Annotated in this window: 49 protein-coding genes and 2 pseudogenes (1 of these 51 only partly in view); 25 read left to right on the top strand and 26 right to left on the bottom strand. The window is 67.1% G+C overall.

The features are described from left to right. The first annotated feature begins 892 nt into the window (after positions 1 to 892). The 5 genes and pseudogenes from BLS85_RS18615 to BLS85_RS04095 all read left to right on the top strand — a co-directional run bounded on the left by BLS85_RS18615 (position 893) and on the right by BLS85_RS04095 (position 8,307). Entirely contained in the window at positions 893 to 3,022 is a 2,130-nt protein-coding gene (locus BLS85_RS18615) for a hypothetical protein (protein ID WP_143027085.1), read from the top strand. A gap of 305 nt (positions 3,023 to 3,327) precedes the next feature. Then, a complete protein-coding gene (locus tag BLS85_RS04110) occupies positions 3,328 to 5,310 on the top strand; it encodes a methyl-accepting chemotaxis protein (protein WP_092782563.1) in 1,983 nt (660 codons plus the stop codon). A 247-nt stretch (positions 5,311 to 5,557) separates the two neighbouring features. Further along, positions 5,558 to 5,792 (top strand): annotated as a pseudogene (locus BLS85_RS19405) (peptide chain release factor 1); the annotation flags it as partial. 69 nt (positions 5,793 to 5,861) lie between these two features. Further along, positions 5,862 to 7,460, top strand: coding sequence for a hypothetical protein (locus tag BLS85_RS19605; protein ID WP_143027084.1), 1,599 nt, complete (start codon positions 5,862 to 5,864; stop codon positions 7,458 to 7,460). Positions 7,461 to 7,602: 142 nt separating this feature from the next. Next, positions 7,603 to 8,307 (top strand): alpha/beta fold hydrolase, encoded by a 705-nt coding sequence (locus tag BLS85_RS04095; RefSeq protein WP_092782557.1) that lies wholly within the window; start codon positions 7,603 to 7,605, stop codon positions 8,305 to 8,307. Positions 8,308 to 8,642: 335 nt separating this feature from the next. Here the strand turns inward: BLS85_RS04095 and BLS85_RS04090 are convergent, their stop codons facing one another. Both BLS85_RS04090 and BLS85_RS04085 read right to left on the bottom strand, forming a co-directional pair. Beyond that, positions 8,643 to 9,848, bottom strand: a complete 1,206-nt coding sequence (locus tag BLS85_RS04090; RefSeq protein WP_092782554.1) for a CaiB/BaiF CoA transferase family protein — start codon at positions 9,846 to 9,848, stop codon at positions 8,643 to 8,645. Continuing rightward, a complete protein-coding gene (locus tag BLS85_RS04085; protein ID WP_176793355.1) occupies positions 9,799 to 10,461 on the bottom strand; it encodes a YdcF family protein in 663 nt (220 codons plus the stop codon). Before BLS85_RS04085 ends, BLS85_RS04090 begins: the two co-directional genes overlap by 50 nt. Before the next feature lie 130 nt (positions 10,462 to 10,591). Between BLS85_RS04085 and BLS85_RS04080 the strand changes: the two genes are divergently transcribed. Together BLS85_RS04080 and BLS85_RS04075 are read left to right on the top strand one after the other, a co-directional pair. Further along, positions 10,592 to 11,446: a hypothetical protein gene (locus BLS85_RS04080; RefSeq protein WP_143027083.1), complete on the top strand. Its 855-nt coding sequence runs from the start codon at positions 10,592 to 10,594 to the stop codon at positions 11,444 to 11,446. 4 nt (positions 11,447 to 11,450) lie between these two features. Next, positions 11,451 to 12,191 carry a class I SAM-dependent methyltransferase gene (locus BLS85_RS04075; protein ID WP_176793352.1) on the top strand — a complete coding sequence of 247 codons (741 nt, stop codon included), beginning with the start codon at positions 11,451 to 11,453 and terminating at the stop codon, positions 12,189 to 12,191. 119 nt (positions 12,192 to 12,310) lie between these two features. Here BLS85_RS04075 and BLS85_RS04070 read toward each other — a convergent pair whose 3' ends face one another. From BLS85_RS04070 to BLS85_RS04060, 3 genes are all read right to left on the bottom strand, one after another. Continuing rightward, positions 12,311 to 12,772 carry a cereblon family protein gene (locus tag BLS85_RS04070; RefSeq protein WP_092782542.1) on the bottom strand — a complete coding sequence of 154 codons (462 nt, stop codon included), beginning with the start codon at positions 12,770 to 12,772 and terminating at the stop codon, positions 12,311 to 12,313. Positions 12,773 to 12,780: 8 nt separating this feature from the next. Continuing rightward, positions 12,781 to 13,143 carry a histidine triad nucleotide-binding protein gene (locus BLS85_RS04065; protein ID WP_092782539.1) on the bottom strand — a complete coding sequence of 121 codons (363 nt, stop codon included), beginning with the start codon at positions 13,141 to 13,143 and terminating at the stop codon, positions 12,781 to 12,783. Between the two features lie 143 nt (positions 13,144 to 13,286). Then, positions 13,287 to 14,102, bottom strand: a complete 816-nt coding sequence (locus tag BLS85_RS04060) for an OmpA family protein (protein ID WP_092782536.1) — start codon at positions 14,100 to 14,102, stop codon at positions 13,287 to 13,289. 306 nt (positions 14,103 to 14,408) lie between these two features. On the opposite strand from BLS85_RS04060, the gene rlmN reads away from it, so the two are divergent. Then, positions 14,409 to 15,548, top strand: a complete 1,140-nt coding sequence (rlmN, locus tag BLS85_RS04055; RefSeq protein ID WP_092782533.1) for a dual-specificity RNA methyltransferase RlmN — start codon at positions 14,409 to 14,411, stop codon at positions 15,546 to 15,548. 92 nt (positions 15,549 to 15,640) lie between these two features. Here rlmN and BLS85_RS04050 read toward each other — a convergent pair whose 3' ends face one another. Next, a complete protein-coding gene (locus BLS85_RS04050; protein ID WP_092783190.1) occupies positions 15,641 to 16,501 on the bottom strand; it encodes a branched-chain amino acid aminotransferase in 861 nt (286 codons plus the stop codon). Between the two features lie 227 nt (positions 16,502 to 16,728). Here BLS85_RS04050 and BLS85_RS04045 point away from each other — a divergent pair, with 227 nt between their 5' ends. Further along, entirely contained in the window at positions 16,729 to 18,570 is a 1,842-nt protein-coding gene (locus BLS85_RS04045) for an autotransporter assembly complex protein TamA (protein WP_218128288.1), read from the top strand. On the opposite strand, the gene darG is transcribed toward BLS85_RS04045, so the two are convergent. The 6 genes from darG to prmC form a co-directional block, all read right to left on the bottom strand. Continuing rightward, positions 18,548 to 19,639 carry a type II toxin-antitoxin system antitoxin DNA ADP-ribosyl glycohydrolase DarG gene (darG, locus tag BLS85_RS04040; RefSeq protein WP_092782528.1) on the bottom strand — a complete coding sequence of 364 codons (1,092 nt, stop codon included), beginning with the start codon at positions 19,637 to 19,639 and terminating at the stop codon, positions 18,548 to 18,550. The two genes, BLS85_RS04045 and darG, sit on opposite strands and share 23 nt — an antisense overlap. Then, positions 19,636 to 20,235: a type II toxin-antitoxin system toxin DNA ADP-ribosyl transferase DarT gene (gene darT / locus BLS85_RS04035; RefSeq protein ID WP_092783187.1), complete on the bottom strand. Its 600-nt coding sequence runs from the start codon at positions 20,233 to 20,235 to the stop codon at positions 19,636 to 19,638. Before darT ends, darG begins: the two co-directional genes overlap by 4 nt. A 45-nt stretch (positions 20,236 to 20,280) precedes the next feature. Then, on the bottom strand, positions 20,281 to 21,906 hold the full coding sequence (locus BLS85_RS04030; protein ID WP_092782525.1) for an ABC transporter ATP-binding protein: 1,626 nt from the start codon (positions 21,904 to 21,906) through the stop codon (positions 20,281 to 20,283). Position 21,907: 1 nt separating this feature from the next. Then, on the bottom strand, positions 21,908 to 22,996 hold the full coding sequence (locus BLS85_RS04025; protein WP_092782522.1) for an ABC transporter permease: 1,089 nt from the start codon (positions 22,994 to 22,996) through the stop codon (positions 21,908 to 21,910). A gap of 222 nt (positions 22,997 to 23,218) precedes the next feature. Continuing rightward, positions 23,219 to 24,046: a DUF4167 domain-containing protein gene (locus BLS85_RS04020; protein ID WP_092782519.1), complete on the bottom strand. Its 828-nt coding sequence runs from the start codon at positions 24,044 to 24,046 to the stop codon at positions 23,219 to 23,221. Positions 24,047 to 24,499: 453 nt separating this feature from the next. After that, entirely contained in the window at positions 24,500 to 25,408 is a 909-nt protein-coding gene (prmC, locus tag BLS85_RS04015) for a peptide chain release factor N(5)-glutamine methyltransferase (RefSeq protein ID WP_245699066.1), read from the bottom strand. Between the two features lie 1,084 nt (positions 25,409 to 26,492). On the opposite strand from prmC, the gene BLS85_RS04010 reads away from it, so the two are divergent. From BLS85_RS04010 to aptA, 4 genes are all read left to right on the top strand, one after another. After that, positions 26,493 to 27,122 (top strand): Crp/Fnr family transcriptional regulator, encoded by a 630-nt coding sequence (locus BLS85_RS04010; protein ID WP_342729027.1) that lies wholly within the window; start codon positions 26,493 to 26,495, stop codon positions 27,120 to 27,122. A gap of 38 nt (positions 27,123 to 27,160) precedes the next feature. Continuing rightward, positions 27,161 to 27,412: a DUF6429 family protein gene (locus BLS85_RS04005; protein ID WP_092782509.1), complete on the top strand. Its 252-nt coding sequence runs from the start codon at positions 27,161 to 27,163 to the stop codon at positions 27,410 to 27,412. Continuing rightward, on the top strand, positions 27,409 to 27,654 hold the full coding sequence (locus tag BLS85_RS04000) for a hypothetical protein (protein WP_092782506.1): 246 nt from the start codon (positions 27,409 to 27,411) through the stop codon (positions 27,652 to 27,654). The genes BLS85_RS04005 and BLS85_RS04000 overlap by 4 nt, the downstream gene beginning before the upstream one ends. A gap of 92 nt (positions 27,655 to 27,746) precedes the next feature. After that, positions 27,747 to 29,078, top strand: coding sequence for an omega-aminotransferase AptA (gene aptA / locus BLS85_RS03995; RefSeq protein WP_092782503.1), 1,332 nt, complete (start codon positions 27,747 to 27,749; stop codon positions 29,076 to 29,078). A gap of 227 nt (positions 29,079 to 29,305) precedes the next feature. On the opposite strand, the gene kce is transcribed toward aptA, so the two are convergent. The 4 genes from kce to BLS85_RS03980 form a co-directional block, all read right to left on the bottom strand. Continuing rightward, a complete protein-coding gene (gene kce, locus BLS85_RS03990) occupies positions 29,306 to 30,235 on the bottom strand; it encodes a 3,5-dioxohexanoate:acetyl-CoA acetone transferase (RefSeq protein WP_092782501.1) in 930 nt (309 codons plus the stop codon). Positions 30,236 to 30,324: 89 nt separating this feature from the next. Beyond that, positions 30,325 to 31,038, bottom strand: a complete 714-nt coding sequence (locus tag BLS85_RS03985) for a DUF429 domain-containing protein (protein WP_092782498.1) — start codon at positions 31,036 to 31,038, stop codon at positions 30,325 to 30,327. 92 nt (positions 31,039 to 31,130) lie between these two features. Next, the gene (locus tag BLS85_RS18610; RefSeq protein ID WP_143027082.1) at positions 31,131 to 31,535 is read right to left on the bottom strand and encodes a hypothetical protein; all 405 of its coding nucleotides are present in this window, start codon (positions 31,533 to 31,535) and stop codon (positions 31,131 to 31,133) included. Then, complete coding sequence (locus BLS85_RS03980) at positions 31,522 to 32,112, bottom strand: hypothetical protein (RefSeq protein WP_143027081.1); 591 nt, start codon at positions 32,110 to 32,112, stop codon at positions 31,522 to 31,524. Before BLS85_RS03980 ends, BLS85_RS18610 begins: the two co-directional genes overlap by 14 nt. Before the next feature lie 189 nt (positions 32,113 to 32,301). Here BLS85_RS03980 and thrC point away from each other — a divergent pair, with 189 nt between their 5' ends. Then, positions 32,302 to 33,699: a threonine synthase gene (gene thrC, locus BLS85_RS03975; RefSeq protein ID WP_092782492.1), complete on the top strand. Its 1,398-nt coding sequence runs from the start codon at positions 32,302 to 32,304 to the stop codon at positions 33,697 to 33,699. Between the two features lie 85 nt (positions 33,700 to 33,784). On the opposite strand, the gene BLS85_RS03970 is transcribed toward thrC, so the two are convergent. Beyond that, positions 33,785 to 34,411: a LysE family translocator gene (locus tag BLS85_RS03970; protein WP_092782489.1), complete on the bottom strand. Its 627-nt coding sequence runs from the start codon at positions 34,409 to 34,411 to the stop codon at positions 33,785 to 33,787. 102 nt (positions 34,412 to 34,513) lie between these two features. Further along, a complete protein-coding gene (gene gcvA / locus BLS85_RS03965) occupies positions 34,514 to 35,533 on the bottom strand; it encodes a transcriptional regulator GcvA (RefSeq protein WP_245699065.1) in 1,020 nt (339 codons plus the stop codon). Positions 35,534 to 35,710: 177 nt separating this feature from the next. Between gcvA and BLS85_RS19265 the strand changes: the two genes are divergently transcribed. Further along, positions 35,711 to 35,965, top strand: coding sequence for a DUF1127 domain-containing protein (locus BLS85_RS19265; protein WP_218128284.1), 255 nt, complete (start codon positions 35,711 to 35,713; stop codon positions 35,963 to 35,965). A gap of 104 nt (positions 35,966 to 36,069) precedes the next feature. Here the strand turns inward: BLS85_RS19265 and BLS85_RS03955 are convergent, their stop codons facing one another. The 4 genes from BLS85_RS03955 to BLS85_RS03940 all read right to left on the bottom strand — a co-directional run bounded on the left by BLS85_RS03955 (position 36,070) and on the right by BLS85_RS03940 (position 41,756). Continuing rightward, on the bottom strand, positions 36,070 to 37,185 hold the full coding sequence (locus tag BLS85_RS03955; protein ID WP_092782483.1) for a toxic anion resistance protein: 1,116 nt from the start codon (positions 37,183 to 37,185) through the stop codon (positions 36,070 to 36,072). Positions 37,186 to 37,267: 82 nt separating this feature from the next. Then, positions 37,268 to 40,201, bottom strand: a complete 2,934-nt coding sequence (locus tag BLS85_RS03950; RefSeq protein WP_092782480.1) for a coiled-coil domain-containing protein — start codon at positions 40,199 to 40,201, stop codon at positions 37,268 to 37,270. A gap of 121 nt (positions 40,202 to 40,322) precedes the next feature. Further along, on the bottom strand, positions 40,323 to 41,120 hold the full coding sequence (gene rquA, locus BLS85_RS03945) for a rhodoquinone biosynthesis methyltransferase RquA (RefSeq protein WP_092782477.1): 798 nt from the start codon (positions 41,118 to 41,120) through the stop codon (positions 40,323 to 40,325). A gap of 102 nt (positions 41,121 to 41,222) precedes the next feature. Next, positions 41,223 to 41,756 (bottom strand): type II toxin-antitoxin system RatA family toxin, encoded by a 534-nt coding sequence (locus BLS85_RS03940; RefSeq protein ID WP_092782474.1) that lies wholly within the window; start codon positions 41,754 to 41,756, stop codon positions 41,223 to 41,225. 248 nt (positions 41,757 to 42,004) lie between these two features. Between BLS85_RS03940 and BLS85_RS03935 the strand changes: the two genes are divergently transcribed. Next, positions 42,005 to 43,363, top strand: a complete 1,359-nt coding sequence (locus BLS85_RS03935) for a hypothetical protein (protein WP_092782471.1) — start codon at positions 42,005 to 42,007, stop codon at positions 43,361 to 43,363. Positions 43,364 to 43,394: 31 nt separating this feature from the next. Here the strand turns inward: BLS85_RS03935 and BLS85_RS19830 are convergent, their stop codons facing one another. From BLS85_RS19830 to BLS85_RS03925, 3 genes and pseudogenes are all read right to left on the bottom strand, one after another. After that, complete coding sequence (locus BLS85_RS19830; RefSeq protein WP_483880071.1) at positions 43,395 to 44,444, bottom strand: methyl-accepting chemotaxis protein; 1,050 nt, start codon at positions 44,442 to 44,444, stop codon at positions 43,395 to 43,397. Positions 44,445 to 44,621: 177 nt separating this feature from the next. Beyond that, positions 44,622 to 44,816 (bottom strand): annotated as a pseudogene (locus BLS85_RS19825) (HAMP domain-containing protein); the annotation flags it as partial. A 1,859-nt stretch (positions 44,817 to 46,675) separates the two neighbouring features. Further along, the gene (locus tag BLS85_RS03925) at positions 46,676 to 47,257 is read right to left on the bottom strand and encodes a hypothetical protein (protein ID WP_218128282.1); all 582 of its coding nucleotides are present in this window, start codon (positions 47,255 to 47,257) and stop codon (positions 46,676 to 46,678) included. A 558-nt stretch (positions 47,258 to 47,815) separates the two neighbouring features. Here BLS85_RS03925 and BLS85_RS03920 point away from each other — a divergent pair. The 6 genes from BLS85_RS03920 (at position 47,816) to BLS85_RS03895 (ending at position 55,674) form a co-directional block, all read left to right on the top strand. Next, positions 47,816 to 49,888 carry a transporter substrate-binding domain-containing protein gene (locus BLS85_RS03920; RefSeq protein ID WP_176793346.1) on the top strand — a complete coding sequence of 691 codons (2,073 nt, stop codon included), beginning with the start codon at positions 47,816 to 47,818 and terminating at the stop codon, positions 49,886 to 49,888. Positions 49,889 to 50,073: 185 nt separating this feature from the next. Next, positions 50,074 to 51,015 (top strand): DUF1036 domain-containing protein, encoded by a 942-nt coding sequence (locus tag BLS85_RS19015; RefSeq protein WP_218128281.1) that lies wholly within the window; start codon positions 50,074 to 50,076, stop codon positions 51,013 to 51,015. A gap of 69 nt (positions 51,016 to 51,084) precedes the next feature. After that, on the top strand, positions 51,085 to 51,936 hold the full coding sequence (gene speE, locus BLS85_RS03910; protein ID WP_092782462.1) for a polyamine aminopropyltransferase: 852 nt from the start codon (positions 51,085 to 51,087) through the stop codon (positions 51,934 to 51,936). 132 nt (positions 51,937 to 52,068) lie between these two features. Next, on the top strand, positions 52,069 to 52,380 hold the full coding sequence (locus BLS85_RS03905) for a hypothetical protein (RefSeq protein ID WP_092782460.1): 312 nt from the start codon (positions 52,069 to 52,071) through the stop codon (positions 52,378 to 52,380). Positions 52,381 to 52,891: 511 nt separating this feature from the next. After that, positions 52,892 to 53,239 (top strand): hypothetical protein, encoded by a 348-nt coding sequence (locus tag BLS85_RS03900; protein ID WP_092782457.1) that lies wholly within the window; start codon positions 52,892 to 52,894, stop codon positions 53,237 to 53,239. A gap of 479 nt (positions 53,240 to 53,718) precedes the next feature. After that, positions 53,719 to 55,674: an acetoacetate--CoA ligase gene (locus BLS85_RS03895; RefSeq protein ID WP_218128279.1), complete on the top strand. Its 1,956-nt coding sequence runs from the start codon at positions 53,719 to 53,721 to the stop codon at positions 55,672 to 55,674. A 63-nt stretch (positions 55,675 to 55,737) separates the two neighbouring features. Here BLS85_RS03895 and BLS85_RS03890 read toward each other — a convergent pair whose 3' ends face one another. Further along, complete coding sequence (locus tag BLS85_RS03890; RefSeq protein ID WP_092782451.1) at positions 55,738 to 56,277, bottom strand: DUF1178 family protein; 540 nt, start codon at positions 56,275 to 56,277, stop codon at positions 55,738 to 55,740. Between the two features lie 351 nt (positions 56,278 to 56,628). Between BLS85_RS03890 and BLS85_RS03885 the strand changes: the two genes are divergently transcribed. The 3 genes in view from BLS85_RS03885 to BLS85_RS03875 are tightly spaced (at most 51 nt apart) and all read left to right on the top strand, a layout consistent with a single transcriptional unit that may run on beyond the window. Next, positions 56,629 to 57,207, top strand: a complete 579-nt coding sequence (locus tag BLS85_RS03885; protein ID WP_245699064.1) for a class I SAM-dependent methyltransferase — start codon at positions 56,629 to 56,631, stop codon at positions 57,205 to 57,207. 51 nt (positions 57,208 to 57,258) lie between these two features. Beyond that, positions 57,259 to 57,522 (top strand): type II toxin-antitoxin system RelB/DinJ family antitoxin, encoded by a 264-nt coding sequence (locus BLS85_RS03880; RefSeq protein WP_092783172.1) that lies wholly within the window; start codon positions 57,259 to 57,261, stop codon positions 57,520 to 57,522. After that, positions 57,509 to 57,671, top strand: the 5' portion of a protein-coding gene (locus BLS85_RS03875; RefSeq protein WP_092782448.1) for a type II toxin-antitoxin system YafQ family toxin. The gene runs 119 nt beyond the window's last position; only the first 163 of its 282 coding nucleotides appear in the window; it begins with the start codon at positions 57,509 to 57,511; its stop codon lies off the right edge, out of view. The genes BLS85_RS03880 and BLS85_RS03875 overlap by 14 nt, the downstream gene beginning before the upstream one ends.

Genomic DNA, 57,671 nt, shown 5'->3' with positions numbered 1-57,671 from the left:
TTGATCGTCTGTCTATCGTGACAGTCACAAAAAAAGAACACACCACTCTCCCTTTGAAAAAGGGGGGGCCTTGTTTTCACGGGCGTGCCGTCGAGGGTCAGTCAGGGACCACTTGAGGCAGACGAGGCTGTCTGGGGCTTGGCCGTCTGGGGCCGGGCACCATCCACGTGGCCGAAATCATCCTCAATGCTACTGAAGGCACGACGGACATGCTCACCTTTACCCGTCGTGTCACCATGGAATACGATTTCAAATCGGCTCTTTAACTCATCGCGGGCCTGCTGTGCGGCGCGCGCCTGGAGTTCTAGCCATTCAGGATCGGCCAAGACGGGCATAGGGTACTCCCCCAACTTCCAAGGGCGATGTCGATTGCCCTCAATCCCCTAGGCGTCCTGCCCAAGGAACGAGCGGTACAGGTAGCACGAAACCCTGGTCGGTGCCAAGCCTCCGCCCGCCATATCGTCGGCCCTTTCGTTCGGTGCCGGGAGCGACCATGGCAGCGTCAAGGCGTCAACTCATGCCTGAACTCAGTGTCGCTCAAGCAGGGGCTTTCACAACCGAGGTCGTTTACTTTCGCGGTCATCGATCCGAACCTGTCAGGATCAGAAGCGCGTCTTGTTCATTTGATGCGTTCCAACGAGCATGTCAAGACCCCACGCTCTCGCAGGCAGGTCGCCGAGAGCATCGGCAGCAGCTCAAACGATTCGCCTTTATACCATCGGGGTCACGATCCGGCAAGCCTCTCTTGCGCGCGGAGGTCAACCTCGATTAACGTAATGCACCTTTTGTTGGTTATCCTTGCTGGGGGTGGGTCGTGCAGACGATAGGCGAAATCTTACACACCCTCTTCAAGGGGGATCCGAATGCTCCGTGTGTCCCGTTCCCGGATCCCTTGAAGGACTTGATCCAGCAATTGGTGCAGCCATCGACGTCCGACCAATCGTGGCCGTCGTGTCCCGTTTTCCCACCGGACCTGTTCGCGGCGACCGCGTATCTGCTCGACATTGCGGGAGCCTACCATTATCTCGCCGCAGGGGAGACACCACCCGGGGCGGCAGCGTGGGACGCTGATGACGAGTTGGACATCGATTTTCACATCGCCGACGGGCCAGCCTTTCTCAGATCGGCGCGCACCCATAAGAGTTGCAGGAACGCGGCGAAAAAATGGTTTGATTCACCGAGAACACCGGACCTTGTGCTGAGACTCTGGTCTGAACTGGGGACGCACAAGGACGAAAAGGCCTTCCTTCCGCACACCAAGGATACGGTTGCGCCAAGATGGTGGAGCCTCGCTTGCAGCTTGATGGTCATCGCCGACCAGGCCTGCCCGGATGTCGGATACGGGTTCCTGAACCAGGATGACGCTGAGGCGCCCCACTCGGATGGAGGTGGCGGCGCGTCCACGCTGCCACAATCGGGAAAACTCGGACGAAAAAGCGAAACAGGAAACGCTGAAGGCGAGGAAACCGGGGCCGGAACGCGGGATAGGGGTGCTGAAACGCAGTCATGGACGTCCCTCTGGTTTAAGATAATTATAGAATATAAGCTTGAGAAATCAAAAAACGCCAACCAACATAATTCAACAAATGCAACTTCTCTTGATGGACACGTACATATTAAGGATCCTCTTTGGACTTTGTGTTTTGGTGTTGATCCAGACATTTCTTGTGTGCAGGCCAAGTCACGCTCAAGAAATATCGGGTGCTCCCTCAGAAATATGAGTCTGAATTTAGCGCTCGTTCCGCCGCGAGGCATTGTATGCTCTGTGTGGCATCAGCCTCCATTCATGATTACACCGGATGACGAGGCAGTCCTCAATATTCTTTTGGTCCCATTTCCGTTTCGCATTCCCGCCAAGTCGTTTCGCGGGACAGTGTCTTTGAAGCCACAGGATGTTCATCGCAACAAAGAAGATTATGACGGAGTTTCGCCCTGGGGGCGTTTTTGCGTCGATCAGCGCTGGTTGCATGGAGAGATCACAGATGATGATGACAAACGGGAGTCCGAGGCGAAGATAAGAGAAAAAGAAATGCGCCGCGCGTTATTAAGAATATTCCTGGATCAATTGGTTTGGTCTGCAAAAAAAGACGTTTCGTTTATACACGGTATTATATTTCCCGAGTATTCATTGGACTGGAAAACCTATGAAGTATTGTCGAGAGACATGTGTCGACAGCATTCTCGGCTAGAGTTTTTCGTTTCAGGATCTAGTGAGAATTGTGAAGGCGAAAAGGGAAATTACGCCATCTCCTCAGTTTTTACAAAAACAAAAAATGGGGCAACAAATAAAGCAATCGGAATTTCAACCAGCCGCGCAAAACATCATCGCTGGAGGCTGGATGAATCCCAAATAACAACCTATGCCTTGGCTTCCGCTCTTGATCCGCGCATTCTTTGGTGGGAAAACATTCGCCTAACAAAGCGAGAGGTGCACGTCAACGTCTTTCGGGAAAACTCAACTTTCGCGGCCATGATATGTGAGGATTTGGCTCGCGGGGATCCCTGTCACCCGATCCTCAGGGGCATGGCTCCAAACTTGGTGTTTGTTCTGCTCATGGATGGGCCACAGTTGGCGACGCGCTGGTCTTCTCGTTACTCCACGACACTTGCCGACGAACCGGGTTCATCGGTTCTTACGCTGACATCGCGTGCCTTAATTGAACGCAGCAATACGACATTACAGGGTCGTTCCCCCAGTTGGTCCGTTGCGCTGTGGAAAGATGACAGCGGAAAAGAGGTTTCCATCAATTGCGAGGTGCCCGCGCACGGGGTCGTGCTGTCCCTGTCCGGATATCGGACGTCCGAGGTTTCTCTCGATGGCCGGTGCAATGCGGAGGCGCGGTCGTGGCGGTACAATGGCCACCAACCCGTCAGTGTAACCCAGCCATCGCCTTTCGCGGAAACCGAGATTAGCAGGGATCTGCTGATGGGCATTGTCGGGACCGTGACCGGAGAGGTGGACGAGGTTCCGGCGGATCTCCAGGATTGGTATGATAAGAGGCACCCCAAGGCACGCGGATAAACTCTGACGGGAATCTGTCCTTGACCGCGCGATCGCTCGGTGCGGAGATGGTGGCGGATGGGCGGGTGACCGTGCCAGGGCAGTCCGCCAAGCTGGCGGAGATGGGGTAAAGGGGCGCCCGGAGGGGCCGAAGCGCCGCACCGGGGCCTCGGGCAAGTGGCCCTCATTGCGGGCCTTATCTGCGCTAATCTCTTATTTCGTTATAACCCCTATTACCCACAATAGGAAAAGCGACATATTGTCTGATCGTTCCAAAGAGGCGTACCATCGATCCGTCTGTTTCAATCAGGGCGGATCATCGCGCCATGCTCAAGAACATCCGTATCCGAACCAAGATTTGGTTCCCGACTGCAGTTGCCGCCATTGGTTTGATTGTGGTCGTTGCCTTCGCCTTTGCCTTCATTCGCGCCAATCTCTTGAGTGAGCGAACGGCGCAGGTGCGCGCCGTGGCCGAGGCCGCAGCCGGCATTGTCGCGCGCTACCATGCCGAGGTGGAGGCCGGGCGCCTGGACCTGGACACCGCGCAGACCCGCGCGCGCGATGCGATCCGGCCGATGCGGTACCAGGAGGGCAAGGAGTATGTGTTCGTCTTCAATTACGACGGCACCGCTCTGGTCATGGCGCCCCGCCCGGAGTGGGAGGGCACCGTGCGCACGGACCCCATCGCCCAGGTGCTCACTGCCAAGGCGCGAGCCGGCGGCGGCTTGGTTTCCTATGAGTTTCCGCGCCCCGGGTCGGAAACACCGGAAGACAAAATCACCTGGGTCGAAGCGTTTACACCCTGGCAATGGTACGTCGCCAGCGGTGCCTACGTCAGCGACATCAACGCCGCCGCCTTCGAAAAGGCGACGCAACTGGGCGCCATCGCCCTGGGGATCCTGGTCGTTGCGGCGCTGATCGCCCTGATGATTATTCGCGGCATCACGGGACCGCTCCGGGGTTTGACATCGGCCATGACCACGCTGGCCAGCGGCGACCTCGACACCGAAGTGCCGAGTACGAATCGGCGCGACGAGGTGGGCGAAATGGCCGGGGCCATTCAGGTCTTCAAGGACAACGCCCGTGAAGTGCAGCGCCTCCAGACGGAGCAGGCCACGCAGGAGCGGCGCAACGCGCGCCGGGTCCGGGCCGAGATGCTGGCCCTGACCAATGCCCTCGACGAAGAGGTGCGCAGCGCCATCGATCTGGTTCTGCAACAGGCCGACGCCATGCGCGAAGCGGCCGGCGAGATGGCCTCGGCGGTCTCGGAGACCGAGCGTGGTGCCGGGGCGGCCGCCTCCGCCTCGCAGGATGCGTCCCGCAACGTGGATGCCGTCGCCGCGGCGGCCGAAGAACTGTCGACGTCCATCGCCGAGATCGGCAGCCAGGTGTCTAACGCAGCGGACGTCGCGCGGCGGGCCGAGGAGGAGGCCGAGCAGACGAACGCCCGCGTCTCCGGTCTGGCGGAGGCGGCGAACCAGATCGGCGAAGTGGTCGGTCTGATCGAGGACATCGCCAAACAGACCAATCTGCTGGCGCTCAACGCGACGATCGAGGCGGCCCGCGCGGGCGAGGCCGGCAAGGGGTTCGCCGTGGTCGCCAACGAAGTCAAGACCCTGGCCACCCAGACCGCCAAGGCCACGGAGGAGATCGGCGACCAGATCACCGGCATGCAGGCCGCGACCCAACAGGCGGTGGACGCCATCAAGGGCATCGCCCGGGTGATCGCGCAACTCAGCGAGGTTTCGGCCGCCATTTCGGCCGCCGTCGAGGAGCAGACCGCCGCCACCGGAGAGATCAGCCACAACGCGCAATTGGCGGCGCGCAGCACCCAGGAGTCGTCCGACAACATTGAAGCCGTCTCCACGAGCAGCGAGACCACGGGCCAGCATGCCCGCTCAGTCACCGCCTCCTCCGATGAGGTTCGCGAGCGGGTGCAAGAGATGCAGGGCGCCCTGGAGCGCATCATCCGGTCCAGCAGCGACGAGGACCGCGACGCCAACAGGCTGCGAACCGTGAACGTCGCGGTGACGCTGGACTTCGGCGTCGGCGAGGCCCAAGCCTGCCTGTTGCAGGATCTGGCCTTCAGCGGAGTCGGAACCCTGGATCGCGTCATCAAGATCGGGGACAGCAAGGAGTTCCGGATGACCCTGCCGGGCATGGGCACGGTCGCGGGCATCATCGTCACCGTGACGGGCCAATCGTCTCACATCCGTCTGGACATGGACGAAGCAGACGCCGGCAAATTGCGGACCTTCGTGGCGCGGCATGAGCGGTCGGACCACGTGCCCACGGCCCGTGTCGCGTGACACCGTCCACCCCATGCGCGCGTGTTGACGGTCATGCCATGAGGATCGAACACGCGCGCCATGGCCCCCAGGCCCATCCCACCGCGTGCGTGGCGCCGAACGCCACGCACGCGGGGATGTGGCGGTGGAGCCGAACTGTTCCATCGGCTTCGGCGCGGTGGTGATGGCGGAGAGCGGGCCGGTCCACATCAGCACCGAAGCGCCGACTGCGTCATCATGGACACGGCGGTGCCGCGCGGGGTAAACGGAGGCCGCCGACCGGGAACGCGCCGACGCGTGCAAGAGCCAGGTGGGCTCCGGCGACCGCTCGGAACGCATCCGGACGTACAACTTCCCGCGGGGCCGGGAGACCGACCACCACATCCCCCTCACTTTCACCACCCTACACCCTCGACCGGGTCATCACCGGCGAGGCGCTGGACGACGTCATCGATCCCCTGATCGCCGAGGACCAGGCGGCCAGACTGGCCGAGATGGGGTGAGGGAGGGTGCCGAACCCTTTTCCGGGAGCGGGAGGGTCTTGTCCGGAGCTGATGAAGAAGGAGTCTGTCGTGCCCGTTCTGTTGTGCCGGCGGGTGTTGATCCGCCGTTCCGTCATCGCCGTCCTGGCACTGCTGTCGCTCGGCGTCGCCCTCGCCCCGGGGGCCGGCCACGCCGATCCCGCCGCCTCGGGCGGAGCCGAAACCGTGCCCTGGCCGCGCCTGATGGGTCTTGCGGAAACGCCCTACAACGAGGCCGGCGAGGGCCTGTACGCGATGATGGGGATGGGCGGCGACGGGCCCGACCTGCCCGGGGACTCCACCCTGGCCTTCGGCTCCCGCCGGCTGCCGCTGGCCGGATGGGGCCGGATCAGCTTCGCGGGAACCCATCTGACCCTGGTGGACGGCCGTCCGGTCTGGGCGGCCGACGGCCTCGAGGCCGCCCTGTCGGTGCCGGTTTCCGGGCCGTACGACGTCGGGATGGGCACCGCGCCCGGCCTGACCGTCGCCCGTGACGACCGGGGCCGCGTGGTGGCCACCCTGGAGGAGGCCTCGGACAGTACCACGGGCCATCCGGACAACCGCCCGCTGGCGGTGGTGGACCGCCAGGAGTCGGTCTTCGAGAGTCTCGCCGACGGCCCCGGGTTCCGGCTGGTCTCGCGCTACGACATGGACCGGACCTATGCGGACACCGGTGTGGCGATGCCCACGCGCCCGATGAAGTCCGCGACGCTGGATGTCGCCCTGCGGGCGGTGGCCCGCGAACCCGTGGCCGGGACGGACCGGTGGCGCTACAAGGTGGAAGCCGACGTCACGGGCGTTGTCGCGACGGTGAACCGCTACGCGCCGGACTACGATCTGTCGAGCCTCGACACCTACCGCATCCTCGAGCGGAGGCCGGACGGCGCGATGATCATCGAGACCCGGGGCGAGGTGTCCGAGACCGTCTACTTCCTCGGCCACGGCGTGCCGGGCGGCGCCGACGACGGCGCGGCCTGGTTCGCCGGCGCCTACCTAACCGTCGCGGATCGGCACGACGACCGCGTGCGCGGCGATCTGGAGCGCCTGGACGAGCAGGCCGCCGCCATCGCCGCCAGCATCGCGGCGCACGACTTCGATCTGGCGGGCCGTCAGGTCGACTCCCTCAGGGCATCCCTGGCCGAGCTGACGACGGCGGGAGTGGCCTGGCGCTGGCACACGGTCCCCACCCAGGCGGGCATGGATCGATACGACGCGCTGGTGGCCGCCACCGAGACTACCAAGGAAACCTACCTGGAGGCCACCGAGCGCAAGGCCGCCGTCTCGGCGCGGCTGGCCGAGCTGCGCGACACCTTTTCGGCCAACGTCTTCAAGGGCATGATCCGCAGCACGGTGGAGTGGATGAACACCATCCCGACGGATCCGTTTTCCGGTCTGGCGGGCTATTCACAGTTCACCGATGTGCTGGCGCTGCCGAACTCGGTGCTGGGCTGGGCCGCGCAGGCGGAGGAGGATGCCGCCGTCCTGAGCAGCCAGATCGGGGCCATCCGCACCCTGGAGCGCCTGGAGGCCGAGTTGCAGGCGTATGTGGATGATGTCGTGGCGGCCCGGCGCGAGGTTTTCGACGTCATTCGCGACCGCGAGGAAAAGCGGGTGATCGAGCTGCATCAGAGGCTGACCGCGCCGTCGTGATCGGCGAAGAGCGGGCGGCGAAACGGGCGTTGATGGGATAGGGTTGACTCGTCGACCCGGATCATCCCGGGGTGTCGTGCGGCCCGCCATCCGTTTCGGGACACATCCGGGTTCTTTATCCTCACAACACGGAGCCAAGCCCATGACCGAGACCCGCGCCCCATTGGTACTTCTGCCCGGCCTGCTCAACGACGCCGCGCTATGGGCGGCGCAGGTCCGGGATCTGGCCGACATCGCCGATCCGGTGGTCGCCGACCTCACCCGTGATGAGTCCATCGCGGCCCTGGCCGCCCGGGTGCTGGCCGAGGCGCCGCCCCGCTTCGCCCTCGCCGGGCTGTCCATGGGCGGCTACGTCGCGCTAGCGGTGGCGCTGGCGGCGCCGGAGCGGGTCGAGCGGCTGGCCCTGCTCGACACCAACGCCCGCGCCGACAAGCCGGAGCAGAGCGCGCGCCGCCACGAACTGATCGGCTGGGCACGCGACGGCCGCTTCGGCGAGGTCATGCCGGCCTTGCTGCCGATGTTGGTGACGCCCGCGCACGCCGAGGACGAGGCCATCGCCGGGACGGTGCGCGGCATGGCGACGCGGGTCGGGCCCGAGGGCTTCATCCGCCAGCAGACGGCGATCATGGGCCGGCCCGACCGGCGCGCGGCGCTGGCCGGAATCGCCTGTCCGACGCTGGTGCTGTGCGGCCGCGACGACGCCCTGACCCCGCCGGAGATGCACGAGGAAATGCGCGACGGCCTGCCCCATGCCCGCCTGGAAGTCATTCCCGACTGCGGCCACCTGTCGCCGCTGGAACAGCCGGCGGCGGTCTCGGCGGCGGTGCGGGCGTGGCTACGGGGGTAGGGACCCCATGCCAAAACCGGATGACCGGTTCTCACTATCCCGCATTCGGACGGAGCGTTCGCCCGTAGGGCGGGTGGACGAAGGACACCCGCCAGATTGCGATTGACCGGCGGCTGTCCCATGGCCAGCCGCCCTACGTTCAGACCCCAATCGCACGAACACCGCTTGATTGGTCCGCGCGTCGGCCGCCTTTCCGTAGGTTGGGGTGAGGTGCAACGCACCGAACCCCAACGGGTGCGGCCGACGTTGGGGTTCGCTCCGCTCACCCCAACCTACGGGCCAATTCGCCGGATTGCGAACGGTTCAACCGGTTTCCGTATCAAACGAAACCGGGCTCAGATCACCCCATCGGCCCGCAGGGTGGCGCGTTCGGCCTCCGGGATGCCCAGCAGGTCCGACAGCACGGCGTCGGTGTCCGCGCCCAGGGGCGGCCCGGCCCGGTCGATGTGTCCCGGTGTCGCCGACAGGCGCGGCAGCACGTTGGGCAGGGTGACCGGGCCCAGTCCCTCCGCCAGCACTTGGGTCATGTTGCCGCGCGCGGCGATGTGCGGATCGGCGAACAGGTCGGCGATGGTGTTGACCGGCCCACAGGGCACATGGCCGTCGGTGCAGACCTGAACCACTTCGTCGCGCGGCATGGTGCCGGTCCAGGTCTCGACCGCGCCATCGACGGTGGCCCGGTCGGCCAGCCGGTCGGCGGTGGTCGGGAACCGCGCCAGCAGGTCCGCGCGGTCCATCACCTCGGTCAGGCGGGCGAACATCTTGTCGCTGGTGCAGGCGATGGCCACCCAGGCACCATCGGCGCACGGAAAGTGGCCGTGCGGGCAGGCGTTGAGCGTGCCGGCACCCTCGCGCCCGCGCACCGTGCCGTCGTGGGCGTAGCGGGGCGCCATTTCGTCCAGCACGCGGAACACCGACTCGTACAAGGCGATGTCGATGACCTGCCCCTCGCCGGTCTGTTCGGCGTGGCGCAACGCCATCAGCACACCGACGGCGCCGAACAGCCCCGACATGTAATCGGCCAGCGAGGTCGAGCCGGGTGTGACCGGCGGCCCGTCCGGCATGCCCGCCAGATGGGTCAGGCCGCCGAAGGCATGGGCGATGCGGGCGAAGCCGGGTCGGCCGGCATAGGGACCGTCCTGGCCGTAGCCGCTGACCCGCAGCATGACCAGGGCCGGGTTGACGGCGCGCAGGTCGCTCCAGCCCAGCCCCCAGCGCTCCATGGTGCCGGGGCGGAAGTTCTCGCAGACCACCTGGGATTTGGCGGCCAGCTTCCGGAAGATGCGCGCCCCGGCCGGCTGACGCAGGTCCAGCGTCACCGAGCGCTTGTCGCGGGCCTCGCTGAGGAAGGCGAGGCTGTCGCCGCGCGCGGTGGGGGTGCCGAAGCGCCGGAACGGGTCGCCCGCGCCGGGCTGCTCGACCTTGATGACCTCGGCGCCGAACTCGCCCAGCACCGCCGTGGTGAACGGCCCGGCGATGAAGGTGGCCGCGTCAAGAATGCGAATCCCGTCCAGCGGACGCGGGGGGGCGGTGGTTGGCATCGGCGGTGTTGGTCCTCCCAGGCACGTGAGTCACCCCATCATGGGCGTCCCCGGGGGACGCGGCAAGGACCGCCCGGCGCCGCAGGCGCGCCGCATAGATCAGCAGCGCGAAGACTTCCCGAACGTGCGCTAGCGCGGCCACCCGCCGATCCGGGATGGGCACGCCGGCGCCCGCGATGTCCACGGCCAGCCCGCGCGCCCGGCCGACCCGGCGGAAGCACCACAACGCCCGGCGCAGGTGCGGCCGATCGGTCACCAACCGGATCTGCCGGATCGCCCGCCCTTCCAACAGGGCGAGGCTGTGGCGGGCATTGCCGAAAGTATCCCGGGAGCGTGGCTCCAAGATCAGGGCCTCCGGCGCCACGCCCTCCCGGATCGCCAGATCCGCCATCAGGCGGGCCTCGGGCGGGGCATCGGGCGGGTGACGCTTGCCCTGTCCGCCGGACAGCACCACCACCGCACCCGGCATGTCGCGCGCCAAACCCGCCGCGTGACGCACCCGGCGGACCATGGCCGCGCTGGCCGTGCCGTCCGCGCGCACGGCCGCGCCCAGGACGATGATCGCGACTTCGCCATTTACCGCCCTGCCGGGGGGGCCAGACCCTCTTTCCAATGCCGTCCCGCTCCTGTACAGATTGTGCGTCGGATCATGCCGGTTTGACCGAGGCTGACCAACGCAGAAAACAGCCCGCGTCCCGATCCGAGACATGCCATCAAGACGCGCAACGACGAAGCTAGGTTCCATGGCCACGATCGGCCCCATCACACTCTATCGCGAAAAGTCGGTGATCCACCGCTTCGGGGATCGATCCGAGAGGAAGGATTCGGAAACGCCGACCTTCGTGCTCAGGAGCAACCGGCTCACCATGGAGGTGTCTTCGAAGTCGCACTCGGACACCATCGTGGTGCGCGCGCATTCCGTCTCCGGAACACTGCGCATGGCGGCGGTCGTGGCCGAACGCTTTCTGCGCGATCCCGAAGCCTTCGAGCCCGAGAACGCCTACCCCCCGGACTGGGCGGCGTTGTGGGACCGCAAGATTCCGGCCTATGACCGGAAATTCAACGACGCGGCTTGGACATCCCTGCATGTCGGCGGCAAGACGGTGTTCGCCACAACCGACTCGCCGCCGATTGAGGCCATTGAGCGGATGGCACGCGGCGCCGACCTGGACGAGCGCACGATCAAGGCCGCCATGCTCAGCCTGTTCGGCCGCGTCTCCGCCTCAGAGATCGTGGTCCAGCACGACAGCCAGACCGCCGTCGTGGTCACCCCGTTCTCGGGATATCTGCGCGCCGCCGTCCTGGAGCGCAAGGAGGGGCGAACCGGCTCATTCTCGATTTCCGTCCACCATGCGAAGACGCGCAAGGTGACCGTGCCGGAAGTGCTGAACTTCTGCGCCGACCTGATCGAGAGCACCAATCTGCGGCAGTTCCTGGAACGGGCGCCCGGAAATGGCGGGTCCCCGGCGAAAGCGCCGGAGCACCTGCACCTTCAGATAGAGGCGGCCCTGGCGCGCCGCCGCGAACTCGCCCAGTTCGTGGATGGGTTCGAAACCGCCAACAGGGTACAGTACCGCCCTGAACGTCCGGACCTGTAGGCGCATGCCCGATCCCACCCTGCCCGAAAGCCTGACCCATGGTCTTCCCGTGCGCGGCACCCGCGCCGTGCTGTTGGACACGCTGGCGCCGCTGGAGGGGCGGCGGGTGGCCGACATCGGCTGCGGTGACGGCACCTGGACCCGGTTTCTGTCCGAGAACGGCGCCGACGTCGTCGGCCTGGATCCGAACCGGCGTCAGCTCGACCGCACGCTGGAGGTGCCGCCCGTCGCGCAGGAACGGTACTTCGAGGCCGGCGCGGAAGCCCTGCCCCTGGAGGACGCAAGCCGGGACATCGCCCTGTTCTTCAACAGCCTGCACCACGTGCCGGGCGACCTGATGGCCTCGGCCCTGGGCGAGGCGGCGCGCATCACCCGGCGCGGCGGCATGGTGGTGGCGTTCGAGCCGGTGGCGCGGGGCAGCAACTTCGTGCTGAACCGGGCGCTGGACGACGAAACCGAGGTGCGCGCCCTGGCCCATCGGCGCCTGCACGAGGCCGCCGACGGCCACCTTCCCCTCGCCCTGGAGCGCGAGTTCGAATACGTGACGGTGACGAAGAAGCGTGATTTCGCCGCGTGGAAGGACTGGCAGGTGCGCATCAGTCCGGCGCGGGCCGCCCGCTTCGCCGCCGACGAGGACGGCCTGCGCGCGCATTTCGAACGGGTGCTGGCCGACCTGCCGCGTGACGAGGAGGGCCACGCCCTGCTGGATCAGCCCATGCGGGCAACCATCCTGCGGCGGACGTAGGACGCGTTGCGTTCATGTGAGTCACCCAACGCGCCCTGAACCCGTGTTGTGTTGAGCAAATCGTCGTCGCGATCCGTTCCGGATCGCTCGGGATGGGCTCCAGGGCGCCCGTCCAGCCCTCACGATGGACCCTCTCGCCCCCCCTCACCGTCCGTGTCGGTTTCGGCCAACCGGTCGAGGATGAGGGCGTGGAACCCGCCGCCGCCCGCCCCCGACACGAACAGCCATCCCAGGTGGCGGCCGCAGCCGGCGCAGACGGTCACGATCCAGGAATGGCCGGGAAACCACGAGAACTGGTCACTGCGGGGCCCCACCGGATGGACGCCGGGCGCATCGGCGAAGCAGCCGATGTGAAACAACACGCCGGCCGGGTTGAAGACGTGGTGGGCATGGGCCTCGCGGACCACGATGGCGCGGTCGGGCGTGGTGACCACCGCGCCGCACGCCCGGCAGCACAGCACGGCACGGCGGCGGACGTCCGGATCGCCGACGCCCGGGGTCGGCGCCGACGTTCGCGTCGGCAGGCCGGTGTCCGGACGGCGCGGCCGCGCGTCCGCGCGCAGGGCGGCGGCTGGCGGCACCGCGGCCCTCAGTCCTTGGGGACCATGCGGCCGAGCTTGCGGCCGGCGAAGACATGGATGTGCAGGTGCGGGACTTCCTGGTTGGCGTTGACGCCGACGTTGGAGAGCACCCGATAGCCCTGCTCGGCCACCCCGGCTTCCTTGGCGACGGTGGCGACGGCGCGGACCAGGGCGGCGATCTCGGCGTCGCTGGCGGTCTCGCTGAAATCGGTCCAGCTCACATAGGCACCCTTGGGCACCACCAGAATGTGGGTCGGGGTCTGCGGATTGATGTCGTGGAAGGCGAGGGTGTGGGCGTCCTCGTACACCTTGTTGCAGGGGATCTCGCCGCGCAGGATCTTGGCGAAGACATTGTCGGGATCATAGGCCATCGGCGGGCATCTCCGGATCATGGAAAGCATCGAGGGACCGCAGGGTCGCGGACAGGAAAACGGCGCGCCGGAAAATCCGACGCGCCGCGTTCCGTCAGGTTGAGCGTCGCCTATGGACTGCCCAAAACCGAACCCGTCCGGGATCAGTTCTGGAACATAACCTCCACGCGACGGTTCATGCGCTCGACGGTGCCGTCCGGAGTGGCGACCATCAGGCGTTCCTCACCGTAAGCCTCAAGCTGCATGACCTCGGAGGCGATACCCCGGGCGGCCAGGGCGCGAGAGACACCTTCGGCGCGCCGCTGGGACAGCACGACGTTGTAGTCGCTCGGGCCGCTGGTGTCGGTGTGACCGACGACCAGAACGCGCGGCGGCACGACCGTCTGGTACTCGGCGGCAACCGTGTCCAGGGTGGCCATGGCCTCGGCGTCCAGACGCGAGGAGTCCAGATCGAAGTAAACCACGAACGGCGTCGCCGGCATCGGCGGCGTCTTCAGCTGGTTGATGGCGATCTCAAAGTTCTGCTTGCAGGCGGCGATATCGTCCGGCTGACGATCTTCTTCCGCTTCCTGCATCCAGCAGTCGAACATCGCCTGGGCCTTGGCGGCGACCGGCGGGTTGGCGTCGGCCGCGCCCTGGCTCATCACCGTCATCAGGTCGGCGCGGGCGGCGGTCAGCTCGTCGGCGTACTTCGCCGGGATATCGCGCTCGTCCATCGTGGTCGGACCGACAGCTTCGCCCATGGCGGCGCCCTTCGCCTTGGCGACGAAATAGGCAGTGTCGGGCCAGTCGCCCTCATTCCGCTCGGCGGCGGCGAGGTCGGCGTATTCCTTCTGCAGGGCGGCCTGGAACGGGCTACCCATGCTTTCCATGCTCTGGGCACCTTCCACGTCCCACTTGTTGGCGCAAGCGGACAGGAGGCCGGCCGCAGCAATCGCGACGATCACCTTCTTGTACATTTAGGCATCTCCTCCATCACCTGATCAGATGGGCAGCCGCATTTGCGAGGTTGCGACCGATCCCCATAAAATGACAAACACATACGGCCTCGGAACGTCAATCGCCGACCCCATGAAGGACATGGGAAGCGGGAACGCCGTGACCATAATGCCGCACCGACGCGACGGCACGACCCCTGTAAGTCCCGGTATAACGAAATTCTCACGGCTTTGGTACCGGAAATCGGTTGCGCCTCTGTTCTGTCAAGGACACATCGAACACGCCGGCTGTTGTGGCCGGTCATTGACCAGGAGCCCCGCCCCGCCATGACCCTGATCGGCCTGACACGGCCCGAACTGACCCGCGTGCTGGATGATATGGGAGAGAAGCCCTTCCGAGGCAAGCAGCTTTGGCATTGGATGTACCACCGCGGCGCTCGGGAATTCTCGGAAATGTCGACGCTTTCCAAGGCGTTGCGGACACGCCTGGAGGCCGACCACAATCTCGCGCGCCCCCAACCCTCGCGGGAGCAAACGTCCGGGGACGGCACGCGAAAGTGGCTTTTCCGCTTTGAGGACGGGCGCGAGGCAGAGGCTGTTTACATCCCGGAGGAGGATCGCGGAGCGGTTTGCCTGTCTTCTCAGGTGGGATGTACCCTGACGTGTCGATTTTGCCACACCGGGACGCAAATGCTGGTTCGTGATCTGACATCCGCCGAGATTGTCGGCCAGTTCATGGCTGCCCGCGACAGTTACGGGGAATGGCCGACGCCGACGGACGAGACTCGGCAACTGTCCAACGTCGTCTTGATGGGCATGGGCGAACCGCTGTTCAATTTCGACGCCGTGGCCCGGGCGGTGGAGATCCTGTCGGACGGGGAGGGCCTGGCGGTGTCGCGCCGGCGCATCACCCTGTCGACCGCCGGCGTGGTGCCGATGATCGAGCGGTGCGGCCGCGAGATGGGCGTGAACTTGGCCGTCAGCCTGCACGCCGCCACCGACGAGGTGCGCTCGGCCATCATGCCGATCAACCGAAAGTACCCGCTGGAGCAGCTGATGGCCGCGCTGCGGGCCTACCCGGGGGTGTCGAACGCCCGGCGCATCACGCTGGAATACGTCATGCTGAAGGGGGTCAATGACTCGCCCGCCGACGCCCAGGCGTTGATCCGACTGGTGCGGGGCTTGCCGTGCAAGTTCAACCTGATCCCGTTCAACCCTTGGCCCGGCGCGCCGTTCGAGTGCTCGTCCATGAACACCATCCGGCGCTTCGCCGATCAACTGGCCGACGCCGGCCTGACCGCGCCCATCCGCATGCCGCGCGGGCGCGACATCCTGGCCGCCTGCGGGCAACTGAAAAGCGCGTCGGAGCGCGAGCGGTTGCAGGGCTACCGCGCCCGGCTGGCACGCCTGGACCCGGAGGCCCGCGCCGCCGCCGAGGCCGAGCACGGGCGGGCGGCTCGGGAGTAGACGGGCGAAGGCCCGGCGACAAGGCGTTGCGAGCCGGTGTCGCCCGGTCAGGCCCTTGTCTTGCCCATCATATCGGTTTGGGACCGCAGCCCCTACATCCGGAAACCGTCCGGCAGGCGGCCGTGGGCATAGTCCCAGTACAGCTCGCGGGCGCGCCGGGCGACGGGGCCGTAGATCAGTTCCCGGTCCTCGAAACGGCGCACCGGCATGACCTTCTGGTGGTTACCGGTGGAGAAGATCTCGTCCGCTTCCAGGAGATCCTCGGGCTCGATCTCGCGCTCCAGCACGACCCCCCCGTCGAGCCGCAGCAACGCCAGCACCCGCTGGCGCGTCACCCCGTTCAGGAAGGTGCCGTTGACGGCCGGCGTGCTGACCACGCCGTCGCGGACCATGAACAGGTTGGCGGTGGCGAACTCGGCCACGTTGCCCCACGGATCGCACAGCACCGCGTTGTCGAAGCCGCGCGCGCTGGCCTCCCGCAGCGCCCGGCCGGCCAGCGGATACAGGCACGACGCCTTGCAGTCCACCGGGGCCTGATCGGGCGCCGGCCGCCGGTAGCTGGACAGGCAGGCGGTGAACCCGCCCGGCTCCTTCATCTGCATCGGGTCCAGGGTCAGCATGAACCGGGTGGTGTCCGGATCCGCCGCGACCCAACCGTCATCGCAGAAAAACACCGGTCGGATATACAGCGCGGCATCCTCCGGGAAGCGCTTGATGCCTTCCCGGGCCAGACGCTCGATCTCGGCCGCGTCCACGGTCGGACGCATGCCCATGCGGATGGCCGAGTCGACGCAGCGCTGGCAATGCCGATCGAGATCGGGCGCGACGCCCTCGAAGGCGCGCGCGCCGTCGAACACGATCGAGGACAGCCATGTGGCATGGGTCAGCGGGCCGAGGATGGGGGGGTTGCCTTCCAGCCACTCGCCATCGACATAGGTCCAGGCCTGGGTCATCGCGCCACACGCTCCTCTTTTCGGGCCAATTCTCGGCATATGCGGATCAGGCGCCCACGCCACCCGGCGCCGGGCAGCGCGCGCCGATCCAGCGTTTGGGTGTAGTATGGGCCACCCCCCATCGGCAAGTGTCGCGGTGGCGGGGATCGTGTTATCGGAAGAGGTATCGGAGGATGGGGCCGTGTGTCATTCGCCGCAAGAGGCCCCGTCGGAAGGACCCTGGGAGCGTGCTCGTGATCCTGTTCGGACACCGTCTCCACCTATTTGTGACCGCCGCCATGCTGGCGTGGGGCCTTGCGCCGTGCGGGTTCGTGCCAGCCGGGGCCGCGGAGACGGCGGAACCGCGCGTGCCTTACGAGGTCGCCTTGCGGGTTCAGACTCCGGACGGTGGGTCGGAGGATGACCTGAAGAGCGGCCTTGAGGCGGCCTCCAGCCTGCGCGCGCTGGCCGGCGATCCGCCGGCGACCCGCTCCGGTCTGCGCCGCCGCCTGGAGTCGGACGTGGCGGCCTTCCGGAAGGTGTTGCGCGCGGACGGATTCTACGACGCCACCGTGTCGGGCTCCATCGGCGAGGGCGCGCCGGCCCAGGTGGCGGTGACGGTGGAACCCGGCCCGCGCTACACCATCGCCGCCACGCGCGTGGTCTACCGGGACGATGCCGGGGCGGAGAGTGACGGCCTGCCCCGCTCGCTGGCCGAGGTCGGCCTGACGGAGGGCCAGCCGGCCCGGGCCGACGCGGTCTTGACGGCCGAACGCGATCTGATTGAGCACTTGCGCGCGCGTGGGCGGCCCTTCGCCGAGGTCGCCGACCGCCGCGTCGCGGTCAACCACGCCCGGCGCACCATGGCGGTGCGCCTGGAGGTGGCAGCCGGCCCGCCGGCCACCTTCGGCCCGGTCCGCTACGAGGGCCTGGAGCGGGTCGAGGCCGGATACCTCGACGGGCACATTCCCTGGCAGCCCGGCGCGGTGTTCGACAGCGGTCGTCTGGATGCCTTCCGCAATGCCGTTCTCGACACCCGACTGTTCGACGCGGTGACCGTGCGTCCGGCCGACGCGCCGGACGCGGACGGGCGCCTGCCGGTGCTGGTGTCGGTGACGGAGGCACCGCCGCGCTCCATCGGCGGCGGGCTGCGCTATGCCACCGACGCCGGGCCTGGCGCGCGGTTGTTCTGGGAACACCGCAACGCCTTCGGTCGTGCCGAGCGCCTGCGGGTGGACCTCGACGCCGCCCTGACCGCGCAATCCCTCAGCCTGGACTTCGACAAACCCCGCTTCCTGCACCCGGATCAGGCGCTGACCGCGTCGGCGTCCATCGAGCGGTCGGATCGGGACGCCTACAGCGGGCTGGAGGTCGAGGTCGGGGCGGGTCTGGACCGGCGCCTGAGCGACACATGGCGCGCCTCCGCCGGCGTGGTGGTGGACTATGCCGACCTGGACGACGACGAGGGGCCGCGTCGCTCATATCTGGTCGGTCTGCCGCTGGGCGCGGCGCGCGACGACACCGACGATCCGCTGAACCCGACCCGGGGCACCCGGCTGACGGCCCAACTCACGCCCTACGCCGGGCAGGCGGGCGACGTCACGCTGGGGTTTGCCGTGGCCAGCCTGGGCGGGTCGGCCTATTGGGCGCCGCTGGAGAGCGACCGGCTGGTCCTGGCCGGGCGCGCCGGCGTCGCCTCCCTGATGGGCGCGGAAACGGAGGACGTTCCCGCCACCCGCCGCCTGTACGCCGGCGGCGGCGGATCGGTGCGCGGCTATGGCCACCAGATGGTCGGCCCGCTGGATGCCGGCGGCGATCCGCTGGGCGGGCGCTCGGCCCTGGACCTGGGGCTGGAGGCGCGCATCAAGATCACCGAGACCATCGGCATCGTTCCCTTCCTTGATGCCGGGATGGTGGGGGACGGCGTCTGGCCCGACCCTGGCGCCGACGACATCCTGTGGGCCGCCGGCCTGGGAGCGCGCTACTACACCGACTTCGGCCCGGTGCGCCTGGACATCGGCGTGCCGCTCAACCCGCGCGACGAGGACGACCTGTTCCAGGTCTACATCAGCCTGGGACAAGCGTTTTGAGGTCGGCCTGGGCCTCGGACAGGCGCTCCAGGGCGATCCCGATCAGGCGATCATCGAACAGGCGCATCTTGCGCCGGGCCGAGTCCCCGCCCCCGGGCCAGTCGGCCAGCGCCGCGCGGATCCCGTCGGCCGTGGCCGGCGCGTCGCGTCGATCAATCAGCCAGTCCACCGTCGCCAGAAGCTCCAGCCCCAGCGGGGATTCGAAGCCGTCCACCAGGCGCGATGTTGCATTCAGGGCCGGAAGCCAGTCCTTGCCGTCCGATCCCAGGTAGGCCGCGACGTGGTCCCGCCGGCTGTCCTCGAACCAGATCGCATCCCAGGGTCCGGCGTCCGCCAGTCGTTTGCCGCAATGCAGGTAGCTGCCGTCGAGGCCGTCCAGAAGATGCGTCAGGCGTGGCGCGAACGGACCATACCGGTCGGCCTGAAACCGCAGGTCCAGGGTATTGCGCAAGGCCAGTGCCCGGATGTACCGCTCCAGGAAATAGGCCAGTTTCTGGATCTCGAGGATGGAGCACTCGAACCCCATGACCTCGTAGCGACGCACGAGTTCCACGATCATCGCCCGGGCCGGCGTGAGTGTTTCGACCCCCGACCGCTTCATCACGTTCTGGTATCGTTGCGTGGGCTCGAAGACCAGGACATCGACATCCGGAACGGCGCCGAGAGACCGTTCGATCAGCGGACGGACCTCGGTCCAGTCGAGGCCGCCGTTGCCGCTGCCTAGGGGCGGCAGCGCGATGGAGCCGATTCCCTTGTCGCGGATGACGCGGACAAGGTCGTCAAGGCCCTGCTCGATCCATTCGATCCGGGACGGATGGCGCCAGTGTCGCTTGGTCGGGAAATTGATGATCCACTTCGGACCGATCAGGGCGGCTCGTTCGGTCACGAACACCCGCCCCGTCTCGATCCCGTTGTTCTTGCAGGCTTTTTCGTAGGCGCGGAAGTTCTCCGGGAAGGCCTCCTTGAACATCAAGGCGATGCCCTTGCCCATCACCCCCACCGTGTTGACGGTGTTGACGAGGGCCTCGGCATCGGCGTCGAGCAAGTTGCCGGTGGTGAAGCGGATCATGGGAAGTACCACCCTGGCCGCGTGGCGACGGTCATCGACAGGCCGTGTTCGTCAAGGAGCCCGGTGACGAACGCTTTCGCATCATCATCGAAACACACCCAGCCGCGCAACCCGTTCGCTGGAAGGTGCCGATGGATCAAGGCCTCGGCCTGATAGCGCTCGAACTTCTCCGGGTTTTCCGGGTCCCGTCGGAAGTCACTGGCCTGCAATGCCGCCCAATCCAGGGATTGAAGACCGTCCAAGCCGCTCGAAAACGAGGCCGTGGCAAGGTATGCATGGCGATCCGACACCACGAACGGAATGGCACGGTCGAGGAGATCGTGGAGACAGGCAACCGCGACAACGATCTCAGCATTGGCACGCTTGCGGATTCCCCTGTGCCCGGTCCTGATGTTGTAGAGCATCGGGCTGCGCGGTGTGAAATAGAACGGAATGTAGTCACCCAAGACACCACAGGGCGGAATCGGGATGGGCATGTCGCGCCGGTGTTCAATCAGATCGGGGTTGCCGATGGGGACAAAACCAGGGTCAGCCAACGCGCTGTTGCGGCAGTGAAACCCGTTCGCGACCGTCCACGCCACGTTGTCACGGTGCATGATCCGGAAGATGAGCGCCCGTTCGGGTGTCAAGGAAAGCAACGATCATGCTCCAATTGAAGCCCGAACCACCCCCTCCCCCAGGGCCGCCGCCATCAGGGCCTTGGTATAGTCCTCGCGCGGCGCGTCCAGGATCTCGGCGGCCGGGCCGGCCTCGACCACCACGCCGTCTTTCATCACCAGGATGTCGTCGGCCAGCGCCCGCACCACGCGCAAATCATGGCTGATGAACAGGTATCCTAGCCGGTGGCGGTCCTGGATGTCGCGCAGCAGATCGACGATCTGCGCCTGCACCGACACATCCAGCGCGCTGGTGGGCTCGTCCAGCACCAGGAAGCGCGGTTTCAGGGCCAGCGCCCGGGCGATGGCCACGCGCTGGCGCTGGCCGCCGGAGAACTCGTGCGGGTAGCGATGGCGGGTGTCGGGGTCCAGCCCCACTTCCCGCAACGCCTCGATCACCACGGCCTCGCGCGTGGCCTTGTCGCCGACGCGGTGGACTTCCAGCCCCTCGCCGACAATCTGGCCGATGGACAGGCGCGGACTGAGCGAACCGAAGGGATCCTGGAACACGATCTGCATCCGCCGGCGCAGCGGACGCAGGGCGCCCGACTTCACGCCGTCGATGCGCCCGCCCTCGAAGGTCACCGGGCCGTCCGAAGAGATCAGGCGCAACAACGCGAGCCCCAGCGTGGTCTTGCCGGAGCCGCTTTCGCCCACCACACCGACGGTGTGGCCCTCCTTCACGCTCAGGGTGACGCCGTCCACGGCCTTCACATGACCGACGGTGCGCCGGATCACGCCCTTCTTGATGGGGAAGTGGACCTTCAGGCCGGCGGTCTCCATCACCGTGGCCGCGCCCTGCGGCGGCGGCCGGGGCGCGCCCTTGGGCTCGGCGGCCATCAGAGCGCGGGTGTAGGGGTGTTCCGGCCGGGCGAACAGGTCGGCGACGGGGCCGGTCTCCACGATCTCGCCGTCCTTCATCACGCACACCCGGTCGGCGATGCGCCGCACGATGGACAGATCGTGGGTGATGAACAGCATGGCCATGCCGAAGCGGTCGCGCAGGTCCGCCAGCAGATCGAGGATCTGCGCCTGGATGGTGACGTCCAGCGCCGTCGTCGGCTCGTCGGCGATCAGCAGGTCGGGCTCGTTGGCCAGCGCCATGGCGATCATCACCCGCTGGCGCTGCCCACCCGAGAGTTCATGCGGCAAAGCGCCGAGCCGATCCGCCGCCTCCGACAGCCCCACCAGCGATAGCAGCTCCAGGATCCGTGCCCGCGCCGCCTGTCCCGTCAGGCCCTTGTGCACGGCCAGGATTTCCCCGATCTGCTTTTCGATGGAATGCAGCGGGTTGAGCGAGGTCATGGGCTCCTGGAAGATCATGGCCACGGTCTCGCCGCGCATCTTGCGCAGCGTGGCGTCCGGCGCGGTCATCATCTCGGTGCCCGCCAGCCGGATCGATCCGGACGGATGACGCGCCAGCGGATACGGCAGCAGGCGCGCCACCGACAGCGCGGAGACCGACTTGCCAGAGCCGCTCTCGCCCACCAGGGCCAGGGTCTCGCCCCGGCGGATGGAGAACGACACGCCCCGCACAGCCTCCACCGCGCGCGGCGGGCGGCCGAAGGTCACCGACAGGTCGTTCACCTCCAGGACCGTCTCGCCCGCCATCTCAGACCACCCCCTTGCGCGGGTCGAAGGCGTCGCGCACCGCCTCGCCGACGAACACCAGCAGGCTGAGCATAACGGCGATTACCATGAAACTGGCGATGCCCAGCCACGGCGCCTGAAGGTTGTCCTTGCCCTGACGCAGCAGTTCGCCCAGCGACGGCGAACCGGGCGGCAGCCCCAGCCCCAGGAAATCAAGGGAGGTCAGCGCCACCAGCGACCCGGCCAGAATGAACGGCAGGAAGGTCAGGGTGGCGACCATGGCGTTGGGCAGCACGTGCTTGACCATAACGAGGCCGTCGGACATGCCCAGCGCCTTGGCGGCCCGCACATAGTCGAAGTTGCGGGCGCGCAGGAACTCGGCCCGGACCACGCCCACCAGCGCCGTCCACGAGAACAGCATCAGCACGATCAGCAGGGTCCAGAACCCCGGCACCAGCACCGACGAGACGATGATGAGAATGAACAACTGCGGCAGCCCGGACCAGATCTCGATGAACCGCTGGAAGAACAGGTCCAGCAGACCGCCGAAATAGCCCTGCACCGCCCCGGCCGCCACGCCGATCACCGACGACAAAGCGGTCAGCGCCAGCCCGAACAGCACCGACAGCCGAAAGCCGTAGATCAGCCGGGCCACCACGTCGCGGCCCTGGTCGTCGGTGCCCAGCCAGTTCTCGGCGCTGGGCGGCGCGGGGGCCGGCACCGGCAGGTCCTGGTTGACGGTCTGGTAGGAAAACCGCACCGGCGGCCAGACCATGAACCCCTTCTCGTTGATCAGGTCGGCCACGAAGGGGTCGCGGTAGGCCGCCGGGGTCGGGAAATCGCCGCCGAAGGTGGTCTCGGGGTAGTCCGCCAGCACGGGGACATACGGCGCGCCATCGTACCAGACGAACACGGGCCGGTCGTTGGCGATGACCTCCGCGAACAGGCTGAGCACGAACAGCACCAGGAAGATCCACAGCGACCAGAATCCCCGCCGGTTGGCGCGGAAGTTGGCCAGCCGCCGCCGCCAGATGGGGTTCAACCCGCGCCGGGGGGGCGCCTCGCCCGTGGTCCCGGCATCGGAGGCGGAAAGAGCGCCGCTGTCGGTCATGTGCGTTCGGATCCGTTCCCTTGTGAGGCCGTTCCGATCACCCTAACGCATTTGCGCATCCATTTCCCGGCTTCTGGCGCGCCCACGCGAGGCGCCGTTTCCCGCCGTCCGATCCGAACGGCGACGAGAGAGGGTGACGGCCTGTCCAGGGGGACCGTGATCCGAGGACACGGGCGCCGTCGGAGCCGTGGCCGCGCAATCGGCATCGCCTCAAGGGGAGCGTCAGGCGATCTGGGCGTCCGGGTCACCGTCCGCCGCCGGCTCGCTGTCGCCACCGCCGCCGCTGCCCGTCGCGGCGCTGCCGCGCCGCGAGGTCCGGCGCGGCCGGCGCGGGGGACGGGGCGCTTCGCCTTCGCCCTCTGTCCCCGTGGCGGACGCATTCTGGTCGCTGTCGCCGCCTGATGCGTTTGCGTCGGTGTCTTCGGTGTGGCGCGGCTCACGGTCACGGGTGACCCGGCCGTCGCGGCGCGAAGAGCGCCGTCGCGAGGAGGTTCCGCGATCCTCGGTCCATCGGTCAGCGTCGCTGTCGGCGTCGGACTCGCTGCCGTCGCCCTCGGCTTGGCGGGACGAACTCTCGGCCGACGCGTCGGCCTCGAAACCAGTCTGTGTCCCCCGACCGTCCTCATCCCGGTCAGCGCCGTTGCCCGACCGGCCGCGTCCGGACCCCCGGCCCATCGCCTCCGGGGCCTCGGTTTCGCCGGACGGTTCCGAGTCATCGTTGCCACCGCCAGCTCCGTATCCGGTCTGGCGCGGTTGCGGCGCGCCGCCCGGACGCGCGCCATCCGTCTGGCCGGTCAGGGCCATGTAGACCCGGTAGTAGTGATCGGCATGCTGAAGGTAGTTCTCGGACAGCACCCGGTCGCCCTGGGAACTCGTATCGCGGGCCATCGTGGTGTATTTCTCGACAAGCTGCATGGCGTTGCCGCGCAGCCGGACGCCCGGCCCATTGCTGTCGAAAGTCTGGTTCCGGTTCGGCGGCCGCTTGCCGCCACTGCCGCCGCCGCCGACGCGGCCACGGGGACGTCCCCTGGTGTTCGAGCCTTGTTTCATGGTCCCGTCTGTTCAAATGGAGAAACGGTTTACACTGCACCGCGATGGGTGAAAATGCCGGATCAGGGTTCCTCGCGCGCCTGCCCCGTGGAGCGTGGGCGACGGTACGCCCCCAACCCGAGCGGACGGTTCGCGCGGCGACGCGCCCGCTGGCGGAAGGCCCCCGTAAACAGGCGACCAAGGCTTCGCTGGGCGTTTGCCGTTGCGGTCCCTCGGGGCGTTTCGGTCGAAAAGGTCCCTAAGGGGCGTTATGTCTCTCAAGGGAGAGACGCGCTCGCGGCGCCGCAATGATCCATCCGGATCCAAGCCGGCCCCGCGGAGGGCTTGCCGTCGGCCGATGTCCAACGCTGCCCGAGCCCGATCTCGACCCCGGGGGCGCGGGCGGGCCTCAAGTGCCGAACCGGCGTGCGAAGAGACCGTAGGGCCCCCGGCGCCTCTTTCCAAGCTCTTTTTTCAACCGTCGGCACGATTTTTCGCATCCGCAACGGCGGTGACGCAGCGGGCCACGCCCCCCAGGTCGGGAACCGTCTCCGCCGGGCCGAGCCCGGCGGCGCCCATCAGGGCGGCGACCGCTTCGGCCTGTCCGGCGCCGACCTCCAGCGCCAGACGGCCGCCTGGGGCCAGTCGCGCCGCCGCCAGCGGGATGAGGCGGCGATAGGCCGCCAGCCCGTCGGCGCCGCCATCCAGCGCCACGGCGGGATCGTGGTCCCGCACCTCGGGCTCGAGCCCGACCAGATCGGCGGTCGCGATATAGGGGGGATTGGACACGATGACATCGAACGAACCGGGCCAGGCGAGAAATCCGTCGCTCCAGTCGGCGACCACGAAGAGAGCGCGGGTCTCCAGGCCGTGGGCGGCGGCGTTGGCGCTGGCCGTCTCCACGGCGCCCGGGGCGATATCCACGCCGATGCCGGTCGCACGCGGCACCTCGGACAGCAGCGCCAGCAGGATCGCGCCGGTGCCGGTGCCCAGATCGAGCAGGGTCAGCGGCGCGGCCCGGTCGGGCAGTCGGTCGAGCACCGCCGAAACCACCGTCTCCGTATCGGGACGTGGCTCCAGCGTGTCCGGCCCCACGGCGAGGTCGAGCGTCCAGAAGCCGCGCGTCCCCAAGATCCGGCCCACCGGCTCGCGCGCGGCACGGCGAGCGACCAGCGCATCAAGGCGGACGGCGGCGTCCGCCGGAATGGGGTCGCCCAGACGCACCCCAAGCGCCGCTGGGCCGGACAGCCCCAGCACGTGCGCCGCCAGGACCCGGGCATCCAGGCGGGGTTCCGGAACGCCGGCGGCGGCAAGGCGCTCGGCGGCACGGGTGAGGGCAACGGCAAGGGTGGAGCCTATCGGCGATGGATCAGCCGGGGTCACTCGTTCAGCGCTCCGTTCGGATCGACGGACGGGCAGGGTCATCCCGCCGCGCGGTTGGCCTCGAACGCAGGCCGGGTCTCCATCATGATCGGAAAGGAGACCACCGACAGCACGCTCTCCAGCCCCAACATCCAGCCCCAAGGCCTCATCGTTCCGCTACGCTTCGGGACCCCCGCGCCCTGCCATGGGGTGGTCGCGCGGCCACGCTAGCGCATCGGTGGGCGCTGTCAATCGGAGCGCTGTCCGCCCAGCAAGTCTCAGGATGGAGGGAGAACACCGGTTGCGGCCGGTGCCGGCCTGTTCTCCTCCCCCCTTCGGCTCTCATATTCACTCTTCCTCCCGCCGAAGCGGCGACTCTTCGCTCGCGCGACACTGTGACTCGTCATTGCGAACCCCTCAGGAATCCCCTCATTTCGGAAAAGGGCCGCAAAATCAATGGGTTTCACGACATCGGCCTGCGCGATACCCTGTTGATTGAATTGCATATTTAAGAAATGAGGGGATTCCTGAGGGCGAACCCTCGTCGCAAGACGAGGGTGAAGCCATCCAGGGCACAAAACGCAAGTATCCGCCCTGGATTGCCCCATGTTTTAATTTGCGCTGCGCTCCTCGCAATGACGAGCAGGAGTAAAGTTGTGTGAATGCGATAGCCCTATCCAGGGGAGGGCGTTGGGGTCGCGCCTGGGACTCACAGCCGTTCCCTTCGGAGGCCGTGCGGCCAAACTGAGAATTGCTGCTGTCCGCCGGGTCATCCGGGATGTCGGGAGGGGGACGACCGGATCGCCGAGGGGACACCCATCCCAAGGGGGTGTTCCACGCCGGTCTATATCGAGATCTGCCTCGTGACCTCGGGGACTCGTGGACGCGAGCGGCCCGTTCCGGTACCCTACGCTGGCCCCGGATGCGGCGGGCCGGCTGCGTGCATGGGCAAAGCAGGATTGTACCGGCTCGGCGCGGGACCCATATGCTGTTGCGGCAACACCGGGAACTGGATGGAAGAGGCGCTTCGGTGCGAGGGAAATCCATTGAAGCAGCGTGGCGCGGACAAGCGGAGTGCCGGAATTGCGGGATCCGTGACCTCGCCTTGTTCTCCGACCTTCGGGAACCGGACTTCGCCCATATCCATCTGCCCATCGAAGAAATCCAGTTCGAGCCGGGATCGGCGCTGTATCACGTCGGTGATCCGGGGCAGGCGGTGTTTACGGTGCGCACCGGACTGGTCAAGTTGGTGCGGTATCTGGCCGATGGCAGCCAGCGGATTGTCCGGCTTCTGCGGCCCGGCGACACGGCCGGGCTGGAGGCCGTGCTGGGCCAGGAGTACGAGCACACCGCCATCGCCCTGCGCGGTGCTCTCACCTGCCGTATCCCTCGCGAGGTGGTGACCCGGCTGTCCGAGGAAACCCCGCGCATGCACGCCCAGTTGATGCAGCGCTGGCAACAATCGGTGCGTCAGGCCGACGCGTGGTTGACCAGCCTGTCCACCGGCGGCGCCAAGGCCCGCGTGGCGCGTCTGATCCTGTTGCTGATGGAAGGGACCGGCGACACCGAGTGTGCCCTGTTCGGACGCGAGGACATGGGCGCCATGCTCGGTGTGACCACCGAGACGGCGAGCCGCATCGTCGCCGAGTTCCGCCGAGAGGGTATTCTATCGGAACGGGGACCGAACCTGTATGCCTGCGACGTCGCATCGCTGCAGCGCATTTCCGGTGGCTGAGCCATCTCGGTCACGACTCACGAACGGACCTCCTTTTCATGCCGAACCTCGACCACATCGACGACACCGTGCTGGCGCTGTTGCTGCTCGGTCTCCACAACGGAGACCGAGTCTGGAAGGGCATGGACTGGGACGCCATGGAGCGCCTTCACGAGAAGGGCTTGATCACCAACCCGGTCGGCACGGCGAAGTCCGTGGCATTCACCCCCGAGGGCCGGAAACGGGCCGAAGAGCTGTTTGACGCCTTGTTCGGCGATGACGCGCCCGGTGACGGACCCGCTGAAAAATGACAGCTTCGGCACGGGGGCAAGGACCTCGCCTCGACCCGGTCAACATCGGCTGCAACGCCCTGTTCGCGCTGCTGCTGATGATTCCGACGGTGGCGATCCTGATCCTGCTGGCCGTCGCTGTGGCCAGCGTGCCGGTGCTGGTGGTGCTGTTCCCGATCACCCTGACCGTGGCCGCGCTGGCGTTGAGCGTGCTGTACTGGCGCCATCGGCGGGCGCGGCGGCGTTCTCCTGACGGATCCTGAGAGGGCGCGCCGGAACCGGGCCAACGATTGAGCGGGATGCTATTGAGGCAGGGGATCTGTTCCGCCCGTCTGACCGCAAGGAGCCCCGTCCCATGCCGCTCGACGTCAATCCGCCGGTCGTCAACGATCTGTCCGCGTTCTGGATGCCGTTCACGGCCAACCGCCAGTTCAAGGGCGCGCCGCGCCTGCTGGTGGCGGCGGAGGGCATGCACTACACCGGTCACGACGGACGCCAGATCCTGGACGGCACAGCCGGCCTGTGGTGTGTGAACGCCGGCCACGGCCGGACGGAGATTGTCGAGGCCATCCGTGCCATGGCCGGTCAACTGGACTACGCTCCGGCGTTCCAGATGGGCCATCCGCTGGTGTTCGACCTCGCCAACCGGCTGGTGCGGGTGATGCCCGAGGGCATCGACCATGTGTTTTTCACCAACTCTGGCTCCGAGGCCGTCGAGACCGCCCTGAAGATCGCCATCGCGTATCACAAGGCCCGGGGCGAAGGCGGCCGCACCCGCCTGATCGGGCGCGAGCGCGGCTATCACGGCGTCAACTTCGGCGGCATCTCGGTCGGCGGCATCGTCAACAACCGCCGTTTCTTCGGCGGTCTGCTCAGCGGCGTGGACCACCTGCCGCACACCCACCTTCCGGAGATGAACGCCTTCTCGCGCGGCCAGCCGGAGCACGGCGCCCATCTGGCCGACGACCTGGAACGGCTGGTGGCGCTGCACGGGCCGGAGACCATCGCCGCCGTCATCGTCGAGCCCATGGCCGGGTCAACCGGCGTGCTGATGCCGCCCAAGGGGTATCTGGAGCGGCTGCGCGAGATCACCGCCAAACACGGCATCCTGCTGATCTTCGATGAGGTCATCACCGCCTTCGGCCGCCTGGGCAGCGCCACCGCCGCCGAACACTTCGGCATCACGCCGGACATCATCACCACCGCCAAGGGGCTCAACAACGCCGCCGTGCCGATGGGCGCCACGTTCGTGACCGGCGCGATTTACGACGCCTTCATGAACGGCCCCGAGCACCTGATCGAGTTGTTCCACGGCTATACCTACTCGGGGCACCCGCTGGCCTGCGCCGCGGGCATCGCCACCCAGGAGATCTACCAGCGCGAGGGCCTGCTGATCCGCGCCCGCGACCTGGAAAACACCTGGGCCGACGCCGTGTTCGCGCTGAAGGGCCTGCCGCACGTCATCGATCTGCGCACCATGGGCCTGATCGCCGGCATCGAACTGGAACCGCGCTCCGACGAACCCGGCAAGCGCGCCTTCGAGGTGTTCCTGAAGTGCTACGAGAAGGGCGTTCTCATCCGCGTGACCGGCGACATCATCGCGCTGTCGCCGCCGCTGATCATCGAACCCGGCCAGATCGACCGGTTGCTCACCACGGTCGGCGAGGCGATTCGGGAAGTGGGGTGATGGGGCCCGCCGTTGACGTCCGCTCCGATGGCACCGCCCCGCCCATCGGCGCCGCGCCAAACAAGAGAAGCGCAGACAGGGAGCACGCATTGCAGAGGCGCGCCCCCTGAAAGCGGCCGGCGCATTCCTTTTCATCCGAGGCCGCGGCGATCCCATCAAAGTCTCGGCATCATCGGGGTGCCGAAGTGCCCCCGAGCGGGACGAGACGTTTCTATTGTCGCGTGGCCTCAGAACCCGACCCGGTCGCCGCCCTTGAGGGCCAGCATCGCCCGCGCCTGCTCCGGCGTGGCGACCGGGCGGCCCAGGCCCTCCAGCACCTGACGGATGCGGCGCACTTGCTGGGCATTGCTCTCGGCCAACACGCCCTTTTCCAGAAACAGGTTGTCCTCCAGGCCGACGCGGACGTTGCCGCCCATGGCCGCCGCCATGGTCGCCAGCGGGACCTGATGCCGGCCCACACCCAGCACCGAGAATTGGTAGTCCGCCCCGAACAGCTTGTCCGCCGTGCGCTTCAGCGTCATCAGGTTGTCCGGGTCGGCCCCGATGCCGCCGAGAATTCCCAGACAGAATTGCAGGAACAGGGGCGGCCTGGCGATGCCCCGGTCGACGAAGTGCGCCAGCGCGTACAGGTGGCCCATGTCGTAGCACTCATACTCGAACCGGGTGCCGCGCGCATCGGCCAGCTCGGCGTGCAAGGCCTCGATATCGGCAAAGGTATTCTTGAACACGAAATCGCGGCTGGCCTCAAGGAATTCGGGCTCCCAGTCGTGCTGCCACACCGCCCACCGGTCCAGCGCCTGGAACAGCCCGAAGTTCATGGTGCCCATATTGCACGAGGCCATCTCTGGCGCAGCGCGGGCGGCCGCCTGCATGCGTTGCTCCACCGTCATCGGCATGCCGCCGCCGGTGGAGATGTTCACCACCGCGTCCGTGGCCTGCTTGATGCGCGGCAGGAAGCGCATGAACACGTCCGGATCGGGAGAGGGCCGCCCGGTCTGGGGGTCGCGCGCGTGCAGGTGGAGGATGGCCGCCCCCGCCTCCGCCGCCTCAATCGCCTGCTCGGCGATCTGGTCCGGCGTGATGGGCAGATGCGGGCTCATGGTCGGCGTGTGAACCGAGCCCGTGACGGCGCAGGTGATGATGACGGGATCGGGCATGGTTGCCCACACCTCCTTGTAGGGTGCGCCCGACCGCCGCGTTGGCGGCCGGCAGCGCACCGATTGAATTCGGGCCGGGGGTCCGAGCGCTACACCCACATTTCCATGCGAAGACCTTTATCATCGCGCTCCTCCGCGCCGGAGATGCCCTTGGCCTCACCCGCATGAATCCGGAGCGCAGTCCAGCACGCGGCCGCCGCGTCCAGGATGTCGTCTTTTTGGACCCCTGATGGCCTTTCACCGAAGGCGTTCGTGATTGCGGTCAGCCCATGGGCCACCAAACAGGCCAAACGTTCCTCGCGGCCCGCGCTCTTACTTTTGTTGTGCCGCATCGGGTGGCCCCCAGCCATCTTCCAGAAACACAGTTCCGGATGGATCTCCCACACCCGATCTTCCAACTCGGGAGACATTAAGTCGTCGATTTCTCGGATCTTGGGGACGATCCCGAAGCACTGGCTGGAAATACCGATGTTCGCCGGTGAACTTGCCCTGTTCGCCGCACAGGCCGCCGCATAGTCTCGTTGGTTAATCGCACCCCGAACCGGCGGTGGAAACACGCTGCTCGCCCGTGGGGCGCGCAAGGTGGCCCTGGCTTTCTGGTCACACGTTCGGCTGCCTCTGCGTGCGGCGGACAGAAGGCCAATCGGCACATCGATGGCGATAATCTGGGGGGCATCGGCGCCGCAGAGCACCTCGGAAAAGCGATCAACCCGTTTCCAGCGCAGGTCTTCGGGGCAGGCCGTGTCCGTCAGAACCACGAACCACCCCGTTCTACAGCCATCAACACCAGCCACGACCGCCATTCAGCCTCTCCGGCGCCAAGCCTCGGGCGTCCCGACCACAGTAGCCCCGACGCCACATGGGCCATTCGTTTGGTTTCCGGAAACGGTCTTCATCAAGAGGCGAGTTCCTGCAAGACCCCATCGTAAACGTCATCAACCTTCATGACGTTATAACGCACGAGGTCATAGAAATAATCCGGAATGTGCTTGGCCTCTCCGGACGCCTCTCGAGTTTGCTCCGAAAACAAAACACTCTCACGTCCTTCAGATATAATATAATGAATAACGTCTTCCAGGTGGAAGCGATCCACAATATCGCCGCGATGGTTTGTTACGCTCAATGAATGAACATAAGAATCGTCCCATTTGTGTTGTAAAATAGAAATCGAAGAGCTGGAGAAATCCGTGACGAACTCTCCTTCGTTGACGCTTTCACGCCAGTGAACTCGCCCTTCCACAGTCCTGTTGATTAGGCTGGCGACGAGACGTGCCTTCTTTTCCGAGTCAACCAGTGCCATTGTCTTGCTCCTGTCGTCCCGCTGCTTCCAGGTCCCGCAGGAACCCGCGAAGGTTCGAAAACACCTCATGGAACCTGTAATACTTCTGTTTCTCCACGTCTCGCGAGGCGTCGGCATTCGGGTCCAACGGCTCCGCGAAATCTCGTCCCAACAGGTCACGGTGGATCTCGCTCAGGTCGTTGACATACCCCTGGATTTCCCGGCGATCCTCAACACTCCTCACATGGGGTCCATGACGCAGGCGGTCCAGGAATTCAATGAGCCAATCCAGCTTGTCCGGCACCGCATGACGCTTGTTCGAGGTGTACAGCGTGATCAGGTCGCCCACCTTACCGATGGCCACCTCGATCCCGACCGTTTCCTGATGACGCACCATCGCGTCGGCGGCGGCGCGGGCGGCGTCCTTGGCCTGGACCGCGGCACTTCGGGCGCGGGTGGCCATCACGATGGACCACACCAGCCCGCCAAGCGTCAGAATCAGCCCGACAACGCCGATCCAGTCACTGGCCCACGGCAACACCGCAACCCAACTGAATATCTCCATCTCACCGCCAACTGTAGGCGTGGACTCCGGCATGGGCAAGCGACTCCGCTGCACGGAATGGGAACGAGACGGCGCGCATCATACCTTTACCGTCAGCGCGGTGCCAGTCCGCACGGAGCCATCCTCAACGCCCTCCACCTGCCTCCACGCCCTGTTGCCCGCCTGCGCCCCAGGGCGTAGGGTTCGAGGGGTCTTTCTCGTTCCACAGGGAGTGCGGTCACCGTGCGTTATGTGAGCACCCGGGGCAAGGCCCCCGTTCTCGGCTTTGACGAGGTGGTTTTGACCGGGCTGGCCGCCGATGGCGGGCTGTACGTGCCCGAGGACTGGATCACCCTGGACGACGACGACTGGCGCGCCATGCGCGGCCTGCCCTATGCGGAGGTGGCCCTGCGGGTGATGCTGCCCTACGTCGGGGCCGCCCTGACCGAGGAGGAACTGGCCGACCTGCTGGAGGGCGCCTATGCCCGGTTCGACCATCCGGCGGTCGCGCCCTTGCGCCAGATCGGCCCGCACGACTGGCTGATGGAACTGTTCCACGGCCCCACGTTGGCGTTCAAAGACCACGCCATGCAGGTGCTGGGGCCCCTGTTCGACCTGCTGCTGACGCGCTCCGGGCGGCGCCTGACCATCGTTGGCGCCACCTCCGGCGACACCGGCTCGGCGGCCATCGAGGCCTGCCGCGACCGCGAGGCCATCGACATCTTCATCCTGCACCCCAAGGACCGCGTCTCGGAGGTGCAGCGCCGCCAGATGACCACGGTGCAGTCGCCCAACGTCCACAACATCGCCGTCAACGGCACCTTCGACGACTGTCAGGCGCTGTTGAAATCGCTGTTCGCCGATACGGCGTTCCGCGACGAGGTGAACCTGTCGGCCGTCAACTCCATCAACTGGGCCCGCATCGTCGGCCAAGTGGTCTATTACGCCTGGGCCGGCGTCGCCCTGGGCGCGCCCGACCGCTCGCTGGGCTTCAGCGTGCCGACCGGCAACTTCGGCAACATCTTCGCCGGCTATGTGGCGCGGCAGATGGGGTTGCCCATCGACCGGCTGGTGGTGGGCTCGAACCGCAACGACATCCTGACCCGGTTCCTGGAAACCGGCACCATGAGTCAGGAAAGCGTCGTGCCGACCATCAGCCCGAGCATGGATATCCAGGTCTCCAGCAACTTCGAGCGCCTGTTGTTCGAACTGTACGGCCGCGACGCCGACGAGGTGCGCGCCGCCATGGACAGCCTGCGACAGAACGGGGCCTACAGCGTGCCGGACGACCTGCATCAGGAGCTTCTGGGCCTGTTCCGGGGCCACCGCCTGACCGACGCCGAGACATCGGACGCCATGCGCGTGATTCTGGAGGACGCCGGTCTTCTGGTCGATCCGCATACAGCCATCGGCATCGTCGCCGGTCAGATCGCCGGCCGGCGCGACGAGGGCGGCGTGACGGTTTCGCTGGCCACCGCGCATCCGGCGAAGTTCCCCGACGCGGTGGAGAAGGCCACGGGGGTGCGTCCGCCGCTGCCGACGCGGCTGGCCGACCTGCTCCAGCGTCCCGAACGCGTGGTCGAGGCGCCCAACGACACCCGCGCCATCCAGGCCATCGTGCGCGAGGGGCTCAGGCGGTAGCGGGGCGGGTTTTCGACGCCAAGAGCGTGCGCAGAGACGTGGGAGCGCCCTGGACGCCCAGGGCGAACACCCGATGAAGAGCGCCTCAGCCTGACCGGCTGGCGGTGGTCAGAAGGCCGCCGATGCCGATAAAGGTCGCGCCGGTCACCCTGTTGAACCATCGCCCCGCCCGCGCCAGCCACGGCGCCAGCCGGTGCGCGGTGCCAGCCAGGAGGACCTCGTAAGCGAACTCGATGGCCGCGAAGGTTCCGCCCAGCACCAGAGCCTGGGACCAGAACCCGGCGCCGGGGGTCATGAACTGCGGCAGGAAGGCGGCGAAGAAGATCAGCACCTTGGGGTTGGACACGGCGACCGTGAATCCCTGAACGAACAGGCGCGCCGGACGGCTGTCGCGGTGTCCGGCCGGGGTGGCGTCCTCGACCGACGGCGGCGGGGCTCGCCACAGCCGCACCCCAAGCCAGATCAGATAACCGGCGCCGACCCACTTCAGCACCGTGAACGCCTGCTCCGACGCCGCCATCAAAGCCCCCAGCCCGGCCAGCGACAAGGCGATCAGCACCAGAAAGCCGGTGATCGCCCCGGCCGCCGTGAACACCGCCCGCCGCACGCCGAAGCGGGCGCCGTGGGTCAGCGACAACAGGCCGTTGGGGCCGGGCGTCAGGCTCAGGCCGACGCAAGCGATCAGATAGACGAGCCAGAGATCGAAGGGCATGAGGTTCGGAGCTCCGGGACCGGAAGAAGGACCTTCGCCTTACCGCCTTTCTCGGATCGAGTCCATCGGGACCGCCAATTCCGCCGCACGGACGCCGAGGGATCATGTGCCGGATGGGGGCGGGTCTCCGTCGTCCGAATCGGTGCCCTCGCCCTGTTCGCTTCGATCCGGAGACAGATGGTTCTCGAACGCACTGGCCTCGTCCTCGATCCAGTCCAGGAAGGCGACCACGGCCGGATCGTCGGCCAGCGCCTCCGGCGTCACCGCGTAGTAGGTGAAATCCGCCGCCCGGGACACCGCGAACGGCCGCACCAGACGGCCGGCCTCCAGGGCGTCGAACACCAGCGCCGAGCGCCCCAACGTCACCCCCAGACCATGCACGGTCGCCTGGATCTGGACGTGCGCGTCCGTGAACCGGGGACCCCGGGTGATATCCACGTCGGGCACGCCCAACCATTGCAGCCACGGACGCCACCACAGCCACCGTTCCTGCTCCAGCACGGTGCTGTCGTGGATCAGGACGTGGTGGCGCAGGTCCTCCGGCGTGCGCAGCGGCCGCGGCCCCGTCACCAGGGCGGGGGCGCAGACCGGAAAGACGGTCTCGTCCATCAACCGCCGCACGTGCAGGCCGGGATAGTGTCCGGTGCCGTAGCGCAGCCCGATGTGCATGCGGTCGCGCTCGTCGAACCGGACGGATTCCTGACGCAGGTCGATGTCCAGATCGATCTCCGGGTACTGCTCGCGGAAGCGGGCGAGCCGCGGCGCCAGCCACATCATGCCGAACGAGGGCAGCACGGACACCCGCAGCGAGCCCGCCAGGCGCTGCCCCGGCAGCCGGGCGACGGCCCGGGCCATGTGATCCAGCCCCCGGGTTAGGCCGGGCACCAACGTCCGGCCCTGATCGGTCAGCCGCAGCCCGCGCGGCAGGCGTTCGAACAGGGCAACGCCCAGAGTTTCTTCCAGTTGGCGCACCTGATGGCTGATCGCCGTGGGCGTGACCGCCAGTTCGTCCGCCGCCTGGGCGAAGGACCCGTGGCGGGCAGCGGCCTCGAAAGCGCGAAGGGCGGTCAGGGGCGGCAGGCGACGGACCATGATCGGGGCGCGGGCTCGCGAATGGGGCAACAAAAGGCGACCGTCATGATGCGACAAGCCGCGCGGGAAGGGAACGCCGCCAAGCCCGAATTCGGCTCATCCATGACCCGAGGACTCCTCGTTTGTGGTTCATCCGGCCCTGCCCCACCCTGACGCCATGGGCTGGCGCCTTCCGCGCCCGCCGACCGACCGCAAGGAGATCGCGCGATGACCCAAGCCCCAGGCCCTGGTTCCGGCCCCGCCACGCCGACCTTGGCGGCGTTGGCCGCCGCCGTGTCCGCCAGCCGGCATGCCACGGTGCGCGATCTCGTGACCGGCATGGCGCGCCTGATCGCCACATGGCACCGTCGCAGCCGTTCTCGCGCCCAATTGCGGACCATCGATGATCGACTGTTGCGGGACATCGGCCTGGACCGCGCGACCGCAAACGACGAGGCGCGCAAGCCTTTCTGGAGAGTCTGACCCCACGCGATGTGGTGGTTGATCGTGTTGCCAGACGTCCCGAAAGGATCCCGCAGCGGGGACAGAACCCGGCCGGTCCCGCCGGGTTCAAGGTGCGTCACGCCCTACCCGGCGGCGACCCTGGCCACACGGTCGGCGAAGACGCGCGTGGCGTCCTGAAGCTTGGCGCGGCTTTCGGCGCGGTAGGCCATGGCCTCCTTGGCGCGCTCGTCCAGGCGCTCGATGGAGCCGGCCACATCGTCCATCAACTTCAGCAGCACGTCGGTGGACACGCCGCCCTCGCGCATCTGCTCGTTCAGAAGGTCGGCGTTGTACTCCAGTTGTCCGGCGACCTGCTGAAGCACCTCGTCGGTCATCTCCCGCGTCGCCTTCAGGTTCTCCAGGCGCCGGCCCTGGCGGGCCTGTTGCACGAACAGCGCGATCTGCTGGCGGATGGCGGGAATGAACTGGGTCAGCGCCGTGCCCAGTTCCTCCATCACGACCCGCTCCATCTTCAGCGTCTGATAGACGGTGGGAATGGTGGTGCCCATGATCGAGCGCGTCTTGGTCAGGTTGGTGACCACCCGGTCCCAGTGGTCCAGGCGTTCGTGCCATTCGCGCTGGCGCATGGCGTCCATGAGTTGCTCGGTCTCACCACCCGAGGCGTCGGGGGCGCCGGCGTTGGCGGGACCCTGGGCGCGCCATTCCTCCAGCTTGCGGTGCCCGGCCTCGACATGAAGCGCCAGTTCGCGAAACGCGGCCGTGACCTCCTGGCCCATGTTGGCGAGCGTCTGAATGGCGATGGCGCTTTCGCGCTGGTCCTTTTCGAGTTGGGCCACGACCCGATCCACGGTCGAGCGCGCCGTTTCGAACCGCTGGCGGAACTTCTCCAGTTCCTTCTGGAAGCTGAACATCAGCCGGCTGACAAGGCTGTGATTGTCCTTGCGCAGGCGGTCGGCGCCGAGCCCCTTGTAGAGCATCTGCAACTCGACGAGCTTTTCATGCACGCCGTCCAGTTCGGACGCGGTGACATGCTCCAGCACCCGGTTGCTGTAGTCCGACGCCATCATCGCCGGCCCGGCCGCGAACCGATCCGGCTCCATGCCGTCCATTTTGGCCATGATCTCGGCGATGCGGGTGGCGGTCGCCTGATCGGCGGGATCGAGGTCCCGCACCGCCTCCGCGCCCAGATGTTCGATGGCCTCGGCCTCACGGCCGCTGAGTTGAATGACCCCGTTCATGACGGCGCTCCCCACGCTGTTGACCGCTCGCACTGTACCGCAGGCGGTGGGCGGATGCCATTGGGGTCCGTGGTCGGGCCGCCTATTCCTCCAGGCGACCCAACGCCTTGGCCAGCACCAGATAGACCTTGCCCAGGTCGGAGCCGATGAACAGCGCGGTCAGGATGTCGGCGCGCGCGGTGCCCCGGACCTGTTCCAGCAGGCTCTCATAGTCGGTGATGAACTGGGTGACGTAGCCCCGGAACTCGCGGTCGGTGTCGAACACCTCGCGCACGGCGCCATGCTGCTTCACCGTCATGACGCGAGCCAAATGGCGCAGGAAGACGCCGTGATCGCCCTTCTGATAACGCCGCCACAGGTCCTCGTCGCGCACCGGATTGAAGATGCGCGCGATATCCACGGCCGCGCTTTCCAGGCGTTCGATCATGAAACTGGCCTGATGCAGGAACGTCGTGACCTGGGCCTGTTCCATTTCCGTGTGCAGCAGGCCGGCCCGCGTTTCGGCCCTGTCGGCGGCCTCGATCAAGGTGTTGGCATGGCGCACGAACTCGGCGCCCAGGCGGCGGGTGGTGTCGGTGACCTTGTCGCCGGACAGCGCGAGCGTGTCGGCCTCCTGGCGAATGGCGGCGATGGCCTTTTCGAGGGTCGGCATCAGCGAGCGGGCGCGCTCGTCCGCCTCCTCCAGCGAGCCGCCGAGCAGGGCGGCGGCGCCACTGACGGTCTCGGCGGCCTTGTCGGCGGCGGCCTGAATGCCGTCGGTGGACTGGCGCAAGCGGTTGCCGGCCACGGTGGCCTGGGACAGTCCGCGCCCGGTGACCTCCTCGAACTGGCGGGCGTGCTGGTCCAATGTGCCGCCCATCTCGGTCATGCGCGCCAGCGAGCGGCCCATAATCGCTTCAAGATGGTCGGCGCGGTCGTCCAGCAGGTTGGCCACACCGGAGAGGGCGGCCGACGCCTGCGCCGAGCCGTCGGTGAGCACCCGCACCTTGCCCTCGAACACGTCGATGGTGGCGCCCACGCGCGCGTCGGCGCCGTCGGCAGCCTCCTCGATGGCGCGGGCGCGGTTTGCCAGCGTCTCTTCCAGACCCGCAAGGCCCGCGTTCACGGCGTCGATGACCTCGCGCATGGCCCGGGTTTCGGCGCGCACGGCCTCGGCAGCGTCGTGGGTCCGCCGAACCGTCTTCTCGCTGGTCTCCTCCAGGGTTTCGGTGTGCCGGGTCAGATGGGTGCCGACGTTTTCGAGTTCGAGATTGACCTGTCCGGAGATCCCCGCCAGTTCCGTCATGCGCTGGCGCAGAGTGTCGACAGTGTCCTCAATCCGGCTGGCGGCACCCTGGGCGGCATCGCCCAGATGGCGGCCGTGCTGCGACAGGGCGCCCTGCACGGTTTCAAGCTGCTGGCCGATGAGCCGCGCGCCCTCGCCCAGTTCCTCGCACTGCGCGGCAATGGCGGCGCGGATGGCACCGGCCTGCCGGCTGGCCTCGGCGGTGTGGCTCTCCAGCCCCTCGGCCTGCTCCCGGACGGCCGCGCCGGCATCGCGGGCACGGGTTTCGGCGCGCTGCACGGCGTTGGTCAGGGCGCGCATCATATCGTCCAGGGTGCTGGCGGTGCGCTGCAGGGTTTCGGTCGCCGAACTGGTGGCTGTGACCGCCTCCTGACCGCGCTGGGCGACGTTCATGGAGGCGTCGGACAGCTTGCCGGTGGCCTCGTCCACCGACGCGTTCATGTTCTGCACGCGGCGGGTGAAGACGCCCTCCATCTCCTTCAGACGCGCCATGGACTGGTCGGAGGCGCTCATCAGGGCGTCGGCCTGACGGCCGATGGTGTTCTCGATCACCTGGGCGCGGCTGAGCATCCGCTCGCTGACCTGATCGATGCCCTGAGAGCGCTGCCCCAGGATCTCGATGGTGGACTGGCTGGACTTCTCCCAGCGGGTCCGCAGGTCGTCCAGGTGCGTCTGCTGGCCGCTCAGGGCATCGCAGACCTGCTTGGAAAGGGTCGCCAGCTCGTCGCCGAGCGTCCGCCCCTCGCGCAGCGAGCGGGTCATGGCCTCGTTGACCGCCTGAAGGGCCCCGCCATGCTCGCGCGCCTGCTGACCGGCCAGCGTCAGGTCCTGGACGTGCTTGCGCAGGCTGTCATCCAGCCCGCGCGTCTGCGCCATCATTTTTTCCGCCGCGTCGTTCAGGGTCGCGCTTTGCTTTTCCAGCGTCTCGCCAGCGTCCCGGGCACGGCTGACCGCGCGTTCGGTGGCATCCTCCAGGCCGTAGACTTGGCTTTCGGTGTCGCGGATGACCTGGGAGATGTCCTCGCGGAACTTGTCGGCAAGGGAACTGAGCGCCGCCACTTCGTTGCGCAGGCCGTCGCGCACCTGTCGGGCCTCGGACAGCGCTTGGCGCGACGAGTCCGTCAACAGGCGCGCCTGTTCGGTGAGCGACTGGGCGATGTCGCTCATCTGGCCGCGCGCGGTATCGGAGGGGTAGGCCAGCTTGCGCAACTGGTCGCGCAACACCAGGGCCTCGCGGCCGTAGCGGCCGTCGCGGGAGAACACCGCGACAAGCGCCCAGGCCAACGCCACCGGGATCAGCCCGCCGGCGGCGAAACCCGCGAACTCGTGCGGCAGAAGCATGAGCAGATTGCTCCAGCCCACGCTCTGCTGGACGTAGAAGCCGAAAAAGGCGAGCCAGAACAGCGAGAACCCGGCGGCGATCCAGGACCGCCATTCCACGCTGTTGGGCAGGTCCAACGGCGGATCGGGCGGCAGGGGCGGCACGAACGCAGACGCCTCGGTGCCCGCACCGGCACCGGCCTGTCCGCCGACGAAGGACCGCACGGGCCCCGTCTCTGGCGGTGCGTCGTTCGAGCCGTTCGGCGACCCGGCCGGAATGCTGGGGCCGGGCACCCGGTCGTTGTCGGCGATCAACCGGGGGGCACGCGGAAAGCGGCCAGGATCGGTTTCCGCCTTCGGGGATCCGATGCGCCCGGTGTCTTCTTCCGGATCGATTTCGCGGGTAGCCATGGCGACTCGCCCTTGCTGTCAAGGCCATCTTGACAGAAGGTACCGCATTTGAGTCAGGATTCCAACAGGTTATTGCAGAGTCTTGAGTCTCGAGTCAAAAGTCGCCTTCTATCCGCGCATTTCACGATCCCGGGGACAGGCGCGTTGCCACCACCTTCTGGTAGAGACCGCCGAAGAACGTCGACTTGCGCCATGTGAACTGCTTGGCCAGGGCCGGCGGCGCGTAGGAGGCGATCTCGTGCTCGCTCAGCGCCAGGGCAAACGGCTCCAACAGGCGCCAGACCAGGATCATGATCGGCCGCAACGGATGCGCCCAGTGCGGCCCGTGGTAATCGACGAACACGGTCTTTCCGCCCGGCCGCGTGGCGTCCAGCAGGCTCTTGACGATGCGGTGCTTGTAGTCCTCCGGCACCTCGTGCAGCAGGAAGAAGCAGCACACGCCGTCATATTGGCGGTCGCGGGGCTCCGCCGCGTCGGCCAGGCCGACCCGGGCGGTCGGATGGCCCGCCAGCTTCTTGCGGCAGGACTCGATCTGGTTGGTGGCCACGTCGGTCACATGCAGCGTGCCCTCCGGTCCCAGGACCTCGGCAAGCTTCTGCGAGAATGTGCCGTAGACACAGGCCGGCTGCAGCACGGTCTGGCCCGGCTCGAACTCCGAGAAGCCGGCCCGCATGAGCCGGTTCATGTTGCCCCACAAAATGGCCGACACGACCAGGGAGGTGTCCAGAAACCGGCTGTAGGCCGGCGTCAGGTAGGCCCACGTGTAGACCCGGCTCAGGTATTCCGGAATGGCGGGCGCCAGCACCGGGGTGGGGCGCTGCGCCTCGACGGGCGCCGGCCGAGAGGCCGGCAGCACGGCGGGATCCTCCGCAAGAGGATCAAGCGGGAACTCGGGTGCGACCGCATGGGGTTTGTTCATCGACCTGTCCTAAGAAGTGTTGACGCACAGCAAAACGCACAACGACAGAAAGGGGCGAGCCAAACGCTGGCCGTCGGTTTCGTCCCTCCTGCCTTCTCCCTACTATCTTTCTTCACCCGCGCTTTGACGTTTCCCGGCATCTCCCGGCGGGACCGGCGCGGCATCGGTCCCGGCATTGGGTACGAATGACGGGGGTGGCGGGATCTCGCCACGCGCAACGGCGTTGGCCCGCCGTTCGAACGCGGTGATCAGGCGGGGCGCCATCTCGCCGTACGTGGCCTGGAGAAGCTTCTGAAGCATTCGCGAATGCACTTCAACCACAAGGTCCAGTTTGGCCCGGCATTGTCCAGGTCCAGCAGTCTCCAAACCCCACTCCATGCGCAGGCTGCGCATCGGGCCATCCTGCGAGGCGACGACAATCCGATCCGGGAACGTCAGCGCCGTGTGGGAGATGAAATCCAGCTTGGCGGGGCCGATTCCCAGGCTCTGCCGGGTTCTGTACCCGTCGGCGGTGTGCCCGATGATCCGCGCCGCCTTCCACAGGGGGAGGAAGGACGGATAGGACTCCACATCCGCGACTAGGTCAAAAATCCGTTCCCGTTCATGCGGGACGACCCGCTGCACGGACTGTCTCATGCGCCTGCTCCAACACCCCGCGCGGTCGGTCCCGTCGAATGGGGCCGACCGCGCTGCATGATGCCTGTTCGCACTCGCACCGTAAACCGCCGCTTCACCGGAATTTCATGATTTCGTGGCATAGGAGCCGGAAACCGGTGCGCCGCGTGGCCGATGAGATAGGCCGTCCGGCATAGGCCTGTGACCGGTCCTGACCGGAGGGAGGACGAGTCGTCATGCCTTCGCGGGGGCGATCCGCCGCACGAGGGATGCCTTGGTCCGGGACCGGACGCGCGGTCACGGTCCTGGTCTGTCCGCTGGATGGCGTCAACGGCGCCGACGGCGGCCTTGGCGCCAACGCGGTCTGGCGCGCCCTGCGTCGGCGCGAGGGACTGCGAGCCCGGATCGTGCCCGGCAGCCCGACGGCCAACCTGACGCGGGACGGCGGACTGGTGGCGCTGCTGGCCCGTACCCAGCACGTCGGCCGGACGTGGCTGACGGACAGCGGCGCGGATGCCCTGATCTGGGGCCAGCGGGCGGGCAACATGCTGCGGCTGTCCGTCATCAGCTCGGACCCGCGCCGCGCGGCGGAGGAGCCGTTGGGCCTGCATCCCTGGTCCACGATCCAGGTGCCGATGCCGATCACCGAAACCGCCGCCGAAATCCTGCATGCCATGGTTCTGATCGCGGTGACGCCGTCCCGCGAATTGGCGTCGCGGACGCGGCGACATCGTCGCCGGGCGCTGCGGCACGCCATGGCCAGGGCCGAGACCCGGATGCTCGGAGGGCGCGCCCGGTCCGGTGTCATCGTGGAGGGCTACCGCGTCGCGCTCGGGCTGGTGCAGCGCGCGCACGGTCTGCTGACCCGCGATCCCGTCCGGCTGGCGCGGGCCGTGCGTCTGATGGAAACGGGACTCAACGGCCTGACGAAGTCTTGGCCGACCGACCTGCTCGCGCTGGCGCGGCTCGATTGGGCGGATACGGTGCTGGCCCTGCCGGACGATCCCGGCGCGGACGCCGGTTTCGCCGCCGCGTTGGCCGACGCGCGGCTGGACACGGTCGTGGCGGCCTGCCGGGCCGGGGCCGCGCGGCTGTCTCCCATCGCCTTGCCGGACGCCTATGCCGCCGCGCACGTCAGTCTGGCCCGCGCGCTGTGGCGCAAGGCCGGACGCGACGGAGACGCGGACGGCTTTGACGCCGCCCTGTCGGCCCTGACCGCCGCCGCCTGGGTCTGGACCCGCGACGGCGATCCGGAACGGCGCCGCATCCTGCTGACGGCCATGGGCGCAATCCTGCGGGATCGTGTGATTCACGCCAGCGGTGGCGATGCTTCCATCCGGGCGGTGCTGGAGATGATTGCCCCCGACGAGGACATCGTCCTGCGGGCCTGGGCCCAGGCGGCCCTGGGGGTGACCCTGATATGGTCGAAGACGGGCGCCGCTGATCCCGGAGCCGACGCCATGGCGGCCCTGGGCGAGGCCGTGGCGACGTTCGAGTCCCTCGGCATGACGGACGCGGCGGGCCTTGCGCGGACCCAGATGGACGGCGCCGCCGACGCGTGGGCGCATCGCGTGGCGGCGGCCGATTCGACCGGGCGCATCGTTGCCTTCCAGCGCCGCCGCGCGTGACGGAGGCCGGACATCCGCAAGACACGCCATATCATCGCTGGCGCTGCCGAACGAATGCTTCCAGTTGGGACAACTGGGAATCGCTGACGTCGAAGCGAATGTGCGTGTTGCTTTCCGTGCGGGCCACGATGACCGCCATCGTCTGCCCCAGGTCGGGAATGTCGATCATCAGTTGGTGACCCCGCTCGCCGTCCACCGAGCGGTCCAGCGTGCCCAGACCGCTGAAGGACATGTCCTGCAACAGGCACGAGCGCGCGTCACCGCCGCCGAGATCGACACTCACGGCAATGTTGACGGTGCGCATGGCATGGGTCTCGCGCTCTTCCTCGCTGCCCGACCGAATGATCTTCTCCAGTTCCTCCAGCATGCGCACGACGCGGACGCACACCGCCTCGGCGGATTCCCGCACGTCGCGCGCGTGACCGCCCGTGGTCTCCGCGCTGCGCGAGACCTCGTCAATGTTCTGGGAAGCGTCCTGCGTGCTGTGCGCCGCCTGCTGGGCGTTCTGGCTGATCTCGCCGGTGGCGGCCGCCTGCTGTTCGACAGCCGCCGAAACCCCGGTGGTGATCTCGTTGATCTCAGCGATGACCCGCACGATGGCCTGGATCGCCTCGACCGCCGCGTTGGTGGCGGTTTGAATCGTGCTGATCTGCCGGGCGATATCGTCGGTGGCGGTGGCGGTCTGGTTGGCCAGCGTCTTGACCTCGTTGGCCACGACGGCGAAGCCCTTTCCGGCCTCGCCAGCGCGCGCCGCCTCGATGGTGGCGTTCAGCGCCAACAGGTTGGTCTGCTTGGCGATATCGCTGATCAGGTTGACCACCTCGCCGATCTCGTTGGCCGCCTGGGCCAGACCCTCGACGCGCTCGTTCGCGCTCCCCGCCTCGCGCGACGCCCGGTGGGCGATGTCGGAGGCGCCGTTGACCTGTCGGCTGATCTCGGCGATCGAGCTGGCCATCTGCTCCGCGGCCGCCGCCACCGCGTCAACGTTGGCGGCCGAGTTCCGCGACGCCGTGGCGGCGGCGCCGGCACCGTCCTCCGTGTGAGCCACAACCTCCGCCATTTTCACGGCCGTATCGTGCATCACCTCCGACTGGCTCCGCACTTCAGAGATGGCCCCGCGCACCTGCTCATCGAGAGCGTTCGTCAGCGCGATCATCTCACTCTTGACGCGACGCGCGTTGCGCCGGTGCTCGGCCTCCTGATCGACCTGCATTCGCTCGATTCGGTGGCTGTTTTCCTTGAACACCGCGACGGCGGCGGCCATGGCACCGACCTCATCCTTGCGGTCGCGGCCCGGAACCTCGACCGTCAGATCGTTGTCGGCCAGACGTTTCATGGTGGCGGTGATGGCCCGGAGTGGCCGCGTGATGGACCGCCCGATCAGCAGGGCCGCGACGACCCCCACGACCAGCGCCAGCACGGCGCCCACCAGCAACAGCGTCTTTGCGAACATCCGGTCGTCACTGGCGCGCGCCTCGGCGGCGGCCTGCGCGTCCTCAAGACCGGATTCCAGGGCCTGCCGCGCCTCTTCCATTCCACGCGTGGCCCCATTTATGGCCTGGGTTTTCACCACCAGTTCCTCGAACATGCCCTCCAGTTGATCGCTGAGATGGGTTAAGGTCTGGTCCAATTCCACCACGTTCCAGGGATCCGTCTGGCCGATGCGCGCGATCAGGTCTTCGCGGATGGTCTTGAACGCCGCAATATGTTCGCGCACATTGGGGACGATCGAGTCGTCGCGCTCGTCAATGAACTCGATGATATGTTCGCGTACGATTTCGGCGGCGGCGCGCAGGTCACTGCCGACCCGGATGGTGTCCTGGGCCGTGTCAAGGGTCGTGAACGACCTGGTGGCGGCCTGGGAGGCCTGATCGGCCATCGCCCCTGCGGCCGCCCGGGCCCGACCGCTGATGTCGGTCAATGTCCGCAGGGTACGGTCCAATTCCCGTTCCGCGGCCGCGCCGGCCTCGGCAGCGGCGCCCAGTTCCTCGACAAGCTCGATGATCCGCTCCAGCGCCCGCCGATAGTCCTGCGTCGCCTGCGAGACGATGCCCACCAGGCTGGCTGTCGGCCCCTGTCCGGCGTTTCTGCGCACTGACAGGGCCCCCAGAAACAAAGCCTTGGTGGCCTCGCGTGCGGCCTCGGCGTCCTCCGGGTCGCCGGTGCGCAGGAACACCTCCTGCTGGATTCGGGCCCGGGCGGCCGTGTTGTGCAAGTCCGTCAGGGTCACCAACTGCCCCGTCAGTTCGGACAGAATGTCGCGAGACGCGAAATTCTGTTGCGCCGCCTTCAGACGCGCTGTCTGAAACCGGCTGAGCCGGGTCACCGCGTGGTCCAGCGCCTCTGACGCCTCACTCATCGTCGCGACCGTGGCATGGCGTTCCGCTTCCAGTGCGCGCTCCTGGGCGGCAATCTCGTCGAACGCCGTGAACGCGGCGATGACACCCTCACTGGCCTGCGACAGCTCTTCCCGTCCAATGGCATCGATCTCGCTGACCGATTCGCCGAGCCGTTGGACCGTGTTGGTCAAACGCTGGATCGCCGCCGCCGCCTCCGTGGCGCGGGCTTCCGTGTTGACGCGCCGATATTGCTCCACACGCAGGGTTCCGGCGTACACCGCGTCCTCGACGGAGCGCGCGACGGCCCGCATTGCGGCCGCCGCCTCTTGCTCCGCGATCGCGTTGGTCGCGGTCTCGCGCGCCTTGGCGAGACGTTCCGCCCGTTCCGCGGCAACCTCCCCCACGGTCGCCGACAGGTCTTCTTCCACCACCCTGACCGTGGAGGCGGTGGCATTGACCTCGCGTTCATTGGCTTTAAAGGTCTCGAAGTTGGCTTTGTAAGCATCGACCGCGTCGCGAGCGATCATGACCTGAGGCCTGATACTGTCGTGTTCGAGCAGTCGACTCAGCTGGCCCGTCATTTTCTCGATTTCGTTGTACACGGCCCCTTCCACGTCCGCGCTCAGATCCAACCGGCCCTGCAGTTCGTGCTGAACCACCTTGCCCAAACCAATCTGGGCATCAAGGCCGGTTCTTTCGATTCCGAAGGCGGTATTGCTGCTCTCCAGGGAGCGCCAGCCGATGGCGGCAACCACCATGGTCAGCAGAAGGACAAACAGAAATCCCGTTAAGATGCGTGTCGAAAGAGTCACGGCTCGGATCCTGCGAAAGGGCCGGGCAACGAACGTGCCTTGGCGCCAACAGGGAGTGGCACATAGCAAGCGCACGGCCGCCGCCTTCGCGGGCAGTCGAGAAGAGGGGTGATGCCGGCTCCGCGCATCGGGCATCCAGGGCCTGGAGCCGGCCGGCCTGCTCAGAACAGGTTTTCGACGTTCACGCCGACCGTGATGGCGCCAATGGCCTCACCCGTTTGCGGATCGACGATGGTCTTGCTGACCTGGGACAGGAACGCCTCGGCGCTGTCGTCGAACTCGACCTCGTCGATGAACACCGCGTCAGGGCCGACCGCGTAGGTCTTCTGCCACTTGTCCTCGTCCCCCTGCCAGAAGTCGGAGGTGATGTCCGACTGGCCGACGTTCAGGCCCCGGTTGTCCATCACGAACATCTCGGAGACCTTGCCCTCCATGGCGGCCTTGCGCTCGGACAACAAGGTTGACAACTCGTTGCCCAGGATCCGGTCGATGAGAGGACCGCTTCCGCTCTCGGCTTCTTCCCGCCACGTCTTGTCGAGGGCCTCGACATCGCCGTCGGACAACCCGGCATGCTCGGCGTTGCTGGCCTTGACCGCGTCCACCACGGTGGCGTCGGACAGCCAGGGTGCAATCTCCGTTGCGAGCAGCGCTTCCAATTGCGGCCGAAATTCGTTCGCGGACGCCGAGCCAAGCCACATTGCGGTGACCCCGACAAGGGCCACGGTCGAAACCAGTGTTTTCATGGTTGGGTGTCCTCCCGGTGGTTTGGGGAACTTGCGTCCCTCTAACGCGCCTGTCGGTCGCATCGTTTCTTCATGGAAACCATGTACGTCCGTCTGAAAGGGCGGCGAGAACGTATGGTTCCATGCGAGGAATGAACCAGCGGCGCTCGTGCGAACAGAAAGAGATCCGCAATAGGTGCTGTGTCAACCATACAGTTTTCGCGGCATGGCTTCCACACTGAAAAAGGAGCTTCAACTCGGAATCGCATGACCAGTTGTCTGCGGCCGGTTTGCGCCGCAGCAGGATTCGGCGAACCCGCTTCGCTGGCCGGGGCTGGACGAGGGGGGGAATCAGGTTAGAATGCCTGAGGAACGACAGGAGGCTGTTTTTTCGTGTGCCCTTTGTTGTTCCAAGTCCTGCCGGTTCGCCGTCAACACAGGGCGGAGCGGCGGGCGGTTTCGTTGTTTTCCGGGTCCCGCGCGGTCGGAATGGGCGGGACGACCGGAGGGGCCGGGGTTTGAGGGGCTCTGCACATGTTCGGTCGGGCGGGATTCGTCCGTTGGGGTCGTGTTGGAGCGGTGGTCGCCCTGCTTCTGCTGTTGGGGTTGGCCGCGACAGACTCGCGCGCTCGGGCCGTTGAATCCTTGCGTGTCGGCAGCGAGTTGGACTACCCCCCGTTCGCCATGGTCGATGACTCGGGGGCGCCGACCGGGTTTTCCGTCGATCTCTTCCGTGCCGTGGCCGAGGTCATGGACCTGGACGTGACGTTCACCGTCGGGCCTTGGAACGAGCTTCTTGAGGACTTGCGCGCCGGTCGATTGGATGCTCTGCCCTTCGTCGGTATCTTCCCTGATCGCGACGAATACCTGGACTTCTCGGTGCCCGTGGTGGTGACCCACGGCGCGGCGTTCCGGCGCGACGACGGTCCGCGCATCGAGTCCGACGACGATCTGGCCGATCTGCGCGTGGCCGTCATGCGCGACGATGTCGGGCACGAGTACGCGCGATCCCGTCCCTGGGGCGGGGATGTCGAGACCTTTGACAGCCTGGGCGCCGCGTTCGACTGTCTGGCCGCCGCCGCGTGCGACGTGGTCGTGGCCCCCCGACTCCAGGGCTTGCTGCTGATCAAAGAGCGCGACCTGGACGGCATTGCCCCCGCATCCCTGACGCTGGAAGGGTTCTCGCTGGCCTACGCCTTCGCGGTGCGCGCCGGCGATGCCGGCCTGCTGGCGAAACTGAACGGCGGGCTGGCCATCGTCGCCGCCGACGGCACCCTTGAGAGGCTACACCGGACGTGGCTGCCCGAGATCGAATCCCGGCGTGTGATTCCGGTCGAGGTCCTGCTGCCCTATGCGACCGGCGGGCTGGCGGTTTTCCTGCTGGTCGTGACGGTCCTTTATGTCAGACAGCGGCGCGCCACGGGTCTGGCGGATACGCGCGGACGGTCCCTGTGGCGACAGGCCGAACACCTGCGCCAGTTGGCGGCACGTCTGGACGACGAGCGAGCCCGCGCGGAACAGGCGCGCGCCGAGGCCGATGCCCTGATCCGGGTCATGCCGGACCTGTTCTTCCGGCTCGATGCCGAGGGCCGATTCGTCGACCTTCACGACCCGGACGGTCTCGCCCTCCGCGACCTTGACCACCTGCGCGGCCAGAGCCTTGAGGCGGCGCTGCCGGAAGATGTCGCCCAGGCCGCCCGTGAGGCGCTGATGCGCATGCATGAGACGGGCGAGGCCCAGCCCCTCGACTACGCCCTGGACCTGCTGGATGGCAAAACCCACAACTTTCAGGCTCGGCTCGCCCCCATGGAGGATGGCGGCAGCCTCGCCGTCATTCGCGATGTCACCGAAGAACGCCAGCGCGAGGCGGACGTGCGGCGGGCCGCCGGCGCCATGGCCACGGTCAGCGCCGCCAAGAGCCGCTTCCTGGCGACGCTCAGCCACGAACTGCGCACGCCTTTGAACGCCATTCTCGGCTTTTCGGAGGTGCTGTCACAGGAGATGTTCGGTCCGTTGGGCAGCGATCAGTACCGACAGTATGCCAAGGATGTCCACGTCTCCGGGCAAGCCCTTTTGAGACTGGTGGATGACCTGATGGACATCACCCGGATCGATTCCGGCCGGCTGGCGCTGCACGAGACCGCAGTCGATCTGGGGGCCGTGGTGTCGAGCAAGGTTGCGGTGTTGACCGGCCTCGCGTCGGCCAATCGCACGGAGATTCGCGTCATCGCGCCGGACCATCCGGTGCGGCTGTGGGCCGACGAAGGGCAGGTTCAGCGCATGGTGGTCAATCTTCTGTCCAACGCCGTGAAGTTCACGGAGGCCGGGACCGTCGAGGTCTCTATCGAGGATCAGCCCGACGCCGGGGTTGCCCTGGTGGTGGCCGATACCGGCATCGGCATGTCGCCCGATCAGGTGGCGAACCTGGGCGATCCGTTCTACCAGACCAGCCCGGACGTGGCCCGTGGGTCGGGCGGCTATGGCCTGGGCATTGCTTTGGTCAAGGAAATGATCACCCTGCACGGTGGCCGGCTGGACCATGAAAGTGTGCTGGACGTCGGTACCACCGCACGCCTGATCTTTCCGCCCGACCGCCGGCTGTCCAACGCCGTGGTTCCCGTGACCGTCGCGCAATCCACGACGGTTTCCTGACCGGCGCCCGGGCTGCTCCGTCACCGTCGGGGGTCAAGACGGGCTCATTCCGCTCGTGACGCCGGCCAACCCCTGTTACCCTGACCGGGATCGCCGATGCGCGTCCCGCGTACGGGCACCGCCTCGTCCACTGCCCTGACATGGAGAGAGCCATGCCGAAGCCGTTCCGTTCCATTCGGAGGTCCTTGTCCGACCGCGTTTGCCGTGGCGTGGCGGGTACCGTGGCCCTGGTCGCGATGATGACGGCGGCATCCGCCGCCCACGCCGGCCTTGAGGTCTGCAACCACACCAGTGTCGCCCGCTGGCTGGCCATCGGATACCTGAACAGGGACGAGGTCTGGTCCTCGGAGGGCTGGTGGCATGTGGAGCCGGGTGACTGCGTCAAGCCCATCGAGGACGACCTGACGCAACGGTACTACTATTACCGTGCGGAGGATCCGAACGAACAGTTCGAGGGCGATGGCTTTTTTTTCTGTGCCGTGCCCGATGCCTTCAACATCGTCGGCGATTCGGATTGCACGCGCCGGGGATACCAGGAGCTTGATTTCCGCGAGGTGGACACCGGCGACAGCGCCGTCACCTTCACGCTGGTGCTGAACGCCCGCACCGTACCGGGCGCCCGGCCCATGAACTCCGAGGGATCCGGGGGGAGCGCGCCGCCGCCCGACGAGGAGATCGCCGCCGTGCCGAATGCGCCGCCCCCGTCGGCTTCGGCCCCGTCGGCTTCGGCCCCGCAGACACCGGACACGGCCGACGCCGCGCCGCAGACACCGCCCGAGTCTCCGTTCGGGGCTCCGGCGGCCGACGGCGGCGCCAGTCTGTCCTCCGCCCACCAAGCCATCCAGGGGGCATGGCGGTCGCTGGATGACCGGGCCGCGCGAATCACGTTCGACGAGGACCTTTACGCCTCCTATCACGCCGGCGACCTGATGGAGACCGGCCCTTACGAGGTGGCCACGGCGTGCCCTGGGCAGGGCGGCGGGGAAGACGGCGATCCGGTGATCGTCGTCCGCCTCGTCGAGGAGAGCGCGCCACAGTGCTACGGCGTCCTGTATGTCGACGGCAGCACTCTGGAGTTGCTTGCGCTGCCCCGCGGCAATCTCCTGCGCTATGAGGCATCGGAATAACGCACGTCGCCCGGTGTCTCCCCCGCCCTTCATCGCCCATCCTGTCCAAGAAACGCGAGGTTCGGACCCGTGAGCACGGATCGATTCGAGGAAACCCTGTACCCCGGCTGGCGCCAGGTGTTCGCCGTTGACCGCTGGATCCACCGCGAGACCACCGCGCATCAGGATCTGGCCATCTTCGAAAGTCCTGTTTTCGGGCGTGTGCTGGCGCTGGACGGGGTCATCCAGATCACCGAGGGCGACGAGTTCATGTACCAGGAGATGATGGTGCATGTGCCGATCGTCGGGCACGGCGCGGCACGGCGCGTGCTGATTGTCGGCGGCGGCGACGGCGGATGCCTGCGCGAGGCGCTCAAACACCCTGATATCGAGCCCACTTTGGTGGAAATCGATGCCGGCGTGGTCGAATTCTCCAAGCAGTGGATGCCGGCCATCGGCAAGGCCGCGCTGGAGGATCCGCGCGCCCGCATCGTCATCGCCGACGGCGTGGATTTCATGAAGACCAGCGCCGAGACCTTCGACGTCATCATCATCGACAGCACCGATCCGCATGGCCCCGGCGAGGTTCTGTTCACCCAGGACTTCTACACCGACTGCCACGCCCGCCTGTCCGAACGAGGCGTTCTGGTGACCCAGAACGGCGTGCCCTTCACCCAGGGCGAGGAACTGACGACCTCGTGGCGGCGGTTGGGCGCGGCCGGGTTCGCCGACGTCGGATTCTATGTTGTGCCCGTGCCCAGCTATGTCGGCGGCTTCATGGCCCTGGGCTGGGCCAGCAAGGATCCGGCGAACCGAGCGCTGAGCGCCGAGGAGATCGACCGCCGCACGGCCGGCCTTGACCTGCAAACACGCTACTGGACTCCCGGGATCCAGGGGGCCTGTTTCGCGCTGCCACGCTACATTCAGGACCTGATGCGGTAGCCGCCCTGAGGCATCGGCGCTTGGGATGCTGAATCCACCCTATGATTCTTGGGCTTATTGTGTATTCTGTTCGGCGGTCGGTTGCGATGGGCGCGACCTTGGGACTCTGCCAAAAATGGGGGAAGCTTCTCCATGCTGAAAAAGACCTATCTCGCCACGGCCGCCGTGTGCGTGGCCTTTGCCATGTCGTTCTCTGCTCCGGTGGCTGCGGAAGACGTTACCGCTGCTGGGCAGCAAATCGCGGACGCCGGGGAATGGGTTCCCGTGAGCGTGCGTGGCCAGGGCATGAACGCGCGGTTCTCCTGCAATGCCGTCACGGAACGCGCGGATCGTGCGTGCGTGTTCGGTCCGCCGCGCAGCGTCAGCGAGTGCGTGTGCGAGGACAAGGAACTGGGCCGGACCATCTGCTACGTCATTGCTGAGTGCCACGGCGGCGCCCAGTAAGGATCGCGGTTGGGGTGCGGTCTCCCCCCACGCGTCGGGAACCCACCCCCAACAGCGCCGCCGCTGGCTGGCGGCGGAGCCGCGTCGGCGGGAGAGGCCTCTCCCGACCGGCCCGTTGTTCGTTCCGCGACTCGTCGGTCTCGAGTCTGTCCGGAGGTGACTGCCTCCAGGGCATGGTCGGGAAAGGCGGCTGCTTCCGCCGTCGGCTGTGGAGAGTCGGCATACCGGGGGGACGGGAATGGGCAGACGGTATGCGAGTGTCGGCGATCCATTGATGCAGAAGGCTAGGCGAGAGCACGGGCGTTTCCGGGCTCACGGCGTGGTCTTGGCGTGGAGCGATGGAGACGCCGGATCGATCCGTCAGGGTCAGCGGCGACACCAGAACCGGAGCCGGAGGGGGCATCCCCGCCTGTTCCGCCTGGACACAGATGGCTCAGGGTGCAATGCTTTATTCATAGACTGGTTGCCGCTCGCGCGACCGTCTGGAATCACCGAAAGGGGATCTAACGTCATGTTCAAGAAGGGCTTTTTCGTCGCGGCCGCCGTGTGCGCCGCCATCGGTTTCTCGGCTTCGTCCGCTGGCGCGGCGCCGGCCATGACCTCCCTTCAGATTGAGGACCCGGCTCTGGTCAAGGTCGAGTTCACGCGTTCGGGCGGAACCTATCGTATGGCGCGGGCCGGCGGTGTGCGCGCTGGGGATGCCTGCGAGCTCGCTGAGTATCGGGCCAGGACGGAGACCTGCATCATCGGCGAACGTCCGGTGCAGGCCCGTACTGGCTCCTGCGACTGTGAAGAAACGGCCGCCGGCTTCGTCTGCGAGGTGCAGATCCAGTGCCTTGGCAAGGTTCCGGCCGAATAAGCGTGGCCGCGAGGGTTAGAATGGGCCGCGCGCGCTCCTGATATCCGGTTTCCGGAGAGCGGACGGGCGCGTGGCAATGACGTTGGGGCGGGCTGGCCTGAGGGCCGTGCCCGCCCTCCGTTTGTTTGGGGTGGGGCTACGGCACTGCGGGGTCGACCCGCTATTTCGGATCGAACGAGCGGCGCAAGCGGGGGACGCCGCCTTGGTGACGGAGTGCCTTGATGGCCTTCCGTCCCCTGAATGATCGCAAGCGTCGAGACCGCAGGGAGCATGGCGGACAGACGTGTGACGACGATAGCGCTGAAGGGGTCCGAAACGGCCAGCTCTCATCGAATCCCGTGATGAACCTTTTTTGGGGCGCATGGTTTGTGGGCAGGCCCCTTGGCCGCGCGGAGCCCATCGGGCACAATGCCTTCCGAAACGAATCAGGCCGCCGGACGCTGAACCGGGCGGCCCACCGCGAAACCGGGAGGATGACCGTGACCGAACCGCTCTGGACCCCATCGGCGGAAGCCGTCGCCGCCAGCAACATGACCGCGTTCATGGCCAGGGTGAACGCCGAACACGGCCTGTCACTCGGCGATTACGACTCGCTGTGGCAGTGGTCGGTGGACCAGCCCGCCGCGTTCTGGTCGGCGGTGTGGGACTTCTGCGGCCTGATCGGCGAGAAGGGCGACGTGGTCGTGGACGACCCGAAAAAGATGCCCGGTGCCAAGTGGTTCCCCAACGGCCACATCAACTTCGCCCGCAACCTGCTGCGGCCGGACTGGGACCCGAACGCCGATGCCCTGGTCTTCTGGGGCGAGACCGCCGTCAAGCGGCGTCTGAGTTATCAGGACCTGTGGGACGCCGTCTCGCGGGTCCAGCAAGCCCTGATCGCCATGGGCATCGAAAAGGGCGACCGCGTCGCCGGCTACATGCCCAACATGCCGGAAACCATCATCGGCATGCTGGCCTGCGCCGGCATCGGCGCCATCTGGTCCACCGCCTCGCCGGACTTCGGCGTGCAGGGGGTGGTGGACCGCTTCGGCCAGATCGAACCCAAGGTGCTGATCGCCGCCGAGGGCTACTTCTACAACGGAAAGGCGCACGACTGCCTGGAGAAGATCGCCGCCATCGTCGAGCGCATGCCCAGCGTCGAACGCACCGTCATCGTGCCGTACACCCGCGAGTCCGCCGAGACGTCCGCCGTGCGCGGTGCCGTGTGGTGGGGGGACTTCATCGCGCCACACGCGGCCGGTGATATCCGCTTCGACGACCTGCCCTTCGAGACGCCGCTGTATATCATGTACTCTTCGGGCACCACGGGCGTGCCCAAGTGCATCGTCCACGGCCAGGGTGGCACCCTGATCCAGCAGGCCAAGGAGCATGTGCTGCACTGTGATGTGAAGCCGGGCGACCGCGTGTTCTACTTCACCACCTGCGGCTGGATGATGTGGAACTGGCTGGTGGCCGGGCTGGCCTCGCGCGCCACCCTGCTGCTGTACGACGGCAGCCCGGGCTATCCGTCCGGCGCTATCCTGTTCGACTACGCCGACGCCGAGGGCATGACGCTGTTCGGCACGTCGGCGAAGTGGATCGACGCCATCAAGAAGGCCGGCCTGAAGCCGCGCGAGACGCACTCGCTCAAGACCGTGCGGGTGATGACCTCGACCGGCTCGCCGCTGGTGCCGGAGTCGTTCGACTACGTCTACCAGGACGTGAAGCCGGACGTGCAGCTGTCGTCCATCTCCGGCGGCACCGACCTGCTGTCGTGCTTCATGCTGGGCAGCCCCATCAGCCCCGTCTATCGGGGCGAGATCCAGAAGCGCGGCCTGGGCATGAAGACCGAGGTCTACGACGAGGACGGCACCCCCGTGGCGGGCAAGAAGGGCGAACTGGTCTGCACCCAGGCGTTTCCGTCCACGCCGGTGGGGTTCTGGAACGATCCGGACAACAAGAAGTTCCTCGCCGCCTATTTCGAGCGCTTCCCCGGCATCTGGACCCATGGCGATTGGGTGGAACTGACCGAGACCGGCGGCCTGCTGGTCATGGGCCGCTCCGACGCCACGCTGAACCCGGGCGGGGTACGCATCGGCACCGCCGAGATCTACCGGCAGGTGGAACTGCTCGACGAGGTGGTCGAGGCGCTGGTGATCGGCCAGGACTGGGACAACGATGTCCGGGTGGTGCTGTTCGTGCGTCTGCGCGACGGCCTGGAGCTGGACGACGCCCTGACCGACAAGATCAAGAAACAGATCCGCCAGAACTGCACGCCGCGCCACGTGCCGGCCAAGGTGGTCCAGGTGACCGACATCCCGCGCACCAAGTCCAACAAGATCGTCGAACTGGCGGTGCGCGAGGTGGTGCACGGCCGCCCGGTCAAGAACAAGGAAGCGCTGGCCAACCCGGAAGCGCTGGACCAGTTCGCGGGTCGGGAGGAACTGACGACCTGAGAGCGGCGATGTGGCGGGTTGCGCCTTGGGCGCGAACCCGCCCTACGGGGTTTTGAGAAGCGGTCACGCGTCCGAGCGGCGCGACCAGGGGAGGGAGGCGAACTCGACCCCCTCCTCGCGCAGGGCCTCGGCCTCGTCTTCGGTGGTGCGGCCGTAGATGCTCCGGGGCGCCACCTCGCCGTAGTGGATGCGGCGCGCCTCCTCGGCGAAACGGTCGCCGACGTGATCGCAGGTCTTCTCGACCATTTCGCGCAACGCCGACAGCGCCGCCGGCGCGCCGGCCGGCGTCTGGCTGTCGCCGGCTCCGGAAGCGGCTTCCGAGTCGGTCGGCGCGTTTTTCCCGCCCGTCCCGTGAGCCGTCCCGTGGGCCGTCCCCTGGGCCGGCGCATCGGCCGGCGCAGGGGACGGTCGCGACGGCGCGGACTGCCGGGCGCCGTGATGCCGGGCCAGATTGGGCGCCATGATGGCCTTTCCAACCGCCGTACTGCCGCACTCGGGGCAGGCGATCACGCCGGCCTCGGCCTGTTCATCAAACGAGGCCCCGTCCCGGAACCAAGCCTCGAACGTGTGTCCATTGTCGCAATGCAACGCGTACAGGATCATCGGATCATCCCGGTTTGAACGGCGATCATGGCTCCAGTATACCCCGGAAACGTGAACGGTTCACCAAGGCATGCCCCGCTCCAGCAGGTCTCAGGAGGAGGGCAGAACACCGGTTGCGGTCGGTGCCGACCGGTTCTCCTCCCCCCTTCGGGGGGAGGTCGGGAGGGGGGCGAGTTGGTTTTCGCACGGGCAGTGCTTGCATCTCCAACCCCGCGTGTTGCCGATATCAACCCCACCCCAGCCCTATCCAGGGGAGGGAGTCCGGTTCGCGCCTGGGGCTCCCAGCCGTTCACTTCGGAGGCCGCACGGCCAAAATGAGAACTGCTGGCCCCTCTTCTCCGGAGACCCCCCGTGCCCCCACCCGACGTCCACCTGAAGATGACCGTGCCGTCGCCCTGGGTCACCCGCTTCGCCGCGCTGATCCGGCCCGGTGGGCGGGTGCTGGACGTGGCCTGCGGCGGCGGTCGCCATGCCCGCTGGCTGCTGGAGCGGGGCTTCGCCCTGACTCTGGTGGACCGCGACACCGAATACGTCGCCGATCTGGCCGACCGGGCGGAGGTCGTCACCACCGACCTGGAGGACGGCTCGCCGTGGCCGTTCAGCGGCCGCGCGTTCGATGCCGTCGTGGTGACCAATTATCTCAACCGGCCGCGCCTGCCCGATATGATCGCCAATGTGGCCGACGGCGGCGTTCTGATCTGCCAGACCTTCATGGTCGGCCACGAGCGCTTTGCCCGGCCGCGCCACCCGGACCACCTGCTGCGCCCGGGCGAGTTCCTGACGACGGTCGGCGGCGACGTGCAGGTGGTGGCGTTCGAGCAGGGTCGTCAGCCCATGCCCTCCGGGCGCGGCGAGGGTGTGGTGCAGAGCCTGTGCGCGGTCCGCGGCGATCAGCCGGTGGCGCTGCCGCATCCACTGTCGCCTGCTTGAGCCACCGACGCGAGTGAGCTACAATGTGGCGCAAACGGCAGGAGGATGGCCATGGCTCGGAATGATGTTGTGCGCGCGCGCATCGACGGGCGCATCAAGGAAGAAGCGGCCGACGTGCTGGCGAGCATGGGGCTGACGGTCTCCGATGCGTTCCGGATGATGATGGTGCGGATCGCCACCGAAAAGGCCCTGCCCTTCGAACCCCTGCGTCCCAACGCCGAGACCATCGCCGCCATGCGGGAGGCCCGGACCGGTCATCTGCCCCGGTTCGACAGCGTGGACGCTCTGATGGAGGACCTGCGTGCGGACGATTGAGCGGACCACGCAGTTCCGGAGGGACTACAAACGAGAGGCAAAGGGCCGCCATCGGCCCACTTTGGACGGCGATCTCCGCCATATTGTGGAGTGTCTTGCGACGGATCGCGCCTTGGCGGCACGGCACCGGGATCACGCCCTGTCTGGAG

The sequence above is a fragment of the Rhodospira trueperi genome (genome assembly GCF_900101965.1).
GTDB classification, from domain to species: domain Bacteria; phylum Pseudomonadota; class Alphaproteobacteria; order Rhodospirillales; family Rhodospirillaceae; genus Rhodospira; species Rhodospira trueperi.
Note: the sequence above shows the minus strand (reverse complement) of the source record. Positions and strands in the feature narration are given on the sequence as shown.

Coding starts and splice junctions, on each gene's coding strand:
- BLS85_RS04110 (WP_092782563.1), top strand. CDS start 3,328: ATGCTCAAGAACATCCGTATCCGAACCAAGATTTGGTTCCCGACTGCA.
- BLS85_RS04095 (WP_092782557.1), top strand. CDS start 7,603: ATGACCGAGACCCGCGCCCCATTGGTACTTCTGCCCGGCCTGCTCAAC.
- BLS85_RS04090 (WP_092782554.1), bottom strand. CDS start 9,848: ATGCCAACCACCGCCCCCCCGCGTCCGCTGGACGGGATTCGCATTCTT.
- BLS85_RS04080 (WP_143027083.1), top strand. CDS start 10,592: ATGGCCACGATCGGCCCCATCACACTCTATCGCGAAAAGTCGGTGATC.
- BLS85_RS04075 (WP_176793352.1), top strand. CDS start 11,451: ATGCCCGATCCCACCCTGCCCGAAAGCCTGACCCATGGTCTTCCCGTG.
- BLS85_RS04065 (WP_092782539.1), bottom strand. CDS start 13,143: ATGGCCTATGATCCCGACAATGTCTTCGCCAAGATCCTGCGCGGCGAG.
- BLS85_RS04060 (WP_092782536.1), bottom strand. CDS start 14,102: ATGTACAAGAAGGTGATCGTCGCGATTGCTGCGGCCGGCCTCCTGTCC.
- rlmN (WP_092782533.1), top strand. CDS start 14,409: ATGACCCTGATCGGCCTGACACGGCCCGAACTGACCCGCGTGCTGGAT.
- BLS85_RS04050 (WP_092783190.1), bottom strand. CDS start 16,501: ATGACCCAGGCCTGGACCTATGTCGATGGCGAGTGGCTGGAAGGCAAC.
- darG (WP_092782528.1), bottom strand. CDS start 19,639: ATGATCCGCTTCACCACCGGCAACTTGCTCGACGCCGATGCCGAGGCC.
- darT (WP_092783187.1), bottom strand. CDS start 20,235: ATGCACCGTGACAACGTGGCGTGGACGGTCGCGAACGGGTTTCACTGC.
- BLS85_RS04030 (WP_092782525.1), bottom strand. CDS start 21,906: ATGGCGGGCGAGACGGTCCTGGAGGTGAACGACCTGTCGGTGACCTTC.
- BLS85_RS04025 (WP_092782522.1), bottom strand. CDS start 22,996: ATGACCGACAGCGGCGCTCTTTCCGCCTCCGATGCCGGGACCACGGGC.
- BLS85_RS04020 (WP_092782519.1), bottom strand. CDS start 24,046: ATGAAACAAGGCTCGAACACCAGGGGACGTCCCCGTGGCCGCGTCGGC.
- BLS85_RS04005 (WP_092782509.1), top strand. CDS start 27,161: ATGCCGAACCTCGACCACATCGACGACACCGTGCTGGCGCTGTTGCTG.
- BLS85_RS04000 (WP_092782506.1), top strand. CDS start 27,409: ATGACAGCTTCGGCACGGGGGCAAGGACCTCGCCTCGACCCGGTCAAC.
- aptA (WP_092782503.1), top strand. CDS start 27,747: ATGCCGCTCGACGTCAATCCGCCGGTCGTCAACGATCTGTCCGCGTTC.
- kce (WP_092782501.1), bottom strand. CDS start 30,235: ATGCCCGATCCCGTCATCATCACCTGCGCCGTCACGGGCTCGGTTCAC.
- BLS85_RS03985 (WP_092782498.1), bottom strand. CDS start 31,038: ATGGCGGTCGTGGCTGGTGTTGATGGCTGTAGAACGGGGTGGTTCGTG.
- BLS85_RS18610 (WP_143027082.1), bottom strand. CDS start 31,535: ATGGCACTGGTTGACTCGGAAAAGAAGGCACGTCTCGTCGCCAGCCTA.
- BLS85_RS03980 (WP_143027081.1), bottom strand. CDS start 32,112: ATGCCGGAGTCCACGCCTACAGTTGGCGGTGAGATGGAGATATTCAGT.
- BLS85_RS03970 (WP_092782489.1), bottom strand. CDS start 34,411: ATGCCCTTCGATCTCTGGCTCGTCTATCTGATCGCTTGCGTCGGCCTG.
- BLS85_RS19265 (WP_218128284.1), top strand. CDS start 35,711: ATGACCCAAGCCCCAGGCCCTGGTTCCGGCCCCGCCACGCCGACCTTG.
- BLS85_RS03955 (WP_092782483.1), bottom strand. CDS start 37,185: ATGAACGGGGTCATTCAACTCAGCGGCCGTGAGGCCGAGGCCATCGAA.
- BLS85_RS03950 (WP_092782480.1), bottom strand. CDS start 40,201: ATGGCTACCCGCGAAATCGATCCGGAAGAAGACACCGGGCGCATCGGA.
- rquA (WP_092782477.1), bottom strand. CDS start 41,120: ATGAACAAACCCCATGCGGTCGCACCCGAGTTCCCGCTTGATCCTCTT.
- BLS85_RS03940 (WP_092782474.1), bottom strand. CDS start 41,756: ATGAGACAGTCCGTGCAGCGGGTCGTCCCGCATGAACGGGAACGGATT.
- BLS85_RS03935 (WP_092782471.1), top strand. CDS start 42,005: ATGCCTTGGTCCGGGACCGGACGCGCGGTCACGGTCCTGGTCTGTCCG.
- BLS85_RS19830 (WP_483880071.1), bottom strand. CDS start 44,444: ATGCACGATACGGCCGTGAAAATGGCGGAGGTTGTGGCTCACACGGAG.
- BLS85_RS03925 (WP_218128282.1), bottom strand. CDS start 47,257: ATGAAAACACTGGTTTCGACCGTGGCCCTTGTCGGGGTCACCGCAATG.
- BLS85_RS03905 (WP_092782460.1), top strand. CDS start 52,069: ATGCTGAAAAAGACCTATCTCGCCACGGCCGCCGTGTGCGTGGCCTTT.
- BLS85_RS03900 (WP_092782457.1), top strand. CDS start 52,892: ATGTTCAAGAAGGGCTTTTTCGTCGCGGCCGCCGTGTGCGCCGCCATC.
- BLS85_RS03890 (WP_092782451.1), bottom strand. CDS start 56,277: ATGATCCTGTACGCGTTGCATTGCGACAATGGACACACGTTCGAGGCT.
- BLS85_RS03880 (WP_092783172.1), top strand. CDS start 57,259: ATGGCTCGGAATGATGTTGTGCGCGCGCGCATCGACGGGCGCATCAAG.